57 protein-coding genes, 1 tRNA gene and 3 pseudogenes (1 of these 61 running past the window's edge) are annotated in these 57671 nt (G+C 41.2%); 39 read left to right on the plus strand and 22 right to left on the minus strand.

Translation table 11 applies throughout. From position 1 onward, the window contains the following. Positions 1 to 101 precede the first annotated feature (101 nt). Together EAE90_RS23990 and EAE90_RS18330 are read left to right on the plus strand one after the other, a co-directional pair. Positions 102 to 869 (plus strand): phage tail protein, encoded by a 768-nt coding sequence (locus EAE90_RS23990; protein ID WP_425516861.1) that lies wholly within the window; start codon positions 102 to 104, stop codon positions 867 to 869. Next, a pseudogene (locus EAE90_RS18330) lies at positions 869 to 1039 on the plus strand (tail fiber assembly protein); the annotation flags it as partial. The gene EAE90_RS23990 and the pseudogene EAE90_RS18330, both read left to right, overlap by 1 nt. A gap of 195 nt (positions 1040 to 1234) precedes the next feature. Here the strand turns inward: EAE90_RS18330 and EAE90_RS18335 are convergent. Continuing rightward, entirely contained in the window at positions 1235 to 1702 is a 468-nt protein-coding gene (locus EAE90_RS18335) for a hypothetical protein (protein WP_214054693.1), read from the minus strand. A 112-nt stretch (positions 1703 to 1814) separates the two neighbouring features. Here EAE90_RS18335 and EAE90_RS18340 point away from each other — a divergent pair, with 112 nt between their 5' ends. Together EAE90_RS18340 and EAE90_RS18345 are read left to right on the plus strand one after the other, a co-directional pair. Then, a complete protein-coding gene (locus EAE90_RS18340; protein WP_214054694.1) occupies positions 1815 to 2150 on the plus strand; it encodes a hypothetical protein in 336 nt (111 codons plus the stop codon). Positions 2151 to 2257: 107 nt separating this feature from the next. After that, entirely contained in the window at positions 2258 to 2431 is a 174-nt protein-coding gene (locus tag EAE90_RS18345) for a hypothetical protein (protein ID WP_214054695.1), read from the plus strand. A 19-nt stretch (positions 2432 to 2450) separates the two neighbouring features. Here the strand turns inward: EAE90_RS18345 and EAE90_RS18350 are convergent, their stop codons facing one another. Next, positions 2451 to 2810, minus strand: a complete 360-nt coding sequence (locus EAE90_RS18350; protein WP_214054696.1) for a hypothetical protein — start codon at positions 2808 to 2810, stop codon at positions 2451 to 2453. A 189-nt stretch (positions 2811 to 2999) separates the two neighbouring features. Here EAE90_RS18350 and EAE90_RS18355 point away from each other — a divergent pair. Both EAE90_RS18355 and EAE90_RS18360 read left to right on the plus strand, forming a co-directional pair. Continuing rightward, positions 3000 to 3273, plus strand: a pseudogene (locus EAE90_RS18355) (type II toxin-antitoxin system RelE/ParE family toxin). Between the two features lie 2 nt (positions 3274 to 3275). Beyond that, positions 3276 to 3566: a helix-turn-helix domain-containing protein gene (locus tag EAE90_RS18360; RefSeq protein WP_214054697.1), complete on the plus strand. Its 291-nt coding sequence runs from the start codon at positions 3276 to 3278 to the stop codon at positions 3564 to 3566. 95 nt (positions 3567 to 3661) lie between these two features. Here EAE90_RS18360 and EAE90_RS18365 read toward each other — a convergent pair. From EAE90_RS18365 to EAE90_RS18380, 4 genes and pseudogenes are all read right to left on the minus strand, one after another. Then, a pseudogene (locus EAE90_RS18365) lies at positions 3662 to 3805 on the minus strand (transposase); the annotation flags it as partial. Positions 3806 to 3990: 185 nt separating this feature from the next. Continuing rightward, positions 3991 to 4067 (minus strand) — tRNA-Pro (locus EAE90_RS18370). A gap of 75 nt (positions 4068 to 4142) precedes the next feature. Then, positions 4143 to 5882, minus strand: coding sequence for an LPS biosynthesis-modulating metalloenzyme YejM (gene yejM, locus EAE90_RS18375; RefSeq protein ID WP_214054698.1), 1740 nt, complete (start codon positions 5880 to 5882; stop codon positions 4143 to 4145). A 32-nt stretch (positions 5883 to 5914) separates the two neighbouring features. Continuing rightward, entirely contained in the window at positions 5915 to 6142 is a 228-nt protein-coding gene (locus EAE90_RS18380) for a YejL family protein (protein WP_011147091.1), read from the minus strand. Positions 6143 to 6414: 272 nt separating this feature from the next. On the opposite strand from EAE90_RS18380, the gene yejK reads away from it, so the two are divergent. Continuing rightward, positions 6415 to 7419 carry a nucleoid-associated protein YejK gene (gene yejK, locus EAE90_RS18385; RefSeq protein ID WP_214054699.1) on the plus strand — a complete coding sequence of 335 codons (1005 nt, stop codon included), beginning with the start codon at positions 6415 to 6417 and terminating at the stop codon, positions 7417 to 7419. Positions 7420 to 7491: 72 nt separating this feature from the next. Here the strand turns inward: yejK and rplY are convergent, their stop codons facing one another. Further along, positions 7492 to 7776: a 50S ribosomal protein L25 gene (gene rplY, locus EAE90_RS18390; RefSeq protein ID WP_105398219.1), complete on the minus strand. Its 285-nt coding sequence runs from the start codon at positions 7774 to 7776 to the stop codon at positions 7492 to 7494. A 142-nt stretch (positions 7777 to 7918) separates the two neighbouring features. Beyond that, positions 7919 to 9676 carry a DNA repair helicase RadD gene (gene radD / locus EAE90_RS18395; RefSeq protein ID WP_214054700.1) on the minus strand — a complete coding sequence of 586 codons (1758 nt, stop codon included), beginning with the start codon at positions 9674 to 9676 and terminating at the stop codon, positions 7919 to 7921. Between the two features lie 300 nt (positions 9677 to 9976). Between radD and rsuA the strand changes: the two genes are divergently transcribed. The 3 genes from rsuA (at position 9977) to EAE90_RS18410 (ending at position 13247) form a co-directional block, all read left to right on the plus strand. Further along, a complete protein-coding gene (gene rsuA, locus EAE90_RS18400; protein WP_214054701.1) occupies positions 9977 to 10678 on the plus strand; it encodes a 16S rRNA pseudouridine(516) synthase RsuA in 702 nt (233 codons plus the stop codon). 43 nt (positions 10679 to 10721) lie between these two features. After that, entirely contained in the window at positions 10722 to 11906 is a 1185-nt protein-coding gene (locus EAE90_RS18405; RefSeq protein ID WP_214054702.1) for a Bcr/CflA family multidrug efflux MFS transporter, read from the plus strand. A 996-nt stretch (positions 11907 to 12902) separates the two neighbouring features. Then, on the plus strand, positions 12903 to 13247 hold the full coding sequence (locus EAE90_RS18410; protein ID WP_036777304.1) for a YejG family protein: 345 nt from the start codon (positions 12903 to 12905) through the stop codon (positions 13245 to 13247). 60 nt (positions 13248 to 13307) lie between these two features. Here the strand turns inward: EAE90_RS18410 and mepS are convergent, their stop codons facing one another. Both mepS and EAE90_RS18420 read right to left on the minus strand, forming a co-directional pair. After that, complete coding sequence (gene mepS / locus EAE90_RS18415; RefSeq protein WP_214054703.1) at positions 13308 to 13898, minus strand: bifunctional murein DD-endopeptidase/murein LD-carboxypeptidase; 591 nt, start codon at positions 13896 to 13898, stop codon at positions 13308 to 13310. Between the two features lie 359 nt (positions 13899 to 14257). Next, positions 14258 to 14962 (minus strand): phosphatase PAP2 family protein, encoded by a 705-nt coding sequence (locus EAE90_RS18420; RefSeq protein ID WP_214054704.1) that lies wholly within the window; start codon positions 14960 to 14962, stop codon positions 14258 to 14260. 400 nt (positions 14963 to 15362) lie between these two features. Here EAE90_RS18420 and EAE90_RS18425 point away from each other — a divergent pair, with 400 nt between their 5' ends. Beyond that, entirely contained in the window at positions 15363 to 15707 is a 345-nt protein-coding gene (locus EAE90_RS18425; RefSeq protein WP_246550930.1) for a hypothetical protein, read from the plus strand. 229 nt (positions 15708 to 15936) lie between these two features. On the opposite strand, the gene yeiP is transcribed toward EAE90_RS18425, so the two are convergent. The 3 genes from yeiP to EAE90_RS18440 form a co-directional block, all read right to left on the minus strand. Next, complete coding sequence (gene yeiP, locus EAE90_RS18430; RefSeq protein WP_036777297.1) at positions 15937 to 16509, minus strand: elongation factor P-like protein YeiP; 573 nt, start codon at positions 16507 to 16509, stop codon at positions 15937 to 15939. A 130-nt stretch (positions 16510 to 16639) separates the two neighbouring features. After that, positions 16640 to 17899: a tryptophan permease gene (mtr, locus tag EAE90_RS18435; RefSeq protein ID WP_214054705.1), complete on the minus strand. Its 1260-nt coding sequence runs from the start codon at positions 17897 to 17899 to the stop codon at positions 16640 to 16642. Positions 17900 to 18013: 114 nt separating this feature from the next. Beyond that, complete coding sequence (locus EAE90_RS18440) at positions 18014 to 18433, minus strand: nucleotide triphosphate diphosphatase NUDT15 (protein ID WP_214054706.1); 420 nt, start codon at positions 18431 to 18433, stop codon at positions 18014 to 18016. A gap of 202 nt (positions 18434 to 18635) precedes the next feature. Between EAE90_RS18440 and fruK the strand changes: the two genes are divergently transcribed. Then, a complete protein-coding gene (gene fruK / locus EAE90_RS18445) occupies positions 18636 to 19574 on the plus strand; it encodes a 1-phosphofructokinase (protein WP_214054707.1) in 939 nt (312 codons plus the stop codon). Positions 19575 to 19593: 19 nt separating this feature from the next. Here the strand turns inward: fruK and nfo are convergent, their stop codons facing one another. Together nfo and EAE90_RS18455 are read right to left on the minus strand one after the other, a co-directional pair. Beyond that, positions 19594 to 20436 carry a deoxyribonuclease IV gene (gene nfo, locus EAE90_RS18450; protein ID WP_214054708.1) on the minus strand — a complete coding sequence of 281 codons (843 nt, stop codon included), beginning with the start codon at positions 20434 to 20436 and terminating at the stop codon, positions 19594 to 19596. Positions 20437 to 20543: 107 nt separating this feature from the next. Then, positions 20544 to 21626 carry a YeiH family protein gene (locus EAE90_RS18455; protein WP_214054709.1) on the minus strand — a complete coding sequence of 361 codons (1083 nt, stop codon included), beginning with the start codon at positions 21624 to 21626 and terminating at the stop codon, positions 20544 to 20546. 192 nt (positions 21627 to 21818) lie between these two features. Between EAE90_RS18455 and yieE the strand changes: the two genes are divergently transcribed. From yieE to dld, 8 genes are all read left to right on the plus strand, one after another. After that, positions 21819 to 22682, plus strand: a complete 864-nt coding sequence (yieE, locus tag EAE90_RS18460) for a DNA-binding transcriptional regulator YeiE (RefSeq protein ID WP_214054710.1) — start codon at positions 21819 to 21821, stop codon at positions 22680 to 22682. Between the two features lie 154 nt (positions 22683 to 22836). After that, entirely contained in the window at positions 22837 to 24315 is a 1479-nt protein-coding gene (locus tag EAE90_RS18465; protein WP_214054711.1) for an amino acid permease, read from the plus strand. A gap of 331 nt (positions 24316 to 24646) precedes the next feature. Next, positions 24647 to 25780, plus strand: a complete 1134-nt coding sequence (locus EAE90_RS18470; RefSeq protein WP_214054712.1) for an ABC transporter substrate-binding protein — start codon at positions 24647 to 24649, stop codon at positions 25778 to 25780. A gap of 24 nt (positions 25781 to 25804) precedes the next feature. Further along, positions 25805 to 26884: a FecCD family ABC transporter permease gene (locus EAE90_RS18475; RefSeq protein WP_214054713.1), complete on the plus strand. Its 1080-nt coding sequence runs from the start codon at positions 25805 to 25807 to the stop codon at positions 26882 to 26884. Next, the gene (locus tag EAE90_RS18480; protein ID WP_214054714.1) at positions 26881 to 27681 is read left to right on the plus strand and encodes an ABC transporter ATP-binding protein; all 801 of its coding nucleotides are present in this window, start codon (positions 26881 to 26883) and stop codon (positions 27679 to 27681) included. Before EAE90_RS18475 ends, EAE90_RS18480 begins: the two co-directional genes overlap by 4 nt. 912 nt (positions 27682 to 28593) lie before the next feature. After that, positions 28594 to 30573, plus strand: a complete 1980-nt coding sequence (locus tag EAE90_RS18485) for a ligand-gated channel protein (protein WP_214054715.1) — start codon at positions 28594 to 28596, stop codon at positions 30571 to 30573. 595 nt (positions 30574 to 31168) lie between these two features. Further along, positions 31169 to 32551, plus strand: a complete 1383-nt coding sequence (locus EAE90_RS18490; protein ID WP_214054716.1) for an APC family permease — start codon at positions 31169 to 31171, stop codon at positions 32549 to 32551. Positions 32552 to 32744: 193 nt separating this feature from the next. After that, positions 32745 to 34460, plus strand: a complete 1716-nt coding sequence (dld, locus tag EAE90_RS18495) for a D-lactate dehydrogenase (protein WP_214054717.1) — start codon at positions 32745 to 32747, stop codon at positions 34458 to 34460. Positions 34461 to 34600: 140 nt separating this feature from the next. Here the strand turns inward: dld and sbcB are convergent, their stop codons facing one another. The 3 genes from sbcB to EAE90_RS18510 all read right to left on the minus strand — a co-directional run bounded on the left by sbcB (position 34601) and on the right by EAE90_RS18510 (position 36719). Further along, entirely contained in the window at positions 34601 to 36031 is a 1431-nt protein-coding gene (gene sbcB / locus EAE90_RS18500) for an exodeoxyribonuclease I (RefSeq protein WP_214054718.1), read from the minus strand. Between the two features lie 159 nt (positions 36032 to 36190). Then, positions 36191 to 36499: a helix-turn-helix domain-containing protein gene (locus EAE90_RS18505; RefSeq protein ID WP_065388691.1), complete on the minus strand. Its 309-nt coding sequence runs from the start codon at positions 36497 to 36499 to the stop codon at positions 36191 to 36193. After that, positions 36489 to 36719, minus strand: coding sequence for a type II toxin-antitoxin system RelE/ParE family toxin (locus EAE90_RS18510; protein WP_228956933.1), 231 nt, complete (start codon positions 36717 to 36719; stop codon positions 36489 to 36491). The genes EAE90_RS18505 and EAE90_RS18510 overlap by 11 nt, the downstream gene beginning before the upstream one ends. 667 nt (positions 36720 to 37386) lie before the next feature. Here EAE90_RS18510 and EAE90_RS18515 point away from each other — a divergent pair. Continuing rightward, on the plus strand, positions 37387 to 37620 hold the full coding sequence (locus EAE90_RS18515; protein ID WP_214054720.1) for a hypothetical protein: 234 nt from the start codon (positions 37387 to 37389) through the stop codon (positions 37618 to 37620). Between the two features lie 222 nt (positions 37621 to 37842). Here EAE90_RS18515 and EAE90_RS18520 read toward each other — a convergent pair whose 3' ends face one another. Beyond that, a complete protein-coding gene (locus EAE90_RS18520; RefSeq protein ID WP_214054721.1) occupies positions 37843 to 38073 on the minus strand; it encodes a hypothetical protein in 231 nt (76 codons plus the stop codon). A gap of 899 nt (positions 38074 to 38972) precedes the next feature. Here EAE90_RS18520 and tmaR point away from each other — a divergent pair. Then, a complete protein-coding gene (gene tmaR, locus EAE90_RS18525; RefSeq protein ID WP_214054722.1) occupies positions 38973 to 39290 on the plus strand; it encodes a PTS system regulator TmaR in 318 nt (105 codons plus the stop codon). A 44-nt stretch (positions 39291 to 39334) separates the two neighbouring features. Here the strand turns inward: tmaR and EAE90_RS18530 are convergent, their stop codons facing one another. Together EAE90_RS18530 and rne are read right to left on the minus strand one after the other, a co-directional pair. Beyond that, complete coding sequence (locus EAE90_RS18530; protein WP_214054723.1) at positions 39335 to 39967, minus strand: SDR family oxidoreductase; 633 nt, start codon at positions 39965 to 39967, stop codon at positions 39335 to 39337. 184 nt (positions 39968 to 40151) lie between these two features. After that, positions 40152 to 43208 carry a ribonuclease E gene (rne, locus tag EAE90_RS18535; RefSeq protein ID WP_214054724.1) on the minus strand — a complete coding sequence of 1019 codons (3057 nt, stop codon included), beginning with the start codon at positions 43206 to 43208 and terminating at the stop codon, positions 40152 to 40154. A 559-nt stretch (positions 43209 to 43767) separates the two neighbouring features. On the opposite strand from rne, the gene rluC reads away from it, so the two are divergent. Then, positions 43768 to 44727, plus strand: coding sequence for a 23S rRNA pseudouridine(955/2504/2580) synthase RluC (gene rluC, locus EAE90_RS18540; RefSeq protein WP_214054725.1), 960 nt, complete (start codon positions 43768 to 43770; stop codon positions 44725 to 44727). Between the two features lies 1 nt (position 44728). On the opposite strand, the gene EAE90_RS18545 is transcribed toward rluC, so the two are convergent. Next, positions 44729 to 45316: a Maf family protein gene (locus EAE90_RS18545; protein ID WP_214054726.1), complete on the minus strand. Its 588-nt coding sequence runs from the start codon at positions 45314 to 45316 to the stop codon at positions 44729 to 44731. A 142-nt stretch (positions 45317 to 45458) separates the two neighbouring features. Between EAE90_RS18545 and yceD the strand changes: the two genes are divergently transcribed. The 16 genes from yceD to thiK form a co-directional block, all read left to right on the plus strand. Further along, on the plus strand, positions 45459 to 45983 hold the full coding sequence (gene yceD, locus EAE90_RS18550) for a 23S rRNA accumulation protein YceD (RefSeq protein WP_214054727.1): 525 nt from the start codon (positions 45459 to 45461) through the stop codon (positions 45981 to 45983). Between the two features lie 12 nt (positions 45984 to 45995). Next, entirely contained in the window at positions 45996 to 46166 is a 171-nt protein-coding gene (rpmF, locus tag EAE90_RS18555) for a 50S ribosomal protein L32 (protein WP_011147057.1), read from the plus strand. 29 nt (positions 46167 to 46195) lie between these two features. Continuing rightward, positions 46196 to 47233, plus strand: a complete 1038-nt coding sequence (gene plsX, locus EAE90_RS18560; protein WP_214054728.1) for a phosphate acyltransferase PlsX — start codon at positions 46196 to 46198, stop codon at positions 47231 to 47233. A 6-nt stretch (positions 47234 to 47239) separates the two neighbouring features. Continuing rightward, a complete protein-coding gene (locus tag EAE90_RS18565; RefSeq protein ID WP_214054729.1) occupies positions 47240 to 48193 on the plus strand; it encodes a beta-ketoacyl-ACP synthase III in 954 nt (317 codons plus the stop codon). A 24-nt stretch (positions 48194 to 48217) separates the two neighbouring features. After that, positions 48218 to 49150, plus strand: coding sequence for an ACP S-malonyltransferase (gene fabD, locus EAE90_RS18570; RefSeq protein WP_214054745.1), 933 nt, complete (start codon positions 48218 to 48220; stop codon positions 49148 to 49150). 8 nt (positions 49151 to 49158) lie between these two features. Next, on the plus strand, positions 49159 to 49893 hold the full coding sequence (fabG, locus tag EAE90_RS18575) for a 3-oxoacyl-ACP reductase FabG (RefSeq protein WP_214054730.1): 735 nt from the start codon (positions 49159 to 49161) through the stop codon (positions 49891 to 49893). Positions 49894 to 50047: 154 nt separating this feature from the next. Next, complete coding sequence (gene acpP / locus EAE90_RS18580) at positions 50048 to 50284, plus strand: acyl carrier protein (protein ID WP_011147052.1); 237 nt, start codon at positions 50048 to 50050, stop codon at positions 50282 to 50284. A gap of 73 nt (positions 50285 to 50357) precedes the next feature. Beyond that, positions 50358 to 51599, plus strand: coding sequence for a beta-ketoacyl-ACP synthase II (gene fabF / locus EAE90_RS18585; RefSeq protein WP_214054731.1), 1242 nt, complete (start codon positions 50358 to 50360; stop codon positions 51597 to 51599). A 238-nt stretch (positions 51600 to 51837) separates the two neighbouring features. Further along, positions 51838 to 52662, plus strand: a complete 825-nt coding sequence (gene pabC, locus EAE90_RS18590) for an aminodeoxychorismate lyase (protein WP_214054732.1) — start codon at positions 51838 to 51840, stop codon at positions 52660 to 52662. Between the two features lie 66 nt (positions 52663 to 52728). Then, the gene (gene mltG, locus EAE90_RS18595; protein WP_214054733.1) at positions 52729 to 53754 is read left to right on the plus strand and encodes an endolytic transglycosylase MltG; all 1026 of its coding nucleotides are present in this window, start codon (positions 52729 to 52731) and stop codon (positions 53752 to 53754) included. Then, positions 53751 to 54389 carry a dTMP kinase gene (gene tmk / locus EAE90_RS18600; RefSeq protein WP_214054734.1) on the plus strand — a complete coding sequence of 213 codons (639 nt, stop codon included), beginning with the start codon at positions 53751 to 53753 and terminating at the stop codon, positions 54387 to 54389. The genes mltG and tmk overlap by 4 nt, the downstream gene beginning before the upstream one ends. Continuing rightward, positions 54389 to 55372, plus strand: coding sequence for a DNA polymerase III subunit delta' (gene holB / locus EAE90_RS18605; protein WP_214054746.1), 984 nt, complete (start codon positions 54389 to 54391; stop codon positions 55370 to 55372). Before tmk ends, holB begins: the two co-directional genes overlap by 1 nt. A gap of 31 nt (positions 55373 to 55403) precedes the next feature. Next, entirely contained in the window at positions 55404 to 56189 is a 786-nt protein-coding gene (locus tag EAE90_RS18610) for a metal-dependent hydrolase (RefSeq protein WP_214054735.1), read from the plus strand. Positions 56190 to 56260: 71 nt separating this feature from the next. Next, on the plus strand, positions 56261 to 56617 hold the full coding sequence (hinT, locus tag EAE90_RS18615) for a purine nucleoside phosphoramidase (RefSeq protein WP_214054736.1): 357 nt from the start codon (positions 56261 to 56263) through the stop codon (positions 56615 to 56617). 180 nt (positions 56618 to 56797) lie between these two features. Then, on the plus strand, positions 56798 to 57367 hold the full coding sequence (gene lpoB / locus EAE90_RS18620; RefSeq protein WP_214054737.1) for a penicillin-binding protein activator LpoB: 570 nt from the start codon (positions 56798 to 56800) through the stop codon (positions 57365 to 57367). Between the two features lie 61 nt (positions 57368 to 57428). Then, positions 57429 to 57671: the 5' end (the start) of a thiamine kinase gene (gene thiK / locus EAE90_RS18625; protein WP_246550932.1), read on the plus strand. Its footprint extends 546 nt past the window's final position; only the first 243 of its 789 coding nucleotides appear in the window; it begins with the start codon at positions 57429 to 57431; its stop codon lies beyond the right edge, outside the window.

The following is a 57671-nucleotide window of genomic DNA, read 5'->3' on the forward strand; positions in this document are numbered from 1 at the left end:
TTTCAGCAACTCAGAAGCTTGTTTCCGATGTAAATAATAATGCTAACAATAGGTTGTCTAAAAGCCAAAATGGTGCAGATATTCCTGATAAAAATGAGTTTGTGAAAAATTTGGGTTTATCGGAAACAGTGGAATTGGCGAGAAATGCAGTATCGGTCAATGGGGGGATAATCAAAGCGGGACTCAATGTGCAAAATGTGCTGAGTGTGGGAATGAATCCAGAGAAAAATTTGCGTATTTCATCTAGTGAAAATGCTGAGAGTCAGATCAATCTATTTGTATGGGGCGATTCAAATAACAGAAAAACTATTTTCGAGTGTGGAGATAAAAATGGCTGTTTATTTTATTCACATCGATTGTCATCTAATAATGTTGAGCTTTTCTCGGCTGGAAAAATTATTCCCGCAGATTACCAAAATTTTGATGCACGTTATGACAATATCCCTATTGGTGTTCCAATGCCGTATCCCCACAAATACGCCCCAGTTGGCTACTTAACATGTAACGGTCAGACATTTGATAAATCTTTATATCCGAAGTTAGCGGAAGCTTATCCCAACGGCAGATTGCCCGATCTAAGGGGAGAGTTTATCCGGGGATGGGATGATAGCCGTGGTGTAGACATGGAGCGTGCATGCGGGTCGTGGCAGCCAGCAAGCATTCAAGATCACACACACTACAAAGTGATTTCAAGACAAGTCGTTGAAGACCTTGTGCTTACGGGGAATGAAGCGTGGAGTACGGAGAGAAATAGTGCATACACACGTTCACTTGATCAAAACGCGTCGACGGGAGGGATTGTTGGAACAACAGCAAACGAAACCCGCCCCCGCAACGTCGCATTTAACTACATAGTGAGAGCAGCATAATGACAGAACAAAAATACGCTTTAGAACGTGAAACAGCTGTATTGGGTAAGGACGGATTAGCAATTCAGGCGGGTTGGATAAAAGTTTATCACACGAATCAAATTACACGAGAATTCACACACTCTGATATTGAATATGTCATGTTGGGTGTCAGTTTATCAGCGGGTGCTAGGTTGGTCAGATTGTGGAATTGATCTTAATGCAAAATGAAGGCGCTTTTTAGTAAAACCCCGCCATTGTAGCGGGGTTATTCTATCTGTTATGTTTGGGACTCTATCAGCTTCTCTAAACGATCTAGTCGGTTGATTATTTCAAGAGTTAGGTTTATTGGTTGCTGAAGATAAATAAAATCCATGCCAGTTTGATTAAATTGCTTTTTTCGCAACCCTGCACTGGTAGCTTTCTCCACCATGATCATTGACAAAGTAGCTCACGGCGTCACCAGTAAGTCGGTTAATGGCTACATTCTGCATAGTGCGCCATTTGTCCCCACGAGACCACTCTATGCGATATTGTATTTGTTCATCTGTGACTACGGGATTAACTACACGGAAATTGGTTGAATCCCGACCTTGTGGCTCCCCATCTTCCCAAACAATGACAAGGCCAGTCCATTTCGCGTTTTTACCGTTTTTAACGCAATTTGTACCGGAAAATTCTGGCCATCCTGTGACATCGAAGCAAAGAGTATTCGGATCTGATAAATAAATTGAAGGCCAGATAGATGTATTGGTGTCACCTGGGGATTCCTTTTCACAAATAATAGGAGATGCAGAAAACGCCATCATAGGTATTGATAATACTAATGCTGCAAAACTTTTTAAATATTTCATCGGCTTTACTCCGTTAATAAATTATTCATTACTTTGAATGAAATACAATGAATGAACAATAGTTAACATTATTACGCCGCTAAATTGCGGTTTTTTTGTATCTGAGGTCAGCATGTTTGATATAGCAATGATTTCTCTAAAACTTGACTCCGCTGATTTAGAACGCGGAAATCAGGAACTAAACAAATTTCAATCTGTTGCTGAAAAAGCAAGCAAAGCATATTTTAGACTCAACGAACCGTTTAAGAGTGGCATTGATATTCAAAAAAGAGTAGTAGAGACGCTAAAGGAACAAAGGAATGAGTTAGGGAAGGTATTAGATCGCTTAAATCCGACAAATAAGGCTTTTGCTGAGTTAGATAAAATGACCGAAAAATTAAACAAGGTCAGAGACTTAAGAATCATCAATGAAACGGTTTTTAATAAGTACAACGCTATTATCGAATAAACGGCTGTACGATATTTGGCAGGGAGCGTACAGACGGTGATGAACTTAATAGTATTAATAAGCGTATTAGTGAGCTAAAAGATAAATCATGACCTGGTATTTTTGGAATGGGGAATATCGGTGATGGAGGAGCAACCGGAAGAGAGTTAGCAGCACTTGAGGAGCGAAAAAAGACACTTAAATTTGTCATCAGTTCTCAAGATGGATACACTGAATCGCAAAAATATAGACAGAGAATGGATATTGCCAGGACAAAAGATCCTGTGCAAATGTGGCAGTAAGATGATACTGCCGTTTTGATTATGGTTGTCTACATAATACAGGTTTCCCTAATGGCTTTCCGGGATTTTCTGGTGATCCGCTGGGAGAAAATAAAAAGTTTTGTTTTATTGTTTGCTTTGTCTTACCAGAATTAAATAAGCGCGTTACTTCTTGATTTCCTTTGTATCCATATATAAAGAAAGAGTCGACATCACCTGAATCAGTCACCTTGTGGCTCATAGTAAATATATCCGTAGGTTTATCATTGACTCTAACTTCTTCAATTAGCCCGTTGTTGTCAACAATTTGTATAAAGTCACTACCGCAAACAAAAACTTTAGTTGCCGCTGTTGATGATAATGAAAGTGAAAATAATGCTAACAAGAGAGTCTTTCTCACGACAAATACCTCTGAATTAAAAAACTATTAGCATATATCTACATCGTTGCAATGCAAAGTAAATTGTGCTTATTGAGATAATCGCTCTGACTTTTTCTAAGCTGCCTGTGCGGTAGTGCACCCAGATCTGCGAGAGAATTAGCTACTGTTCATGGTGTTTTTCTTCATCATTATGAAAATTGTAAGGAGTTGTTAAGTGATGATGAATATCGTGAATTGCAGCAATATCTTGCAGACAATCCTATTGCTGGTGATGTTTATCCAACACACTGGTGGCTTACACAAAGTCAGATGGTTATCTAGGGGTAAAGGTAAGCGGGGCGGTGTGCGCATTATTTATTACTATAAAGTAGATATCTCACACATCAGACTGTTGCTGATTTACAAAAAAGGTATCGAGGATGACCTTAGTGAATCAGAAAAGAAAGTCTTGAGAGCACTAAATGAGGGGGGGGGGGGGTAACAATGGATAGTAAATTATTTTCCAGGCTAACTGAAAGCATGATACAGATGAACGAAATTATTAATGGCGAACGTGCCGCTTCTCGTGAAACTCACGTTGAAGCAGTAAAAGTAAAGAATATTCGCCAGGCAACCGGTTTAACTCAGACTGGTTTTGCTAAGTTAATTTCAGTTAATGTTGGGACTCTGCGGAACTGGGAGCAGGGAAGGAGTAAACCAACAGGGCCTGCAAAAGCCCTGTTGAAGGCAATAGAGAAAGATCCGGTTCATGTTTTAAAGGCGTTATCTATGTAAATAGAGCGCATAGGAATTCCTCAGTCTCGTTTCAGCGAGGCTTTTTTTACTTAAAATCCACCACGCTGCCGCTTATGCGGTTTTTTGTATTTAACCTTGTCGCCGTAAAGAGTTCCTGTTAATCCCATTGCTAATTTACGCACGGACTCCCGATCACCGACATTGCCCGGGGTGAGTTTGGCTGACACAATTTCTTTTTGATGATTGACTATCAGATGCAACTTAAAACCGAAAAACCACTTGCAATACCGTCAAACACTTTTTCAGGTTAATTAGATAATTTTATATTTTGGGGTGAGAAAAGCTGATTGGTAAGTGGTTATGAATGCCAGGTTTGAAGTCGGGGTTTTACACCCATTTTACACCAAGTAAATTTCAGCCATAAAAAAACCAACCATAACTGGTTGGTTTTTCTAGGGAAATTTGGTCGGCATGAGAGGATTTGAACCTCCGACCCCCGACACCCCATGACGGTGCGCTACCAAGCTGCGCTACATGCCGATAATTCGTATTATAGTACTGATTTTTTATCTAAAAGCAAGTACTGAATTTTGTGACCGATTGATTTTTAAGCATTTAATTAGCTATAAAATGTTTAACCTCGGTTAATATCTGTAACAGTTGCGCCAAATTGGGTTTAGCATCTTTGATTTCGTTGCCTTCCAAGTCATATAGGTGATAGTTACCATTTTTATCCAGGAACAGGGTATTTTCGCTGGTTGTAATGATTAAGGAGCCATCATCACCGGTAATCACCCACGGATTATCTCGCTGTGCTGCGAATAGATCTTGGCCTTGAGAATAATCAGCAGGAGTATTGCTGACATGCAACAAACGTTGCATTAATGTTGTCATGACGTCCTGATGGCTTGTTAGTTTATTAATTGTCTGTGATGGTGTTCCAGGCCAATGAATCAGCAGTGGGACATGCATCTGCTCACGATTAAATCTGCCATTGTTTATCCATCTGGGGGGATGTGTAGCGGCGATTTCACTATGTTCAGCGGTAATAACAATGACAGTATTGTTCAGTGCGTTTTTGTTTTTTAGTGTCTCTAGTACGGTGTTAATTTGAGCGTCCAGTGCCGCCCTATTACCTTGGTTGTCAGCTTTATCCAGCCCGTTCATCCTTAAGAAGGAGAACCAAGGCGCGTTAGTATTGGGTAAATTTAGCCATTGCTGCCATTGCTCTACCGTGAATTGGTTGCTCTGGTTGATCTCAGTGGGCAATGAATAGTCGGAAAGTAATGCATGACGATAAAACGGAGTATCAAACCCTATAGAAGAGAATAGGCCGAATTGGTATCCCTGATGTGTCAGGGCATCAATTAGGGCTGATGATTTACGCCCTGCCAGTATTCCATCCAGATAACCAGAAGAAATGCCATAAAACAACCCGAATAGAGCGGTATCGTTTTGAAGCCCGGTGCTGAAATGTTGATTAAACTGAATGTTGGTATCTCTGAAATGAGAAAGTGCAGGCATATTCTCTGCAATATCTTTATTATCCAGCTTATCAACGACCAATATTAACAGGTTATATCCACTTCCTTTATCCTGGTAAATCAGATCATTAAGTGGGTATTCCACGGTCAACGCAGCAGGATCACCCTGTTGCATAAGGCGGCGCTGATATTCTTGTTGATCGAGCAGGCCATGTTTTTCAAGAAATTTACGCGCTGTCATTGGATAGGAGAGCGGTAGGTTAGAACGTTGCATGGTAATCGGGCGGTAAAAATTAGCGTCAGCCCAGATATACATCAAATGGGAAGCTAAAAAAGCCGAAATAAAGACAGCAGCTAATGGTTTACTAAACCGTTGCCGATTCAGGCTGCGTAGTTTCTGCCAACTCCAGGTGCCAAACAACATCTGTATCAGAAAAATGACTGGAATACAGATGAACATTAGCTGCCATTCTCGTGCGAGTTCCCCTTGATCAGGATTGATCACTAAATCCCACACTAAAGGTGTGAGGTGAAGATGGAAACGGTTGTATATGGCAATGTCGAATATTAACAGTGTCAGCCCGGCTGTGGCGAGAATGGCTGAAAGAAACCTTAGCAGGCGCTGTGACATGACAATAAATGTCAGTGGAAACAGGAGCAGCAAATAAACGGCAAAAACAATAAAACTAAAGTGCCCAAGCCAGCTAGCCAGAGCATAGACTCGGCCGAACAGTGAGCTCGGCCAGTCAGAAACAAACAGGTAACGACTGCCTAATCCAAGACTGAACAGAATATTAAATAGGGCAAACCAATGCCCCCAGCTAATCATTTGGGAAACTTTTTCACGATAACGCTGACGGCTAGTCACCATATTTTGTTTACGTTGTAGTCTTAGTTAAAAAATTAATGGGCTTTATCTTCATTTACTGAAGACTTAAGCGCGTGTGCAAACGAGTCAGCAATATGTCTGCGCTGTGCAGGAGATATACTCGTATTGATTAAATTTGTTACCATATTGCCCAGTACCATAAGAGAAAGGTCTGTCGGCGTACGGTTTCTTTCCAGAACACTGACTAGTTCTGTTAATAAGCGTTCAACGTGTTCGTCACTGTAACGAGATGACTGTGGCATAGATTTAAACTTCCTGAACTAACAAAGCATATTATCTTACCGTATAGATGCGTGATTTTCCGCTCTTTTGTGGCAAATTAATTCATGGTTAAGATTATGTTGCAGTAATAACCTATTTTTAGCAATTTTTTGATATCTGCCAGCAAATTATAGTTGATGGCAGATGACGAAACGTTATTTTCTTTCGGGGTTTTTTATTGCAGTCGTTTGTTATCGGTGTTTGAATGCGTGTTTCAAAACGCATGAAGTCAGCCGCGAAAGGAGTAGAAAGAATGAGTCTGCAAATAGATCAGATTGCCTTGCATCAATTAATCAAGCGTGATGAACAGACATTAGATGTCGTGTTGCGTGATTCTTTACTCGCCACCGATCAAGTGGTGGAAGATATGATGGCTGAATTACACCGGGTATACAGCGCAAAAAGTAAAGCTTACGGCTTATTTAATGAAGAGAGTGAATTGGCAGAAGCGCTAAGACATCAGCGTAAAGGTGATGAAGATTTTCTTGGGTTCAGTCGTGCGGCAACAGTACGTCTGAGGGATGAACTGGCGAAATATCCGTTTGCCGAAGGAGGAACGGTTCTGTTTTGTCAGTATCGCTATCTGGCGGTAGAGTATTTATTGATTGCTGTGCTTAATAGCTGTAACAGTATGTCGGTTAACGATAATCTGGATTTAAATACTACGCATTATCTGGATATTCCTCATGCAGATATTGTTGCTCGTATAGATTTGACGGAGTGGGAAGCGAATCCTGAATCAAGCCGTTATTTAACATTCCTGAAAGGCCGGGTGGGGCGTAAAGTTTCAGATTTTTTTATGGATTTTCTTGCTGCCAGTGAAGGTATGAATGCGAAAGTTCAGAATAAGGGCCTGTTACAAGCAGTTGATGATTATTGCGAATCTGGTCAACTTGATAAGAATGAGCGTCAAGCCTATCGCCAGCAAGTATACAGCTATTGTAATGAGCAATTACAGGCAGGAGAGGAAATTGAAGTTAAGGAGTTGTCTCAGGCATTACCCACGTTTGGAGAGCAGAATTTTCAGCAGTTTTCTCAGGAGCAGGGATATGAACTGGAAGAGAGTTTTCCGGCAGATCGCAGTACATTGCGTCAACTAACTAAATTTGCCGGCAGTGGTGGCGGATTAACAATCAATTTTGATGCGATGTTATTTGGTGAGAGAATTTTCTGGGACCCGGCAACGGATACTTTAACCATTAAAGGCACGCCGCCAAATTTACGTGACCAGTTACAGCGCCGTGGCAGTGGTCATTGAGGCCAAAAAATAAATAACGCCGCATTTGCGGCGTTATTTACTCGGCGTCCCGAAAAGCTCGGCTGTGGCTAATTAAGCACGCAGGAAGTCAATGTGCGCCAGTTTTGGTTTAAACGGGTGGCGCTGTACTGCCTGCACTTTAACTTTAGTCTCTTTACCGTCGATAACCAGGGTCAGAACTTCGCTATAAAATTCAGCTTTGTGTTCCATATTGATAACCTGATCGTGATCCAGTTCAATAGAAATTGGCTCTTGGTTGCCACCGTATACGATAGCTGGAAACTTGTTGGCTCTACGCAGGCGGCGGCTCGCACCCTTACCCTGCTCTTTACGTACTTCTGCGTTAATAGTAAACATTGTTTTTTCTCTTTAAGAAGAAAATAAATCCTGCTACAGGCGACCCAGCAGCAGGTTCGAGATTTGGCTTAACATAGTTAAGCGGGCGGCATTCTAGCGAAAAATGGTGGTTACAGCAAATGGAATAGGCCAATGTGAACCATTAGTACAATTCGTCTGCTCGTCGGAAACGTCCTTGGTAATCAAAGATTTTTTCACGAATCTGCCAGAATCGGCCTTTTTTACGGGCGACAACAAAATCTGGATGACGTAATAAAGGTTGCTGGTGAACGATATCTGAGGCTGTTTTCCAGTTAAAAGGTATCGCCGGAGCACGCTGATGTTGACGAAGAAATTGGTATTCAAAGAGTCGTCGTTGGGCTGGGGTTGTAAGCCGAAAACGTTCGGAAACATCAGCCCCATCTTCATCGTAATAGATGATTTTCAGCCATTCTCCTTTACTGTCAATTTCAGGGATGAGCTGCATACCACCACAACGCAGCACCAGTGCGTCTTTGAGCTTCAATGCGGCTTTCAGCATATCATCAGGATCAACCAGCACCTCCTGGCAACTATGGCAATGCCGTGCTGCGATATCATTTTCGGCACCGCAATGAGGGCAAAGTTTAAAACGAAAACGGAACTCACATTGACGGCGTTTGCCGTATTGATCCTTTTCCCAACCCTGACAGCGGCGGCCGAAGTGTTCAATAATTTCACCGTCAGAGGTGCATTTCCCCCAAAATATATTGGCAAAGTTACAGATAGGGCAGAAAACTTGAACCGGTTGGCTCTGTTTATCCGGTTTATTGCTGCCAACTTCTGGTGTGTAGAGATCGTGAGGATTTCCTGCATAATCGAGAATCAGGCAATCTTTTTTGCCAGGAAATAATCGTAAACCACGACCGATAATTTGCTGATATAAACTGACGGATTCAGTAGGACGTAGAATAGCTATTAGATCAACATGGGGAGCATCAAATCCCGTTGTCAATACGGCGACGTTAACCATATAGCGCAATTGCTGAGTTTTAAAGGCTTCGATGAATAGATCACGATCAGCGGTTGATGTATCGGCGCTGACTAATGCGGCTTGGCCGGAAGGGAGTAATTGAAAAATCTCTTTGGCATGTTCGACAGTTGCCGCAAAGAGCATAACGCCTTTGCGATCAGCCGAATATTCAATGACTTGTTTTATAATATGAGGTGTGATGCGTTTTTGTCGTTTGATTTCGTGATTTAAATCAGTTTCATTGAAAATACCTTGCTGACTGGAGCGAACTTGGCTGAAATCATATTGCATAACCGGCATATCTAGCCGCTTTGGGGGGACCAGGAAACCGTGTTTAATCATATAGCGCAGGGGCAATTCATATATGCAATCACGGAAAAAACAGTTTCCATCACCACGGATCATTCCGTGATAGTGATATTGATATATCCAGCCGATAGCCAGTCTGTAAGGTGTTGCTGTTAAGCCAAGAATACGTAGTTGCGGGTTATTTTGCCGAAGGTGAAGAATAATTTGCTGATATTGGCTGTTTTCATCATCGCTAATACGGTGACATTCATCAATTATTAGCAAAGAGAATTGATTATCAAAATGTTCAAGATTACGGGCGACAGATTGAACACTACCAAACACCACTTTTCCTGTGCTTTGCTTTTTCTGCAATCCGGCGGAAAAAATATCTGCGGGTAAACCGTATGCGCAATATTTGCTGTAGTTCTGTGCAACTAATTCTTTTACATGAGCTAATACTAATACTCTCCTACGAGCTAATTTTGCCAGTTCAGCAATAACCAGGCTTTTACCAGCTCCGGTTGGTAACACAATGACTGCGGGTTCATGATGGTGCCGGAAATGATTAATGGTGGCATCCACGGCTTCTTGCTGATAGGGACGTAAAGTAAAAGTCATAATCGTTCCGCAACAGAAAAATATTCGTAAAAGAGTAACATTTTTCTTATTAATTTGCTGTGGGGGGAAGTCAAGGTAAAATAATTATCTGATTGGATGGAACTATAACTGGTTATAATAAATAGATAATTGTCGTTTATAGTAAACATAGTTATGATTAGCTTTCGAATCTTTTAAGTTCATTTCACATCTTCCTTTTTGGTGGCACTGTTTGGTGGCTCTGTGTTGTAGTGCCGAGATAAGTGTCAGGATAGTGGATCACGTTCATTTTTAAAGTAATTAATATAGGTGTCTTCATCCATGCGATTGGATAAATTTTTGTCACAACAGCTTGGTATCAGTCGGAATGACGTAGGACGCGAGTTGCGTGCGGGGCGTATCACTGTTGATGATGAGGTTGTAAAAACCGGAGCTTATAAATTAACTCCAGAGCAACAGGTCATGTTTGATGGTTCGTTATTAGAACAGCAGCAAGGGCCTCGTTATTTTATGCTAAATAAACCACCAGGGTATGTCTGTTCCACCGATGATCCGACAAATCCGACGGTTCTCTATTTTATTGATGAGCCGGCTGCGCATAAATTACATACGGCTGGTAGGTTGGATATGGATACCACCGGTCTGGTTTTGCTAACCGATGATGGTCAGTGGTCTCATCGCATTACTTCCCCAAAACATCATTGTAAAAAAACATATTTAGTCACACTTGAATACCCGGTTGCAGCAGAGACGGCAGATAAATTTCTTGCAGGTGTTCAACTTAATGGTGAAAAGACACTGACAAAACCCGCCCAACTGGAAATTCTGGAGCCTCAAGTAGTCCGCCTGACGATTAGTGAAGGACGTTATCATCAGGTAAAACGTATGTTTGCCGCGGTAGGTAATCGGGTAACAGCGCTTCATCGTGAGCGAATCGGTGAAATCATTTTAGATCCTGAATTGGAGCCAGGAGAGTATCGGCCATTGACTAAGCAGGAAATTGCCAGTGTCAATGTTCCTTAATTCTAGTTTTAGTTAATTATTTTAAATTATTGGAGCAATATACGTGCAACAACAACGATCATCCTATTTAGGACTGATTTTAATCCTTGGGCTGCTTTCTATGTTAATGCCTATTGCCATTGATATGTATTTACCGAGTTTGCCAACTGTTGCCGAAGATTTCGGTGTAGATAGCGGACGGGTTCAGATGACGCTGAGCAGTTATATTCTTGGTTTTGCTATCGGTCAGATGATATATGGTCCAATGGCTGACAGTTTGGGGCGTAAGCCGGTTATTCTGGGTGGGGTTACTGTATTTGCTCTGGCTTCGGCTGCGTGCGCAATAGTTCAGAATATCGATGATTTTATTTATATGCGATTTTTACATGGATTCTCCGCAGCAGCAGCGGGGGTTGTCATTAATGCGCTAATGCGAGATCTGTTCACTAAAGATGAATTCTCGCGCAGTATGTCTTTTGTGATATTAGTAATGACTATTGCTCCATTAATTGCACCAATTCTTGGTGGCATGATAATGATTTGGTTCACATGGCATGCTATTTTCTGGAGTATTGCAGTAACTGCTGTTATTGCTGTATTCCTCGTTGCTTTCTTTATAAGAGAGACTTTGCCGAAAGAGAGAAGACAAAAGTTTCATCTTCGTACAACTGTAAGTCAGTTTATTATGTTATTTCGCCAGCGTCGTGTATTTTGCTACATGCTTGCCAGTGGTTTTTCATTTGCAGGAATGTTTTCTTTTCTTAGTGCGGGGCCATTTGTTTATATTGAGTTAAATGGTGTTTCTCCTCAGCACTTTGGTTATTATTTTGCGCTTAACATCGTATTTCTGTTTGTGATGACGATAATAAATAGTCGCTATGTCCGGCGGTTTGGTGCGTTGAAGATGATGTATTTTGGTTTGAGTGTGCAGTTTGTGATGGGGAGCTGGTTGTTACTGTCTACCGCACTCGATTTTGGCTTCATTGCTCTGGTAATCGGTGTTGCAGCTTATATATGTGGTATTTCTATGATTACATCTAATGTCATGGCGGTGGTTTTAGATGATTACCCACATATGGCCGGAACGGTGTCTTCATTGGCGGGTACAATTCGTTTTGGTATTAGTGCCTTGGTTGGTGCATTACTTGCCATGTTACCAGCACGTAATGCCTGGCCAATGGTTGGTTCTATGGTTTTATCTGTTATTTTGGCTGTGTTACTTATTATATATGCAAAAAAGAGTCGGTAAATAAAAACAGAAGGCTGTTTTCGTGTGCAGCCTTTTCCTTAAAAAGAAAATTATTGTAAGCAAAAAATATTTTTGATGATATTTTTCGGTTATAATTTTATGCGAGATTATTGAGGGGCTATTTTATTCTAAAATATACATCTGCATTCATTAATATATTCTTGATTGATAGGGGTAAAATTTAATATAACTTATTGAAAATAATAAATTAAATCATAAAATTACGATGTTTTTTTATTATTCTAAGATTTGCCATTGAGTAATGAAGCTGTAATAAATTCGTGGTATTAGTAGCATTTTCTTATCACTGAAATTATCATTGAAAACGATAATTTTATTAAGGAGAGTCTTTTGTCCGAGTATTCCGGGGAATTGAAAGTTGGCTATGCTTAGTAACTATAAATAGTGGTACTGATCTATTTATAGAGAGGTGAAACTATTGTTGCTTCATTGTTTTTTATTATTGTTGTTGCATTTTGCCGTTGGGCTAAGGGGCTGGTTTTTTATGATAAGGAAATTCCGAAATGTTTTGCTGTGCGAATAAGTTGTTATTGATGCATTGATAGTAATTATAAGTCTTTGTTGTATTTTTGTTAAATTAAAAAATATTAAATGGCGTTATCATTAGGTTGTTGTTAATTATACCTTATAAAACACATTGTTATCTATTTGTTTTTACAGTTCTTATTTGATTTTTATGTTAAAGTGTTGAGTTGAAAAAATAAAATATGTAAACAATCATTAAACATAAAGTTGGGTTTTTGCATAAAAATTAGTTGAGTTTTCTTTAAAAAAAGTATAAATATATGAGAAATGAGAGATTGATCTCACTTTTTCTAAGGTGAAATTTGGAATTAATGTAATACTATAAACACAAATTTAACTTTTCGTTTACCTTTTTTGGGGGTTAGTTATTCGGTTTTGGCGAGTAGAACACCTGAAGATAGCCGCTAACTTTAACTTTTGTATCTATGTTCTTTCAGGTAGGAATGATTTGTGAATAATATTCAGCTTTCGGTGGTACATCGGCTGCCGCAAAGTTACAGGTGGTCCCCCGGTTTTGTGGGTATCAAAGTTGAGCCACTTCCGGTTGATGAAGTGAATGCAGAAAGCAGCCTGATGGGGTTGAAGTTACTCAGCCACGAGGACGGGGCTGCGTGGAACGTTATGCAAAAATTGCAGCAATCACTTGCTGATATGCAAATCGGAAGCACTGTGATTGAGTTGGAAGGTCAACCGTGCTTATTTATTAATAGTGAAGATGAAAGTGCGGTTATGTGTCGTTTGAAGACACTTGGCGCTGCCATTGCTGAAAAGATAACTGCGCTTTATCCATTCTGATATAAATGCAAAAAGCGCTTCCTTTGATGGAAGCGCTTTTTTGTGGGCAAGGGAAAATTTTTAGCCGTTAGGCACCGTGCTATTGCTAATGACTCGGCGGCCGCCGTAATAACGTTTGCTCCAGTATGTGCTGCTTAACCTGGAAACGATTACACCATTGCTGGTAGAGGCATGGACGAATTGGTCATTGCCAACATAGATGCCAATATGCCTGGTTCGTGCGCCTGTCTTAAATAAGACTAAATCGCCAGGACGCAATTTTGAGCGGTCGATTTTTTTGCCAATATTTTGTTGTTCAAATGTTGAACGTGGCAGTTCCATACCAAACTGATCACGGAAAGTACGTTGAACAAAGCCAGAACAATCTATACCGCGTTTAGTATCGCCACCAAGTCGATAGGCAACGCCCTTCCAGCCATTGTATTGGCTAAGAATTTTAGATTTTATGTCCAGATTACGAACGAGCGCTTCGAATTCATCCTGAGACGCTTGAAGTAAGAAGCCGTTCTTACCGTTTACTGCATGCGTATCAGTTTGTGTATTACGAAACCTTGATGAATCTGGCGAGCTGCACGCGGATAAGGTGATCGCTACGAACAGCGCGGGTATCAGCCGCGTAATGTATCTCAGAGCCGGTTGAGACTTGACCATTATTTTTGTTTTCCCTTGCTATCCTTACCTTAGTTGGTCGCTATTATTGAAAAATATCAAACGCTTCGAAGCCTGGTGTTAGAAAAAACAATGAGTAAACAACGCGTTTGGTAAAAAAACGCGTCTGATGCCACGTTTTATAACGATATTTACAATAAATGTCATTTAGACCGAGAGTACAGAAACAATCAGGAAAAGGCGAGTATTTAATGACATAATTTACAAAAAATTAGATTTCTAAGTCGGAGAGATCAGGAATGTTGCTAATTTATGTTATTTATGTGGGTTTTATGAGCTATTGGGAAGGTTAAATACCTTCCCAGTATTATTCGGTAAAAATAGCGTTTATGGGAAAGATCTTAAATTGGACGACCAATTTGTGGCAGATTCTTATCCAGCCAGTTAATCATGATGTCACTTAATGGTGTTAGTAGTAACCAGCTTGTTCCGATTAGCACCAGTGATAAAGAGCCGACGGCAATATCAGTAAACCAGTGCGCTCCCGCCATGATACGAGGTAATGCAAAGATTACCATGATCAATAATGCGGTACAGAATGCTCTACCCGAGATATAGCGAAGGATAAAGCAGCTAAAAATCAGGAGCATTAATCCGTGATCGCCTGGAAAGCTATCGCCTGATGCATCTTTTGTTACCAGACTGGTCATTTCGCTAATACGATTGATATGATCAAAGGTTAATGTTGGACTTGGACGGATAACAGGGAGTAGATGACCGATTTGGTTAAGTATAACTGCGCTTATTATCATGACCAAACCAATCATGAATAATCTGCGTTTGCCATCGTAATTCTGTTTACGAAAAGCGTTGTAATATAGTAATCCCATACATAAAAGCGAAATGGCATCGAAAGCTCTGATATTCACAAATGCTACAAATTCTGTGAATATTGAACCTGGTATTAATTTCTCATTAAAGAAGTAGAAGATTGCAGAGTCAATTTTGAACCAAAAACCGTGCTGTTCTGGTAAATACCAGGAGAGAAACAGAGTAATCCCTAACAGGTTCAGGATAAATATGGCAAATGGATGATTGCGTGTCATGGGAGACCTATTTGTTAAAAATAAGTGGTAACTAAACTTACAATTATGCGGATTAATATAACAAATATTGAGTAATAATGTCACAGTTCTTAATCATAAGTTAATTTGTTGTTTTTTTACCTACTTGGTTTGTGCTTTTTCCTTCATTTTTTATTTACTTGGGTAACTATTCTGTTCAATTCTGCGGATTTTATTGAGTGATGTTATGGTATTTAAAGTTGTTAATTCTTAATTTATTGATAATTACTTCTGATAATTCTAATATTATAAGATGTAAATACCTTAATCAGTTTTAATCGCTAAAAATCATAAATAAACAACGAAAATAGCCGTTACCAATACATAGACTCATAAATTTTTTCGATTTCTAGATTGATTTCATTTTTGGAAATCGCAGCTAATGATGCTGTTTTATGGTGGGGGCTTTATGTCTATGTTCCGGGTTATGGTGGGTTGTTTTTTTCTAATGATTCCTGGTCTTGTCAATAGTGGGTCAGAAACAACATCAAGTACAGGGATTATTCGTTTTTCAGGTGCGATCGTTGAATCACCGTGTCGTTTTGATTGGCGTGATAATTGGGCTGACACCACTTGTTGGCGGAAGGGGCATAAGATTACCCAACGACGAAAGCTCGATGTGCAAAATGATATTTATTTTTATTTACCACACCAAATGGGGGTGACAGAGATTAAATGGATAAAAGGAAAAGAAAAAATTGGTGTTGTTACAATTTTCTATAATTGATGTTAAGAAAAAATTTACATATTATTTCTTTAATGTTTAATTTAAGGAGAGTAGGGATTTTATTTGTCATTGCTAAAGTGAATGAGTGGAAAATTTATATTGTATTTTATTTGGGAATTTAAATTATATCCAAATGCTAAAGAGAAATCAGATGGTTGATTTAATTAATGGAGTAGATAAAGTGAGTTACCCTGTTTTATACCGGGCAACTCAGAATTAGATAATATTGTTAATCGCAACGTCCCATATAGCGACGTTCTGCAATATGAATACGGATTTTTTCCCCGCTACTAATATATTCAGGTACTTGCACGGTGAGTCCGGTGCTCATTTTGGCAGGTTTTGTCCGTGCACTGGCTGAAGCGCCTTTAATTCCAGGAGCCGTTTCTTCGATAACCATATCAACTGTCTGTGGTAGTTCGAGGGCAATGACTTGTCCTTCTATTGTCAGAACTTGCATGCCCGGCAGGCCACCTTCGGGAATGAATAACAACTCTTCTTCGATTTGTTCCTTTTTAAAGTGATAAGGTGTGAAATCCTCATCATCCATGAAAACATATTCATCACCATCAATATAGGAAAAGTTAACGCTACGACGAGTCAGGCTGATCGTATCAAGGATATCATCGCCTTTGAAACGTTCTTCCACTTTCTGACCGGTGCGGATATCAGTAAAGCGCATTTTATATAATGTGCTAGCTCCCCGGGCGCTTGGTGCTTGAATATCAATGTCTTTGACCAGCAGTAATTTACCATTATAACTGACGGCACTACCGCGTTTAATTTCGTTGGCTTTAGCCATATGTAACCTTCCATAAAACTGCAAGAGAATAATCGGCGACAAAATTACTCGCAGTCAAGGCATTAGGCAAGTAGGGATTAAAAAACCCCACTGTTTTTTTACATTGGGGTTGTAGTAAGAATGTTTTATATCAACGATACACAGGTAATAAATCAAGGGAAGACAAAATATGAGCTATAGCATTTATCAGACCAAACAGGATGACAAACCCAATAAGGAATTTTCCTCCTGGTGCTCGGTAACTAGCTTCTGGGAAGCGTTGGCGACTTGCCCGAGCCATAAGTGCTGGAATGATGACAGCCCAGATAGTTGCAGCGAATCCAGCGAAACCAATGGCATATATAAAACCATTGGGGAACAGTAAAGCTAGCGCTGTTGGTGGAATAAATGTCACTAATGCAGATTTTAACCGACCAGTGCTGTTATCTTTAAAACCAAAGAAGTCAGCTATGTAATCAAATAGCCCTAAAGAGACACCAAGAAATGAACTTGCTAAGGCCATATAAGAAAAGGCATTTAGAAGCTGGTGAACGGTTTCGCTGTTTGTTGTATTATCCATGTGCTTTAATAAAGCATCGATATTCCCGCCATCAGCAATAATTTGTTTGAATACTTCTCGGGGAATATTTCCCTGAATGACATATTGCCACAAGATGTAAATAACTAATGCGATTAATGTACCTAATAACAGGCTGCGAATAACGGCTTTGCTATCTTTATGATAATATTTTACTAAACTTGGAATATTACCGTGATATCCGAATGAGACGAGTAAATAGGGCAGAGCGGCTAAAGCGTAAGGCATGTAACTTGTTGCTGTGTCGTTTGATATAGCATCCGTCTGATTAAACAGGATGGCATATTTAACTTCGGTAAACATGCCGCCAGCGGACATAAAAAAAGTAATAACCATACCTCCGATTAAAATTGTGCTCAGCCGATCCACCGCTTGAGTCGATAACCAGACAATAAGTGCAACGATAAAGGCGAAAATAAGGCCAGCATTTGCCTGTGATATCGAAATAATATTTTTAAAATTGTGGACAATAATTGAGCCACCCGCTGAAATATAGGCGTAGGTCAATATATAAAGCACGAATGCAATAGAGATACCATTGATTGCATTCCATCCTTTACCGAGTAAATCTTTAGTCATGGTATGGAAGCTGGCGCCTGATGGATAGTTCAGGTTGGTTTCTAGTATCATCAAGCCGGAAAAATACATACAGGCCCATGTGTAAACCAGCAAAATAATTGAGCCAGTAAACCAGACTCCAGAAGTTACCACAGGAGTAGAGAACATTCCTGCACCGACAGCAGTTCCGGCAATTATCATTGCACCTCCCAATATGGGAGGGCGCTTTAAACTCTGGGTTGTCTCAATGGACATATTAACTCCGCTGGTATATTGTTTCTTTGTACTAGCTTAAAGATACATTTTTGTCTATAGAGTGTAAATAGATGCCATAAAGGATTATTTGAAATTGAACTAACATAAGTTAGTTCATTCGGTAAGATAAAATTTATTTTCTTGCCACATTTTTATTGCATTCCGGCTGGCTTCAAAATGGGGTTCAGGAAGATTATCTGGCTCGCACCACATAAACTGTTCACATTTTTCTGGTTCCATCAATTTTGGTTCATCGCCTAGATGTTTTGCCAGTAGACACACCGAAATAGTGTGTTTTCCTTCCTGTTGATAAGTTTGAAGGTTATTACAAATACCGTAGACTTTTGGTGACTGAATCTTCAAGCCTGTTTCTTCTGCAATTTCACGGATTGCACATTGCTCAAAAGTTTCTCCGGCATCAACATGACCGCCAAAGATTGACCAGTATGGTGCATGTTTACTACTACGTTTTCCAAGTAATACTTGACCATGTTCATTTACAATAACCACGCCAACACCCACAATGACAGACATTTGGTTTATTCCTTCATCTAAGTTCCAGTAAATTTGCTTCTCATTTTGAGAAAAATTCAACGCTATTCTTATCCGTAAATCAGTTTAAGGCAATAATCAATAAAGTACGGAATTTAACTGAAACGATTCAATTTTAGTGATATAAATAGAACTGAGAATTCATAGTAATGATGATTATCTACATTAGGAGACATCAGGCAAAATGAGCCGTAGAGTTGCCACTATCACCCTAAACCCTGCTTATGATTTAGTGGGATTGTGCCCGGAAATCGTTAAGGGGGCAATCAATCGAGTGCAAACCGCCGGGCTACATGCTGCGGGAAAAGGCAATAATGTTGCTAAAGTTTTGCGTGATTTAGGTATTGATGTCACGGTGAGTGGTTTTTTGGGTAAAGAAAATCAGGAAGGATTTCAGCAATTCTTCAGTGAAAATAGTATGGTAAATCGTTTTCATTTAGTTCCGGGCCGAACACGGATTAATGTCAAATTGACAGAAGAAAGCGGCGAAGTGACAGATTTTAACTTCTCTGGTTTTTATGTCGGTGAAGCTGAATGGTCGGGATTTGTTAATGATTCGCTTTCATGGCTTGGACAGTTTGATATGGTCGTTGTTAGTGGTAGCTTACCTGCTGGTGTCTCTGCTGAATCGTTTACCGATTGGATGACCTGTCTACGTCAGCTTTGCCCTTGTATTATTTTCGATAGCAGCCGTGAAGCGTTGGTTGCAGGGTTAAAAGCATCTCCTTGGTTAGTTAAGCCAAATCGTCATGAGCTGGAAGTATGGGCGGGGCGTCTGTTACCTGAGTTATCCGATATCATCATGGCTGCACATCAACTTAGAGATCAGGGAATTGCTCATGTTGTCATATCTTTGGGTGAGCAAGGGGCATTATGGGTTAATTCCTCTGGAGCATGGCTGGCAAAACCACCACATTGTAAAGTTGTCAGCACGGTTGGCGCCGGTGATTCAATGGTTGGTGGCTTGGTTTATGGCTTGCTGATGCGGGAATCCAGTGAACACACGTTGCGATTGGCGACGGCTGTATCTGCACTTGCGGTTAGTCAACCTAATGTGGGTATCAGTAATCGTCCTCAATTAGCTGCCATGATGGCTGATGTTGAACTGATACCCGTTAAATAATGTTTTAATTAAAGAATAATTAATTTTGTTGTAATTTCAGCCAGGCAATTTCTTGCGGCCAAATATCTGGGTTTATCGTTTCAAGGATGAGCGGAATACCATCAAAACGAGCATCTTTCATAATATAACTGAAAGGTGTTTTGCCAATATTTCCTTCTCCAAGGCTATGATGTCGGTCAACACGACTGGCAAATTCACTTTTGGCATCATTTAAATGCATTCCGCGTAGATATTGAAAGCCGACAACTTTTTCAAACTGTTGAAAAGTTTGTTTACAAACATCGTCCGTACGTAAATCGTAGCCAGCCGCAAAGGCGTGACAGGTATCAATACAGACACCCACTCGACTTTTATCTTCAACTTCATCAATAATTGCTGCCAGATGTTCAAATTTGAAACCCAGATTAGTGCCTTGACCTGCCGTATTTTCGATAACAGCAGTGACTCCCTGGGTTTTATTGAGAGCAATGTTGATAGATTCTGCAATACGTGCCAGGCATTTATCCACATCTATTTTATTGAGATGGCTGCCAGGATGGAAATTTAATAAATCGATCCCTAATTGTTCGCAACGTTGCATCTCATCAATGAAAGCCAGCCGGGATTTTTCCAGAGCTTCACTTTCTGGATGGCCGAGATTAATCAGATAACTGTCGTGAGGGAGAATTTGTCGGCTGCCATATCCATAACGTTCACAATTTTCTTTAAATTTATCGATAACATCAGCGGCTAAAGGTGGAGCATTCCACTGGCGCTGATTTTTTGTAAATAGGGCAAAGGCGGTAGCTTTTAATTCGTGTGCCCGGATAACCGCTTGATCAACTCCACCAGCAGCGCTGACATGTGCTCCAACAAATTTCATATTTTTCTCCTTCCTACTTTACGTCATTATGGCATTGTTCAATCACTCAATGAACCTTAAGAGTGGAAAGGTTATATGTTGCTGAAATTTCTCCGTGTGGACTCTGGTTAACCAAACAAATGTTGGATGCCCAGATTTATCAAAAAACCACCTACTATCAGCCATATAAACAAAATTAAAGCTAATAAAATGGGTTTAAATCCGGCCTGACGGATAGCACTCACATGAGTGGTTAAACCCAATGCTCCCATTGCCATAGTAAGCATAATAGTATCGATATTAATCAGAGAATGGACTATTGCGGCAGGCAATAAATTGAAAGAATTAAAACCCGCTATTGCAATAAAAATCACCGCAAACCAGGGGATAGTCATTGGTGTTTTCTCCTGATGGTTTCTTCCATTTTTAGTGCGGGCACGGCTAATGTAACGGGATAATAACAACAAGAATGGCGCCAACATCATAACCCTGATCATTTTACTGATAACGGCTGCATTTTCCGTTTGATCACTAATCGCATGTCCAACAGCAACAACTTGAGCAACTTCGTGAATGGTAGAACCAGTAAAAATACCGAAAGTTTCCTGAGTAAGTGATAACCACTGATAATACTCATTGAGTTGATAAAACCACGGATAAATGAAAATAGCGATAGTGCCAAAGATGACAACCGTTGATACCGCAACGGCAACTTTACTGGCAGGGGCATTGACTACCGGCTCTGTTGCCATAATAGCGGCTGCGCCGCAGATACTGCTACCGGCACCAATCAGTATTACTGTTTGCTGGTCTAATCTAAAGAGTGATTTGCCTAGCCAGATTGCAATAAAGAAAGTGGAAGACAATATCACCGCATCAATTAGCAGGCCGGTAACGCCAACATCGGCAATTTGCTGAAATGTCAAACGGAAACCGTAAAGAATAATACCTGCCCGCAAGAGATAATGTTTTGAGAAGTGGATACCCTTATCACAATAAGGTTTGAGTAAAGGGTAGACAGTATTACCGGCAATGATCCCCGCAAGGATCGCCAGTGTTAATGTGCCCAGTCCCATATTAATAAACCATGGAATATTTCCGGCATATATTGAAATTGCAGTAAGTATTGCCGCCAATATTAACCCTGGTATTAATTTGATACCGGGAATGGATGGTTGTTTGCCGAACCTTTCAGCACGAATGTCAGACATAGATGTTTTCTCACTTTGCTTATATGTTTTAAACATAAGCATATAGAAGATTGAATTATCATTAAAATTGATAATTTTTTTATATGTAATCTAAAAAAGTGGTAAAAAAGAGGATTTTTGTTAAGTTGTTTATTGCTGTATAAAATTAAAACAAGCTAACTTTGACTGACACCATATTTTTTGCGGGGCAATATGCATATCACATTGAGGCAGTTGGAAGTTTTTACTGAGGTATTGAAAAGCGGTTCAACGACGCAAGCTTCTCAGCAATTGGCGCTATCTCAGTCCGCAGTGAGCGCCTCATTAACGGATCTGGAAAACCAGCTTGGCGTACAGCTTTTTGATCGGGTAGGAAAGCGGTTGGTGACTAATGAACATGGCCGTCTACTTTATCCCAAGGCTTTGGCATTGCTAGAGCAGGCAGGGGAGATTCAGCAGTTATTCAAACAGGAGTTGGGTGCGTTACGTATCGCTGCCAGTAGTACTATTGGTAATTATATGTTGCCGGAAATGCTGGCAAATTATCGTCAGGATTTTCCTGATACGCCATTAGAGTTAAATATCAGTAACACTCAGGATGTCATCAATTCAGTGCTGGAATTCCGTGTTGATCTTGGTTTGATAGAAGGTTCTTGTCATAGCCCTGAGTTAATAACTCAGTTATGGATGGAGGATGAGTTGGTTGTTTTTTCTTCTCCTGAAAATCCGCTAGCTAAACAGGATTTAAAATTGGATGATTTAGTTAAAGCATCATGGATATTAAGGGAGAGCGGATCGGGTACAAGAGAAGTGTTGGATCATCTGTTGTTTGCGCGTTTACCTGGGTTCAAGATTTTGATGGAATTGGGAAACTCTGAAGCGATAAAACATGCGGTCAAATTTGGTATGGGCATCAGTTGCTTATCCAGACGAGTCGTTGCAGAACAATTGCAAAATCGCACTTTGCTGGAGTTAAAAGTGCCAGGATTAAGGCTTTTCAGAACATTGTACTTAATTCATCACCGGCAAAAGCACATGTCTAACGCACTGCAAAAATTGCTTAGTTATTGCCGGTAACGTTTACGTTCTGTCTAAAATCCAAAATTAGCTGTATTACTTATAATTTTCTCTGAATTATGAAGGTATCTTATAACAGCGCTTCCTCGCTATTTTGATAGTGAGGATTTGTTACAATCCGCCATCAGATTTATTCGCAGCTAACAGGAACAGAATGTCTCAACAACAAACAAGTGTTTCCCGGAAACCAGTAGCGCAACATTTGCGACGTGAATTGAAAGCTCGGCATCTGGCGATGATAGCCGTTGGCGGATCAATAGGCACCGGGTTATTCGTGGCTTCAGGTGCGACAGTTTCACAGGCAGGTCCTGGTGGAGCATTACTTTCCTATGCATTAATTGGCTTGATGGTTTATTTCCTGATGACCAGTTTGGGTGAACTGGCCGCTTATATGCCGGTTTCCGGTTCTTTCTCAACGTACGGTTCCAAATATGTTGAAGAAGGGTTTGGTTTTGCCTTGGGTTGGAACTATTGGTACAACTGGGCGGTAACTATCGCGGTGGATTTGGTCGCTGCTCAATTGGTTATGGGGTATTGGTTGCCGGATATGCCGGGTTGGATCTGGAGTGCGCTATTCCTTGGGCTGATTTTCCTATTGAATTTTATTTCAGTGAAAGGATTTGGTGAAGCTGAGTACTGGTTCTCTTTAATTAAAGTCAGCACGGTTATTGTCTTTATCGTGGTCGGATTACTGATGATAGCCGGTATCATGAAGGGGGCAGAAGGTGCTGGATGGCATAATTGGACTATTGGTGATGCGCCTTTTGCTGGTGGCTTCTCTGCCATGATTGGCGTGGCAATGATAGTTGGGTTCTCTTTCCAGGGAACCGAGCTGATTGGCATTGCTGCGGGTGAGTCAAAAGATCCGGCGAAAAATGTTCCTAGTGCTGTACGTAAGGTATTCTGGCGTATTCTGCTGTTCTATATTTTTGCAATCCTGATCATCAGTCTGATTATTCCTTACACTGATCCAAGCCTACTGCGTAATGAGGTCGGTGATATCAGTGTTAGTCCGTTTACCTTGGTATTTGAAAACGCCGGTTTGTTATCCGCCGCAGCTATGATGAATGCGGTTATTTTGACGGCTGTGTTGTCTGCGGGTAATTCAGGTATGTATGCATCGACTCGTATGCTGTTCACATTGGCAAAAGAGGGTAAAGCACCGAAGATTTTTGGCAAATTATCCAAAGGCGGTGTTCCGCGTAATGCTTTGTATGCAACAACAGTGGTTGCTGCGTTGTGTTTCCTCAGTTCAATGTACGGCAACCAGACCGTCTATTTGTGGTTGTTGAATACCTCTGGGATGACCGGTTTTATTGCATGGTTGGGGATTGCTATCAGCCATTATCGTTTCCGCCGTGGCTATATAGCTCAGGGATTGGATTTAAGTAACTTACCTTATCGTTCAGGATTTTTCCCGGTTGGCCCAATCTTTGCGTTTATTTTGTGTCTAATCATCACATTAGGACAGAATTATCAAGCATTTCTACAAGATAAAATTGACTGGTATGGTGTAACTGCAACTTATATTGGTATTCCACTATTCCTGTTGATTTGGTTTGGTTACAAGTTAGTGAGGAAAACTCGTTTTATCAAATATAGCGATATGAAATTTCCTGATATCACAAACTAGTAAATGTGAATATGCTAAATCATGATTGACAGGCGGGCAGGGATCTTTGAAAAAATTCCTGCCCGCTTGGTTTTCATGGTTTTTTTAATTCGATTCACGATTAATTTATTATTATCTTAATGTTTTATTTATTTGAGTAGGTAAGCCGTTCTTGATAAGAAATTAAAAGAAAACTCCCGTTTTGTGATCAAATGGGTGTTTTTTATTTTTCATAGCGTTAATCATACAATTAATTACGTAATTTACCAAAATTTGTGTAGATCATATTGATAAGTATTCTCATTTGTCCTATTGTTAACGCCATAATTATTAATATCAAAAGGCTAACAAAATGAAATTTATATCTCGATCCATAGCAAAGAGTATCAGTGTCGGCCTGTTAGCGGGTTCGGCAGTCATGGCAAGCTTCGCGTCATGGGCTGAAACAGTCACCGACATAGTTGGTCGCACTGTTGAAGTTCCTGAGAATGTAAATCGTGTTTTGTTGGGCGAAGGCCGTTTGTTCCATGCTATCGCTTTACTTGAAGGCGATAAACCATTGGCCCGTATCGCGGGTTGGCAAGGTGACTTCCGCAAATTGGACCCACAGTCTTATGCCGTCTATAAAGCTAAATTCCCTGAGATTGACAAGGTTCCTTTGATTGGTAATACCAGTGCTGATAGTGTCAGCTCTGAAAAAGTCTTAACTCTCAACCCGGATATCGCCATTTTTGGCTTGGCTGGTCATGGTCCTGGTAAAGACAGCGAATTGGTCGCTCAACTTGAAAAGGCGGGTGTTCCAGTTGTATTTGTCGATTTTCGTACTGAGCCGTTAAAGAACACGCTGCCGAGCATTCGTATGTTAGGTAAGGTACTAAATCGTGAAAAACAAGCGGCAGAATATGCCGATTTTTACGAGAAAAATGTGAAACTGGTGACTGATATCACCGATAAAATCCCGGAAGAGAAAAAACCGACAGTATTTATCGATTTGAGAGCGGGTGCTTTTGAAGACTGCTGTGCAACTGCCGGTAACGGTAATATGGGGAACTTTATCGATTTGGCCGGTGGTAAAAACATTGCTAAAGATGTTCTGCCGGGTGTACTTGGTACCATGAACCTCGAAAAAATTATTGCAGTTGATCCTTATATTTACATTGCTAGTGGTGCAAAAGCGCCAGACAGTAATGAGCCTGGCGTAAAACTGGGAGCGCAATCTACGCCTGAACTAGCAAAAGCCAGTCTGAAACAAATGACTGAACGTAAAGGTATTAGCTCGTTGACTGCGGTTAAAGAGGGCAGAGATTACGCGATTTGGCATAACTACTACAACTCTCCATATAATGTGGTAGCAACTCAAGTATTTGCTAAGTGGTTCTATCCTAAGCAATTTGCAGATTTAGATCCGCAAAAGACACTGAATGAATTACACAGTAAATTCCTGGCAGTTGATCCTTCAGGGGTTTACTGGGTCAGTGAGAAGTAATCAGTAAGTCAGGTAACGGGAATAATGAGTGCCACTACCGAGCCAATGGTGAAACAACAATTAGATGACAGCAGTGTAAAAGTTCATTACCGATATATTTTACGCCGCCGTATTGTGATGATGGTATTCATCGTGCTGATTATTGGTGTTTCACTGGTATTAGATTTTACGATAGGGCCATCAGGTTTATCTTTGTCATCTCTCTGGCAGACTTTAATGTCGCCAGAGAGTGTGGATGCGGGTACACGGGTAATTGTTTGGGATATCCGTTTACCATATGCCTTGATGGCGGTAGTGATTGGCTTGTCTCTTGGGCTGGCTGGCGCGGAAATGCAGACGATCTTAAATAACCCATTAGCCAGTCCCTCTACTTTAGGAGTTGCTCAAGCGGCTGCATTTGGTGCTGCGTTGGCGATTGTATCTGGTATTGGTATTCCAGGCGTGCCCGATCAATGGTTCATTTCTGCAAATGCTTTCATTTTCGCTTTGTTGGCCGCATTGGTACTGGATACGATCACTCGTTGGACACGGGTTGCTACGTCTGGGGTAGTATTATTTGGTATTGCATTGGTCTTTACCTTTGAAGCATTGGTTTCCATGATGCAGTTTATCGCAACGGAAGATACTCTTCAGGGGTTAGTACTCTGGACAATGGGGAGTCTTGCCAGAGCAACCTGGATAAAACTGGGTGTTATGTTGTTGGTGTTTGCAGCCGTTTTCCCTATTTCAATGATGAATTCCTGGAGACTGACAGCGCTACGCTTGGGTGAAGATCGTGCAATCAGTTTTGGTATCGATGTTCGTCGTCTGCGCTTGGGGACATTATTGCGTATCAGTATTCTTGCCGCTTTAGCCGTTGCATTCGTTGGGCCAATTGCCTTTGTCGGTTTAATTGCACCACATATTGCCCGTATGATGTTTGGTGAAGATCATCGTTTCTATTTACCCGCGAGTGCTTTAATTGGCGCATTGGTGCTGTCTATGGCGTCCATCGCCTCGAAGAACCTGATCCCAGGTGTTGTTATTCCTGTTGGGATTGTTACTGCGTTAGTTGGGGTTCCATTCTTCCTTAGTATAATTTTACGTCATAGGGGGGACATATGAGCCCGGGATTAACCATTAGCAATTTTTTTGCGGGTTATCCGAAACATTCGGTTATTGAAAATTTGAATGTTGCTCCGTTGCCGCGTGGCAAAATTACGGTACTGTTGGGGCCAAATGGTAGCGGTAAATCAACACTTCTGCGTTCTTTGGCCGGTTTAAATCGTGCAAGAGGTCAACTTTGGCTTGATGGTCAAGATTTGATGAAGATGAGTTTTATCCAGCGATCGGAAAATGTGGTTTATTTACCACAAAGCTTACCTGCTGGTGTTCATTTGCATGTACTAGAATCGATTATTGTTGCTCAACGAGCATCCAGAGGACGTCATTCTGAAACTAGTGAAGAAGAGGTGATGTCGTTATTACGTCAGTTGGGGATTGAACATCTGGCGTTATGTTATTTAGATCAGTTATCTGGCGGTCAAAAACAGTTGGTTGGATTGGCACAATCGTTAATTCGTAAACCAACATTATTGTTATTAGATGAACCACTTAGTGCGTTGGATTTAAATTATCAATATCACGTAATGGCATTGGTAGCTCAAGAAACGTATCGTCGTAATATTATTACGGTCGTCGTTGTCCATGATATTAATATCGCGTTACGTCATGGTGACTATGTATTAATGTTACAAAAAGGCCATTTAATCGCTGAAGGAATTCCAGAGCTGGTTATTACGCCAGAGAGTCTGGCACAGGTTTATGGTGTCAAAGGCAGAATTGAGCGTTGTTCTCAGGGAATTCCTCAAGTATTAGTTGATGGATTGGTTTCAAAGCTAACGAGTGAGAGTTCATTTTAACTTGTTATTTAAATTATATTTTTTACAAAGTAAGGCATAAATTGCATACAAAACTGGAATGTACATAGCTGTACATGAGGGAATGATCTATTTTCCTTATACTACGGTGTGTTAAAAGCTATATTTTTTGTCTGACTAATGTCGAGATCTACTCTTTACTGCCAAGGGTAGTAAATAGAATGACTTAATAAGATAGATTATTATAGCCAATAAAAATATAGTTTTATACTTTATGGTAATAAGATGTTAATAAACTAATAGAACTACACAGGGATAAATATTTTATTTTCGTTACCTTAGCATACGTTGATTATTCATTTTTATTAAATGAACTACTTAATGAGTTGAATTTAAATGATTAATACTACGTAGTAGTATTGGTATCACGATAAACATATTGTTGTAATATTATTACCTTGGGTAGTTATATATGATATTAATACTGATTTGTGACATGGTAAGGAGTTAAACACAGTTATCATAGGGATATTTTACAGGTATTGCTTTCAAAGCTAGAAATTGGAGAGTTCATTTTAACTTATTGTTTAAATTATATTTATGATAAAGCATAGGCGCGGAATGCGCATAAAAATCAGAACGTGCATCGCCGTACATGAGGAATAATTTATTTACCTTTTAATACTGTGTGTTTAAAAGCTACAGTTTTGTCTGGTTAATGCTGAGATTTACTCTTTAACTGCAAAGGATAGTAAATGGAATAAGTTAATAAGATGGATTATTGGAATTAATAGAGAATATTGTCTTATGTCTTATGGTAATAAGATATAAGCAAACTAATAAAATAATAAAACTACACAGAGGTAAATATTTTATCCTCGTTATTTGAGCACATGTTGATTATCCATTTTTATAGATGAATAAAGTGAAATTATATCTTTTGGAGAATCGGGAATGGGTGTTTTTAATAAAAGAAAAATCGCGTTAGGTATTATTGCTGCAATCTCATCTAGCTCAGTCTTGGCGGTTGGCGGCAATAATGACACTATTATTGTGACTACAGCAGCAGGCTTTCAACAGAAAATTGAAGATGCTCCAGCGTCTATTTCTGTGGTGAGCCGTGAACAATTGGAAACTAAGGCTTATCGTGATGTGACTGATGCATTAAAAGATGTGCCGGGGGTCGTTGTTACAGGTGGTGGTAGTTACAGTGATATCAGTATTCGCGGTATGGCATCTCAATATACGATGATTCTGGTTGATGGTAAGCGTGTTGATACTCGTGGTACTCGTCCAAACAGTGATAGTTCTGGTATTGAGCAGGGTTGGTTGCCGCCGTTGGCTGCGATAGAACGCATCGAAGTGGTGCGTGGTCCCATGTCTTCTCTTTATGGTTCTGATGCGATGGGGGGGGTGATTAACGTCATTACCCGTAAGGCACAGAAAGAGTGGAAAACTAGCTTCCGCGCTGATGGTACTTTGCAGGAACGTTCTAAATCAGGTAATAGTCATCAGAGTAGTGTTTATACCTCAGGCCCAATTATTGATGGATTATTAGGGCTGAAAGTGAGTGGCCTGTATTCTCACCGAAATGAAGATAAATTTATCGGTGGTTTTAACAAACAGGAAATGCGTAATGGCTCAGCTACTTTTTCTTTGACGCCCGATGAACAGAATACTTTTGATTTTGAAGCCGGACGTTATGAGCAAGATCGTGATTCTACCGTAGGGAAAACAAAAACGAGTAGTCGGCGATCTCCCGGTAATAGCCAAAGTCGATATAAAAGAAATAATTACTCTATAACCCATAACGGTGTTTACGATTTTGGAACATCGACAACATACTTCCAGCGTGACGAATCACGTAACCCCGGTCGTGATATGAAATATTACGATAATCTGTTCAATACTCATACCGTATTTATGTTGGGGGACCATTCGTTGAGCGTAGGTGGTCAGTATCGTTATGAAGATTTACGCGATGATGGGAATCAATTAGCTTCTGCTAAAAATGTCAATAAGCTGACCCGTTGGAGTTGGGCGTTATTTGCTGAAGATGAGTGGCAAATGACCAATGACTTTGCGCTGACCGGTGGTATCCGTATGGACAAAGACGAAAACTTCGGTGAGCACTGGACTCCACGTTTGTACGGTGTATGGCATGTTGATGAGCAATGGACGATTAAAGGTGGTGTTTCGACAGGATATCGTTCACCAGAATTACGTCAGGCGGCATCTAATTGGGGGCAGATTACGGGTGGTGGTGGTGATCCTGCGATTATCGTCGGTAATCCAGATTTGAAGCCAGAGAAGAGCTTCAACCAAGAAATTGGTGTTATTTGGAACAATCAGGATAATTTTAATGCAGGTTTAACGATATTCAATACTGAATTTAAAGACAAAATTACTGAATTACGTCGTTGTACCGATCCAAGTGGCAAATCTCAGGGCAAGTGCGTTATTGATGGTACTGCTTATAAATTTATTAGTGACCGTGTGAACATTGATAAAGCCAATATGCGTGGTGTAGAAGCGACGATGAATTGGGATATTATTGATAACTGGTTGTTAACTGCAAACTATACGTATACTGATTCTGAACAAAAGAGTGGTAACTTCAAAGGGAAGCCTTTGAATAAGATGCCTAAACATATGGCGAATGCAACTTTAAACTGGCAGGCTTTACCAGAAATGCAAGCCTGGGCGCGTGTTAACTACCGTGGCAAAACCTCGAATTACTTATCACGTACCTCTATGGGTAAAGGAACACCGTCTTATACCTTCGTGGATATCGGTGTTAGTTATTATTTGGCTGATGGTTTACGTTTGGTAGGTGGGGTATACAACGTATTTGAGAAGCAAGTAACTGAAGATACCCATGATATAGTATTGGATGGTCGTCGCTATAACATTGGTATCAATTACGACTTTTAATAACGCGTTCTAACTAACAGTGTCATAATCCTCTCTGTTTGTTGCTGACAGAGGGGATTTTGGTTTTTTACTTATACTTGTAAAAACTGAATAGCAATCCGTTTTGTGTTGTGTTAAAACTTAGCTCACGTCAAAGAAATGTATATGACACCGTTAAATTCCATAGCGTCATTGATGAGTGTGGTAAAAAATAATGAACTTTTAGTGCGGCAAGTATTGCTATTTCAGGTCTTCGAGTGCAGAATTCGCCCACTAGAGAATAACTGATGCGTTTATATGTGTCGGTTATTTTTTTTGCTTTGACTTATTTTTTACTATACCAGAGGCCGGACTCTGAGCCGGATAGATAATTGGCCCACGAGCAACCGCAACGAGAATCGGTTGCCGTAATGAGGAACGCTAGATATGGAGCAATTATTCTCTTTCGCAGTTGTACCAATTGGTACATGCTGCTGCATCGATGACTACGGAGCGTTGCGCTCTGCGTATAATCCAGCCTCTAACTCTCCTGCCTATAGGCAGAAGCGAAGTCTTCCCAGTAACTGTCGATTAAGTAGCGTCATAACGCGAATCGAAGTTATGGGAGGTTTCGCTCATGTCGCGTAATACTGTAATCTCACTCGGCACCAACCAGACTGGTGCGAACAATCGTGTTCAACTCAGAAAAACACTGACTTTAGTTCAGGTGGTGATGATGGGTCTTGCTTATCTGCAACCTATGACCATCTTTGATACTTTCGGCATTGTTTCTGGCTTGACTGACGGTCACGTACCGACATCCTACGCTATTGCTTTGATCGCAATTCTGTTTACCGCCTTGAGCTACGGGAAATTGGTAAAACGTTTCCCATCTGCCGGATCTGCATACACTTATGCACAAAAATCCATTAGTCCGCATGTTGGCTTCATGGTGGGTTGGTCATCGCTATTGGACTATATGTTCATGCCGATGATTAATGTCTTGTTAGCGAAAATTTATCTTCAGGCCATTTTTCCTAGCGTGGATCCGTGGATCTTCGTTGTGGGCTTTGCATTACTGATGACAGCTTTTAACCTGCGTGGCATTAACGTTGTTGCTAATCTCAACACGGGGATTGTTATTGTTCAGGTTGCCATTATGGTTGTATTTGTGGGTTTACTGATCCACGGTGTATACAACGGGGAAGGAGTTGGAACTTTATGGAGTGCGAAACCATTCGTTTCTGAGGATGCCAATTTAATCCCAATGATTACTGGGGCCACGATTTTGTGCTTTTCATTTCTAGGGTTTGATGGCATTAGCTCGTTGTCCGAAGAGACACCGAATGCTGGTAAGGTGATCCCGAAAGCGATTTTCCTGACAGTATTGATCGGTGGTGTTATCTTCATTGCGGTTTCTTATTTCTTGCAGCTCTATTTTCCTGATATCTCTCGGTTCAAGAACCCGGATGAATCTCAGCCAGAAATTATGCTGTATGTAGCGGGTACTCTGTTCCAAGCCATTATCTTGGTGTTCTCTTGTGTCACCGTTTTGGCTTCTGGTATGGCGGCTCACGCAGGGGTTTCCCGTCTGCTCTATGTTATGGGGCGCGATGGTGTGTTTCCTGAGAAAGTATTTGGCTATGTTCATCCAAAATGGCGGACTCCGGTAATCAACGTATCTCTAGTGGGTATTATAGGGTTATCTGCGATTACCTTTGATCTGGTTACTGCAACAGCTCTGATTAACTTTGGTGCGTTGATAGCGTTCACCTTTGTAAACTTGTCAGTGATTTCTCAATTCTATATCCGTGAACGTCGTAACCGTACATTAAAAGATACCATTAATTTCTTGGTATTACCTGTGATAGGTGCTTGTACTGTTAGTGTGCTGTGGATGAATCTGGAACAAAGTTCTATGGAGTTGGGGCTAACTTGGGGAGCAATTGGTCTGATTTATATGGTATTCCTGACCCGTCGCTTCCGTCAGCCGATGCCTCAATGCTCTGAAATGGTTTAATATCGAGTAAAAGAATAATGGCGCCGAATTTGGCGCCATTATTTTTACTATGTTGCCAATTTACCGTAATAGTGAAGGAAATGGAGCTTAAGAAAAAAAACAGCGAGGTAGCTTACAGATAAGAAAAATTTCAACGGTAAATGGAGAAAAACAATCTATGCTCTGAGAGGTGATTATTACTAAGGAAGAGACTATGAATGGTACAAAAACCTCTCAAAATCAACAATTCATTACGACCCTGACCAATATTGTCGGTAAATCTCATATCCTGACCGCCCCCCATAAAACTGAACGTTATCGTAAAGGCTTTCGCTCCGGCCAGGGTGATGCTTTAGCTGTCGTATTTCCCGGCTCACTGGTAGAGCAGTGGCGTGTATTTAAGGCATGTATTGAAGCAGATAAAATCATCTTGATGCAAGCAGCCAACACAGGGGTAACTGAAGGTTCTACCCCGAATGGCAAGGATTACGATCGTGACATAGTGATCATTAGTACGCTGCGCATGAATAAAATTCAGATTTTAAAATCGTGTAATCAGGTAGTTGCGTTACCAGGCAGTACATTATGGCAACTTGAACGTGCGCTCAAGCCACTGGGGCGTGAACCTCATTCAGTTATCGGTTCTTCCTGCATCGGTGCTTCCGTGGTTGGGGGCATCTGTAATAATTCAGGAGGTTCTTTAGTTCATCGTGGGCCGGCTTATACCGAAATGGCATTGTATGGACGGGTTAATGAGCGCGGTAAGCCAGAGTTGATTAATCATTTGGGTATCTATTTGGGAGAAACGCCAGAAGAGATCCTTTCTTGTCTGGAAGAACAGCGTTATGGTGATCAGGATGTAGAGCAGGGGCAGCGTAAAGCATCTGATCATGAATATGCCCAACGAGTGCGTGATGTAGATGCTGATACTCCATCACGTTTCAATTCTGACGAGCGCCGTTTGTTCGAAGCTTCAGGTTGTGCGGGTAAGCTGGTTGTGTTTGCGGTTCGGCTCGATACTTTTCCGGCAGAACCTTTGTCTCAAGTGTTTTATATCGGTACCAACCAAACTAGCGTATTGACGGAATTACGTCGCCATATATTAGCAAATTTTCATAATTTACCGGTGGCAGGCGAATATATGCACCGGGATATTTTCGATATTGCGGAAACTTATGGTAAAGATACTTTCATCATGATTGATAAGCTTGGTACTGATAAAATGCCAGCTTATTTTACTTTAAAAGGGAGAATGGACGCTATCTTCAATCGGCTCCCATTTTTGCCTACCAATCTTATCGATCGCATTATGCAGGGGTTAAGTCGTTTACTTCCTTCTCACTTGCCTAAGCGTTTGAAAGAATATCGTAATCGTTTTGAACACCATTTGATATTAAAGATGTCCGGTGATGGGGTTGAAGAAGCCAGAAGCTGGTTGGAAGAATATTTTAGCAAGGTAGAAGGGGATTTCTTTGCTTGTACACCGAAGGAAGGTGCTAAAGCATTCCTGCATCGTTTTTCTGCTGGTGGATCAGCGATCCGTTATCAAGCGGTACATAGCAACACAGTAGAGAATATCCTTTCACTTGATATCGCTCTGCGCCGTAATGATCGTGAATGGTTTGAACAATTACCCCCAGAGTTTGATGATGTATTGGTACATAAGCTTTATTGTGGACATTTTATGTGCTACGTGTTCCATCAGGATTACATTGTGAAAAAGGGGGTAGATGTACAGGCATTGAAGGAAAGAATGATAGAATTGCTTGATAAACGAGGTGCGGAATACCCGGCAGAGCATAATGTGGGGCATGTATATCAAGCTAAACCCCAACTTAAAGCCTTTTATCGGATGACTGATCCTACTAACACTCTCAACCCTGGAATTGGAAAAACATCCAAGCTGAAAAATTGGGGCGAAAAATCTTAATGCCAATATTCTCAGCAGTTACAACGTTATGCTGGTACTAAGAAAGTTCAAATCTGTAAAAGCTGATGATAATCATCCTGTTAGAAAGAAAGGCGAGTATATGTGACTCGCCATTTTATATTTGTCCACCACCCGTTTAATTATCCAGCCAGTTGCATTGCATATTCCATGAGTGCTTTGAGTTGACGGCACTTTTCTTCATTGCCTTGGTGTTCAATGAAGAGTTGTTCAATTATAAAGAAATATTCACTGAGCTTATCCTGAGTTAATACATCTTGACGGTGACGTAACCAGCGCTGTTGTTCATCGTAAGTTAAGGTAGTTGGATAGTTTCTGGCACGGTAGCGGAATAACAGCGTCTTAATACGTGGGTCCTGAAAAGTCAGATCAAGTGCAGGTAAATTCTGAGGCAACGTCTCACGGATAATAGTCATTGCTGCTTTATCGGCATCACTAAAAAAGCCATCATACAACTTAGCGTCAACATTATCGGATTCAGGGAAAGGTTCGGCCTCGGCAAACAGTTCTACAACTTTTTCTCTGATTTGTGGATTATTCCGTAGAATAGCCAGATTTCTTTCGCAATGATCGCGATCCAATCCAATACGTTCAGCATCTTCTGTTCGCAAAGTGTTATCGGGGGCGATTATCGGGCACTTATTAATATGAACCAGTTTTATAGGGACTGGTGGTTGATCTGGCTGCAATTCATCATGGCGGGTATATAGACGTTCACGCAATGTATCTGCATCCAATTCCAGTAATGGTGAAATATCCCCAGCTAAATCGCACATAATAACGGCATTCCGGTTTACTGGATGCCAGGCAAGAGGCGCAACCAAACTGAGGTTGCTGCGAGCCGTGCCAAACATCCCGGAAACATGAACCAGCGGTTTCATTTGGGGGATATCGATGAGGGCGCTAATTTTCTGCTTATTTCTTAACTGAAAGAAATAATTGAACATCCTTGGCTGTACTTCTTTGAGTAATTTCGCCATTGCGATCGTGGCGTAGACATCGGACATAGCATCGTGAGCATGTGAATGTTCAACGCCATTTGCCTTGGTGAGATGTTCTAGTTTAAAGCTAGGTAGACCATCTTCATTCTCTGGCCAAACAATACCTTCGGGGCGCAAGGCGTGACAGGCACGTAATACATCAAGCAAATCCCAACGGGAATTACCTTTTTGCCAACTATAAGCGTATGGATCATAAAAATTGCGGTAAAATATATTCCGACTGACTTCATCATCAAACCGAATATTGTTATAACCAAGGATACAACTGTTCGGCACACTGAAAGCATTATGAATCTGGCGAGCAAACTCCGCTTCATTAACCCCTTTTTCTAATGCAATTTGAGGCGTAATGCCTGTAATCATGACAGCTTCTGGTTGTGGCAGATAATCATCAGCAGGTGAACAGTAAATAACTAATGGCTCTTCAATAATATTGAAATCCATATCAGTACGAACACCAGCAAATTGAGCCGGTCTGTCTAAGGCCGGATGTTGACCAAAAGTTTCGTAGTCGTGGATGTAGAAAGTGGGTTGTTCGCTGCTATTTTTCACTGTTGTTCACTGTCCAGGGTTGTTAATTAATTGTTTTTTATCGCTTTAGTTTGGTTTTGATCAGCTTTAATGCCCAAAAAAGTGGTAGCTTATTATTTAGTGCTAATTCAGGTCTGATGGTGGCTGGTTATTTACACAGGCGTCTATCAGATTACAAAGTCATACTAGGCGTATCTGTAATTTTTTACCGACAGCTGCTGCATATTTCTTCAATGTATTATACGAAGGTCCCTGTGTGCCAGAAGCTAGCCCACTTTCAAGCCGTGTGATGGCTGTTGCTTTGGTTCCCATGCGTTCAGCTACTTGCGCTTGTGTTAGCCCGGCCTTTTTGCGTGCTGCTAGCAGTTCATCAAGCAATGCAAATTCTTGTTCCAGTTTCTCGTATTCAGCTTTTACAGCCGGATTTGACAACATTTTTGCAACCATTTCATCGTGTGTCATGGTTGGAGGGGTATATTTACCAGTCATTTTTTACCTCTTTCATTCTGACCTCGGCTTTCCTGCGTTCTTTAAGTGGGGTCTTTTGCGTTTTCTTCACGAAGCTGTGCAGCATCACTATACGGTGCCCAATCATTGTGCAATAGAACACGCGAGCAATTCCTTCAGCCCCTTTGAGCCTGAGTTCAAACAACCCATTACCAAACGCTTCTGTGTGTGGTTCTCCGAGGTTGGCGCCATGTTCTCGCATTCTTTCGGAATACCTGATGTAACGGGCTTGAAGTGTGTCAGGGAGAGCAAGGATCTCGTTCTCCACCTCGGTGCTATAGTAAACGATAGTATATTTCATGACCTAAAGATAACAAAATTGTTATATTTTTGCAATGCTTTGCTAATGTGAAACAGGTATAGTGACTATTCCTTGTTCTATTGAATTGCCTCCAAAAGTTGGATGCCCGATTACTGACTTTCTATGAAGAAAAATATCCTGCTGCCTCTAGGATTCAGGTTGCTGAGTATTTCCTATCAGGTACTCTTGGCGCTAAATTGACTGCAAAACATTTTGGCATTGATCATAGTACTATTGTGTACATATTTTCTTACTCTCTGCTCCATGAGCGGAAGTTAGTTATTAGTTAGCATTTTTGATGCTTGGAATAAAAGATTGTATGTTTTAAGGCCGTTTGTTCTTGACTACGTTGACATGTTTACTTCAATATGCAGGATAAATATTAATATAATGAATATATAAAATTTAATTTATTTAAAGGTTAACGGTCAAAACCAAGGGTTAATTTCTGCTGGGTGTGGTGGAAGGGATTCAATTGGTATCAAGTCGTAAAATGGGCACGAAGATCATGTTTTCATCTATAGTATGCAACATTGAGGTTTATTTGATGAATTCTCAGCAGGATTAGATGAATGATAATGGCAATAATACGTATATTGATGAAAATTGTGATGCATATAATACAAGGATTAGCGTTAGTATTGGTACACTTTCAGTTGGTGGATTAATCTATTTTACACTGATGTCAACACTGGAAAATCGATATCAGTATGCAATAGTTGCAGGTATATGTTTGGTACTTTCTGCGTTTTTTTACTATATAAAAGAAAAAATAAAAGAAAAATGCATATTATTCCAATAGGTTATGGTTAGTAAGCGTAGGGATTATTATTTATCTAGATTTATCCAGGAGGATTAGGCTAATAAGTATATTTTCAAGGGGGCTTTTCTGTTATCAAAGGTATTATCATAGGTAATCTATAAATACCTTTTACTAGTTTGCTGATAAATTGTTTAGGCAATTTTACCAGCAAACAGGGGATGTAATAATTAGAATATATTTTTCTGTATATACTTATCCTGATTAAGGATAATTAACCTCTTGAAAATGCGCATTAATAGATTCAATATACTGATCACTTAAACCAGTTTCATATTGAATTCTTTCTAGTAAATTTTTTCTATTGACGCTATAAAATGGTTTAATAGAAATCCCATTTTTTGGGTGGGTTATTTTTATAATTGGAATTCTTGTCCTACGTGCATGGCCAAAAGAGATTTCGTAACCATTCAAATCAAAAGGAATTTTTTTCATCACCTAACCTAATTATCGTTATATTTTTCGTCAATTTTAATTATGTTTCAGCAATAAGGAAATTTTTATGTTATTATTAAGATGGGTATCACAAATATAGTTAGTTTGAACATATATTTAAATAATAAACTAATAAACTAATAAACTAATAAACTAATAAACTAATAAACTAATAAACTAATAAACTAATAAACTAATAAACTAATAAACTAATAAACTAATAAACTAATAAACTAATAAACTAATAAACTAATAAACTAAATATTTTTCCATTGGATATAAATTTTATTAAAAATAATTACCTGAAAATCTTATCTTACAAAGAGTTGTAAAATAAAAGAATGAATACAGTTTAAGATGTATATAATATTAGATAATGTTAACGTTTTATTCAATATTTTATCGTGCTCTATATAATTAATTGTCTTTATTTGGTTTGTTTATTAATATCTTGTTTAATTTATGAATGGAATTAAATTTATAGTTTTTTATTCATTTTTCATGAGAAAATAATTGAATTTTTATCATATGAAAATATATAAATTTTGTCTCTGACAAATATGTAATTACGTTTGTTAGATAATCATGGAGATAATAGTGATTAATGATCATACACTTGGAATCTGAAAAAATTGTAGAGTAAGAAATGGAAGATGAGCGATAGGGAAGGGAAAAACTGTGCTTCTGCCAGTATAAGGTTGGTGATTTATTATTCATTTGCATTGGCCGATCGTTTTCGATTGGGTCAACATGCTGAACTTTTAGCAAGAAGTTAGCAGGTTTATGTAATTAATGAGAATCAATAAATAACGGAAACTGACTTGTCTATTAATGGTTTTAGTCTTATTGTGTAGTCAGATTGGATAATTTGTACGTTAGATTGAAGATAAGGTATGAAAATGGACAACGCAAATAAGCCGTCATTCCACAATGTGCTGGAGTTTGTACGTATGTTTCGTCGTAAAAATAAGTTACAGCGCGAAATCGCAGATAATGAGAAGAAAATACGTGATAACCAGAAACGAGTGTTATTGCTTGATAACTTGAGTGAATACATCAAGCCCGGTATGTCAATTGAGGATATTCAGAGCATCATTATGAATATGAGAAGTGATTATGAAGATCGCATAGATGATCACATAATTAAAAATGCGGATCTTTCTAAAGAGCGTCGCGAATTGTCTAAAAAGCTTAAAACAATGGGTGAACTCAAATAGCATCATTAGATAACCACGCATGGATGCGTGGTTATTTTTACCGACTACGAAGTAACCCAATCAGGCTTAAGCTCTGGATCAACTAAGGTATAAATCTGCTGATATGAAGATTCTTCTTCTGCCATAGTTGCCAGTTGATGTGCAACATCTTGGCGGCTCACTGCGCCATGAATTTCATGCTGATATCTTTGGCAATAACCTGTTCCCGGTTTATCTGTTAATCCACCTGGGCGAATAATTGTGTAATTCAAAGAACTTGTCTGAAGGTAGCTTTCTGCCATTGATTTACGCCTGACAGATTGGCCAAACAGCGACTTAGCTCTGGGTGACAAGGTTTTCCAGCTTTCTCCGCAACCTATTGAGGTAACGAGTAACATACGTGTTATTCCAGTTTTCTCGATAGTATCAATGATAGTCATATTGCCAAAGAGATCTGAATCAATTCCGCCAATAGTAGAAAAGACGATTGCCTCTGAACTTACATGTTGTACTGCTTTTTCAACATCTTCCGCGTTACAGGCATCACCTTGTATCACTTTGACACCTAAAGCACTTAGCTCAGTAGCTTGCTCAGAATTTCGGATAAGTGCAATTATGGGACGTTTTTGTTGCAGTGCGACAGTCACAAGATGACGTCCAACGCCACTACCTGCACCAAAAATAAGCCACGGTTTCATAGACTATTCTCCTGATTAAATAAGAAATCGAATGATAATTAATTGAACAGAGTAACAGCGATAGCCGTTTAAACTAACCCTTATGTGGATACAATAAAATTAATGGTAAGCATTTTTGTGGGGTTAGTGGTAAAAAAAATGGCTCCCCAAAAAGAGCCATTCTGCTAATATTAAATAATGTTATTTATTCGAAAGACTGCGGTTTAGCCATTGGTGAAGTGGCCGCATTAGTGGCTGAATGACCTCCAGCGCCCCCTTTCCCTTCAAAATGAGAAAAAGGCCGTTGCCATTCGTTAATAACAATGGATTTTTCAATCATCTCAGGGGCTGGAGCTTTGGTCATCGGCGCATAAGCATGATGAACTTTGGCCATAATGGCAACAGGTTGTTTAACCATTTCATCCTCACTCTCTTCGACAGTTATCACTGCTGCAATTTCTTCAGAAACAGCAATGCTTTCTTCTGTTTCAGGGTAGTGCTGCTCAAATTCAAAGGTAATCGGCGTTATTGCAGCAGGTTCAATAACTGACGGCACTTCCTGCACTGATTCAGTTTGCTGTAGAACAATGTCATTTTGTTCTGTAATGTCTGTTTCAGGTTTGCTCCCATCCTGGCGAGTTTCCAGCGTCTCCGCTACATTAGGCGATTCAGTGATGGTTTGTTCAGATTCTGCAACAACGGTGATTGCAGATACTGTTTCTGCTGCTATTGCCGACAATACCTCATTTTGCTGTTCGATCATGGCAATTTCCTCAGGAGTTTCTATGGAAATCGGAACCACCGGATAGCGAACCCAAACTTTACCGGAAGCCATTTCTGGTGATGCAACAGCCATAGATAATGGTACCGGTGATTGAAGTAGATTTCTTTCATCGCGGTAACGGCGGCGGCGCTGACCACTAACGCGCAAATGGCGAGGTGAGCGACGAGAGCGGCGTGGCATAACATTATCTTGTTGCTCTTTATTTTCAGCCAGTTGTTGTGGCTGAACTGTTTCTACAGGTATTTCAACAGGTACTGGTAATTGCTCTTCTGTAACAACAGGGACCGGCAATGAAGCGACAGCCGTAACTTCTTTCACTTCATCTATGATGCGAACTTTTTGTTCAAGCTGACGACGTTGGCGACGCGGTGCAACTGGCAGACGTTCTTCAACCTCATTTTCAACGACTTCTGGCTTCTGGATTTCAAGTTGCTGCTGGCGTTTTTCTTCCTGACGACGGCGTTGACGTTCAGCACGTTGTTCGCGACGTTGCTGCTGTTGAGCTTCACGAGCAGCCGTATCTATCGTCACGTTGTTATCTTGGGTGCCATTTTTCTGTTGAGTGCTACGATTTTTCCGTTGTTCGTCACGATCACGGTTATTACGTTGCTCATCACGCAGATTATTATCATCACGATCTTTACGTGAATTTTGACGACGTTGGTTGCGTCGTTCAGAGGAGCGACGGCTATCATGACCGGATAATTTATTCTCTTTTTTCTGGGCCGGTTTTTCTTCTTCTATGCTGAACATCTTTTTCAAAGCAGTTAAGAAGCGGCTTAAGAGACCAGGTTGTTCCGTTATAGTTTGAGCAGGGCGGTTAGGCTTTTTCTCTTTTGCTTTATGTGATGGTTGCTGTGCTGGCGTATCGGTTGGCAAAGCAAAAGCAGAAATAGCGGGCTGTTCAGGACGCTTGCGTTCAGGTTGGACATCTTCTTGAGGATTTGTCGTTCCAGTTTCATGAAATTGAGGAAGCAGATAACTCAGTGTAGAAATTTCCTCACCCTTACGCACGCGTAGGACAGAGAAATGAGGAGTCTGCATTTGATCGTTAGGCACGATCACCACGCCAACGTCTCCTTGACGGCGCTCAATTGCACTGACTGCCTGGCGTTTTTCGTTTAGTAGATATGAAGCGATTTGTACTGGAACAATAGCATGTACTTGATGCGTGTTCTCTTTCAGTGCCTCTTCTTCAATCAGACGTAAAATGGATAGCGACAGGGATTCATTATCACGAATAGTCCCTGTGCCGCTACAGCGTGGGCAAACGTGATGGCTGGATTCACCTAGCGATGGACTCAGGCGCTGACGGGACATTTCCAGTAGGCCAAAGCGGGAAATACGGCCAATTTGAATACGAGCGCGATCCTGACGAACAGCATCACGTAGGCGGTTTTCCACTTCACGCTGATGGCGTACGGGGGTCATATCGATAAAATCGATAACAATCAAACCACCAAGGTCTCGCAGACGTAACTGACGGGCAATTTCATCCGCTGCTTCAAGGTTGGTATTAAAAGCTGTCTCTTCGATATCCCCTCCGCGTGTCGCACGGGAAGAGTTAATATCGATCGCAGTTAATGCTTCTGTGGTATCGATAACCACAGCACCGCCTGATGGCAGGCGAACTTCACGCTGAAATGCAGATTCAATCTGTGATTCAATCTGATAATGGCTGAACAGGGGAACTTCGCCACTATACAGCTTGATTTTACTGGTGAAATCCGGGCGGCCAAGTGCAGTGATATGCTGCCGCGCCAGATCGAGAACTTTAGGATTGTCGATTAAAATCTCACCGATGTCTGGACGCAAATAGTCGCGGAAAGCACGGACGATAACATTGCTTTCTTGATGGATTAAGAATGGCGCAGAGCGGTTTTCGGCGGCTTTTTTGATCGCTTCCCAGTGTTTAAGGCGGAATGATAAATCCCATTGCAGTGCTTCTGCGGATTTACCGACGCCCGCCGTGCGGACGATCAGTCCCATTCCTTCCGGCACTTCTAGCGATGCCAACGCTTCTTTCAGTTCTGTGCGGTCATCTCCTTCGATACGGCGGGAAATACCGCCGGCGCGAGGATTATTAGGCATTAATACCAGATAACTGCCCGCCAGGCTGATAAAAGTGGTTAAGGCAGCCCCTTTATTACCACGTTCTTCTTTATCGACTTGAACGATAACTTCCTGGCCTTCCCTGAGAACATCTTTGATATTAGGGCGGCCATGAGGATGGTAGTTATTGGGGAAGTATTCGCGGGCTATTTCTTTAATAGGAAGGAAACCATGCCGTTCAGCACCATAGTCAACAAAAGCGGCTTCCAAACTAGGTTCAATTCGGGTGATTTTACCTTTGTAGATATTTGCTTTTTTTTGCTCGTGTCCTGGGCTTTCGATATCCAAATCATAAAGACGTTGCCCGTCGACCAGAGCAACACGCAACTCTTCTTGCTGAGTTGCGTTGATTAGCATTCTTTTCATTGTAACTTACTCATTATTTTTTACATTAGTTATAGAGCTACGGGCAAATATAGATGAGCGACTGGTAACCGATGGTCTCGTGTCTTTTACAAATCCGTCAACCTCCCGGTTGTCGTTTGTATAGAGACGCATATTTTCGGCAGGTCTGAATTTTCACTTAGAAAACAGTACCCTTTTCTAGGAATAATCTGCAAATATAAATGAAGCGGATTTGATCCAATTCCAGTAATCTGCTACCCGTAGCCCGCTAATTATTTGATTTCCCAGTACGTCTTACGCCATTGCTGCGTTTTTGTGCAATCAAATAAAGAACAAACGTTTAACTTCGCCATTCAGGATTAAAAAACTGATGGTGGCTACGTATTATTCCATTGCTGTTGGGGTGATAGCAAGGTGACTTTATGTCTTTAAGCGGTTTTTCTGATGAAATAGGAAGAAATAGTTAATATTTAATCTTTATCTTAAAGTAGGAAAGGTAACAGCCAGAAAGTATGCGTGATTTTTACGCATATTTAAAAATGAGTAGCACTCTGCTTGAGTGGTAATTAAAATTGCTATCATGAAAACGAATAATCAAATTGTACAATTTGTCACTATTGATGACGATGAGGCCGGACAGCGTGTTGATAATTTTTTATTAGCGCGTTTGAAAGGGGTTCCTAAGAGCATGATTTACCGGATTGTGCGTAAAGGCGAGGTTCGGGTAAACAAAGGCAGGGTAAAACCTGAGTATAAATTGTTTGCGGGGGATATCGTCAGAATTCCGCCGGTTCGGGTTGCAGAACGACAAGAAGCGCCGGTTTCAGCTAAATTGGATAAAGTTGCTGTATTAGGCGATTGTATCTTATACGAAGATGACCACATCCTGGTGCTTAATAAACCTTCCGGTACGGCGGTTCATGGCGGCAGTGGCTTAAGTTTTGGCGTTATTGAAGGGCTACGGGTTTTGCGTCCGGAAGCAAAATTCCTTGAATTGGTGCATCGTTTGGATCGTGATACTTCAGGAATTCTACTAATTGCTAAAAAACGCTCAACTTTACGCGCATTGCACGAGCAATTACGACTCAAACAGATGCAGAAAGACTATCTGGCTTTAGTACGAGGACAATGGCAATCACATTGTAAAGTCGTTCAGGCTCCATTGCTGAAAAATATCCTGCAAAGTGGTGAGCGGATTGTTAAGGTGAGCAGTGAAGGTAAACCTTCTGAAACGCGTTTTAAAGTAGAAGAGCGTTTTACCAATGCAACGTTAGTGAAAGCCAGCCCTGTAACAGGTCGGACTCATCAAATCCGCGTTCATACCCAATATGCTGGGCATCCGATCGCTTTTGATGATCGTTATGGCGATAAGGTTTTTGATTCGCAATTGTCAGATACGGGTCTAAATCGCCTATTTTTGCATGCCTGTGCGCTAAAATTTACTCATCCTTCGACAGGGGAGACATTACGTCTTGAAGCGCCGATGGATGAGCAGTTGCGCTATTGTATAAAAACGCTACGTCAAAATCACAATAATTAACCTATCTCTCCGTCAGAGGGTTTACCCCCTGGCGGATTAATAATTCAGTCAATGTAATTAATGGTAAACCGATTAGCGTATTCGGATCTTTCCCTTCAAGTCGTTCAAATAAAGTAATTCCTAATCCTTCGCTTTTAAAGCTTCCGGCACAATTAAGGGGGTTTTCCGCGGTTAAATAAGCCCAGATTTCATCATCAGTTAGTTCTCTAAAATAGACATTGAATAATTCACAACGGGTATCGACTATTCCTGTTTTACTGTTGAAGAGAGAAATACCGGTATAAAAGGTGACGCAATGACCACTGGCTTGCCGTAATTGTTTAAATGCATTTTCAAAACTGTGGGGTTTGCCGGTAATTTCGCCATTAATAACGCAAACCTGATCAGAACCAATAATCAAATGCTGAGAATATTTTGCTTGTAACGCCTGTGCCTTAGCTTGTGCCAAACGCATGACGAGCTGTTCTGCATTTTCATTCATTCGAGGTGTTTCATCAGTATCAGGAGCCGCGCATATAAAGGGTAAACGAAGTTTTTCCAGTAACATGCGGCGGTAAGCTGAGGTGGAAGCTAAAATGATTTGTGTCATAATTTTTCCAAAAGACATGGCGAAATAATTGCAGGCATTTTAAACTAGGCACAGCTTAATAAGCGAATATTTGGCGGAAAGGTGCAGATGTGTGGCCTTTTTCTTTGACTATATCTCATTACAAAGATAATATGCGCGCCTTATGCAAAAGGTAAAATTACCCCTAACCATTGATGCGCTTCGCGCAGCTCAGAAACGATTAGACTACGCAGGTAGTTATTCACCTGAGCAAGTTTTGCGTATCGCGGAATCTGTGGTTAGCGTGGACAATGATGTAGACAGCGTTTTATCGTTTCAGATAGATAACCAACGTCTGGCGGTTGTGCGTGGGCATTCCGATGTGGATGTTACGCTTGAATGCCAGCGTTGTGGCGGTAATTTCAGCCATCACGTTCACATAACATATTGTTTTAGCCCGGTCGTCAATGATGAACAGGCTGAAGCATTACCGGAAGAGTATGAGCCAATTGACGTTAACGAATTTGGCGAAATAGATTTGCTGGCAATGATTGAAGATGAAATAATTCTTTCTCTGCCGGTGGTTCCGGTACATGATTCTGAACACTGTGAAGTGTCCGAGGCGGAAATGGTGTTTGGTGAATTACCTCTAGAGGCTGAAAAACCAAACCCATTTGCCGTATTAGCCAGCTTAAAGAAAAGTACTTAAGGAGTAAGGTCAATGGCCGTACAACAGAATAAACCAACTCGTTCTAAACGTGGTATGCGTCGTTCTCATGATGCACTGACTGCACCATTACTGTCTGTAGATAAAACTTCTGGTGAAACTCACCTGCGTCACCATGTGACTGCTGATGGCTACTACCGTGGCCGCAAAGTCATCAACAAATAATCTCCGCCAGTCATTAGCAAGTTAATACCTTGACTAATCTGACTTTAGCGTTAGATGCCATGAGCGGGGACTTTGGTCCTCGCGTTACGGTGCCTGCTGCATTGCAGGCACTGGCGTCTAACCCTAGACTTAAATTATTGCTGGTCGGGATCCCCGATATCATTTCTCCGATGCTTGTAAATAGTGATGCTGAGTTGCTCAGTCGTTTACAAGTGATTCCTGCTGAACGGGTTGTGGCTAATGATGCGAAACCATCGCAAGCGATTCGCAACAGCCGAGGAACGTCAATGCGTATTGCCCTGGATTTAGTAAAATCAGGTGAAGCGCAGGCGTGTATCAGTGCAGGAAATACTGGAGTATTGATGGGGTTATCTAAATTGATGCTAAAATCTATAGAAGGCATTGAAAGACCTGCTTTAATGACCGTGTTGCCAAACTTGAAGCAGCGGGAAACGGTTGTATTGGATTTAGGCGCCAATGTTAATTGCGATAGCCGCATGTTGGTACAATTCGCCATTATGGGTTCAGTAATGGCCGAGGAAGTCGTGGGAGTAGTTAATCCCGCGGTAGCATTGCTTAACATTGGTACAGAAGAGAGTAAAGGGCTGGATAATATCCGCGAAGCCGCCACCATTTTAAAGAGCATTCCGACAATAAATTACATTGGTTATCTGGAAGGTGATGAATTACTGACAGGTAAGAGTGATGTACTGGTATGTGACGGCTTCGCAGGTAACGTGACGTTAAAAACGATGGAAGGGGCGATCAGAGTTATCTTATCCCTGCTTAAATCATCGGATGGACAAAAGAAAAAATTTTCCTGGTTGTCGAAAATAGTCAAGAAGTGGTTGCAAAAACGGATGACAAAACGCTTCGGTCACCTGAACCCTGACCAGTATAATGGCGCATGTCTGTTAGGATTATATGGAATTGTAATCAAAAGCCATGGGGCGGCTAATGAGCATGCGTTTAAAGCCGCAATCGAACAGGCTGTTCAGGCCGTTGAAAGGCAGGTTCCTGATAGAATTGCTGCACGCCTGGAAACAGCATTACCCAAGAGTGACTGAACATACATGTATACAAAAATTTTAGGTACAGGTAGTTATCTGCCTGCGCAAGTGCGTACTAATGCTGATTTAGAAAAAATGGTAGATACTTCTGATGAGTGGATTGTTACCCGTACAGGTGTCCGCGAACGTCGTATTGCTACTGATGATGAAACCGTTGCGGTTATGGGGTTTCGGGCCGCCAAGAAAGCAATTGAAATGTCGGGCATTGATAAAGATCAGATTGATTTAATCATTGTTGCAACAGCTTCATCCACCCATGCTTTCCCCAGTTCTGCGTGCCAAATTCAGCACATGTTGGGTACCCAAAATTCAGCGGCTTTTGATATTTCTGCCGCTTGTTCTGGTTTTGTTTATGCACTGAGTATTGCTGATAAGTTTATTAGAACCGGTGTGGCAAAACATGCATTGGTTATTGGTTCTGATTCTATTACCAGAACACTTGATCCAGAAGATCGCGGAACACTTGTCCTGTTTGGCGATGGTGCAGGCGCTATGGTGGTAGGGGCTTCTGATGAGCCAGGAATTCTTTCAACTCACCTTCATGCAAACGGTAGCTATGGTGAATTGTTGGTATTGCCTTATCAGGAGCGTCAGAATCTAAAAGAACCAGCGTATGCTAGTATGATCGGTAATGAAGTATTTAAGATTGCAGTTCGTGAATTGGCTAACATAGTTGATGAGACTTTAGAAGCAAATAACTTGCCGTATAGTGAGTTGGATTGGCTGGTGCCTCATCAGGCTAATTTGCGTATTATCGCAGCGACAGCTAAAAAATTAAACATGACAATGGATAAAGTAGTGGTAACGCTAGATCGTTACGGTAATACTTCTGCGGCATCGGTACCCACAGCATTTGATGAAGCAGTGCGTGATGGCCGGATTAAGCGTGGTCAGTTAATCTTAATTGAGGCTTTTGGTGGTGGCCTTACTTGGGGTTCAGCACTGATACGTTTTTAATTTGACAGGAAGATGAACATGTCTATGTCTGAATTTGCAATGGTATTTCCTGGTCAGGGTTCTCAAGACCTTGGTATGTTGGCCGATTTGGCTACGGCGTTCCCGGTTGTCGAGCAAACTTTTGCTGAAGCATCTGATGTACTGGGATATGATCTTTGGGCACTGGTTCAACAAGGGCCTGAAGAAGAACTGAACAAAACATGGCAAACTCAACCCGCATTGTTGGCAGCGTCAGTTGCTATTTGGCGGGTTTGGCAGGAAAAAGGTGGAAATGCGCCATCACTAATGGCTGGACATAGCCTTGGTGAATATTCTGCACTGGTTTGTGCAGGTGTCATTGATTTCAAACAAGCAATCAGACTTGTTGAACTGCGTGGCAAATTGATGCAAGAAGCTGTACCTGAAGGTGTTGGTGCAATGTATGTTATTATCGGTTTAGATAATGAATCCATTGATCGTGCCTGTAAAGAAGCAGCTCAGGGGCAAGTTGTTTCCCCTGTTAACTTTAACTCACCTGGTCAGGTTGTTATTGCCGGTGAGAAAGAGGCGGTAGAGCGTGCTGGCGATGCATGTAAAGCCGCAGGTGCGAAACGTGCGCTGCCTTTGGCAGTCAGTGTACCGTCGCATTGTGCACTGATGAAACCCGCCGCAGATAAGCTGGCAGTTGTTTTAGAAGGGATTGAATTTAGCCATCCTCAGTTCCCGGTGGTAAATAATGTTGATGTGGAAATAGAACAATCTGCTGAAGCTATCCGTGATGCACTGGTACGACAACTCTATAACCCTGTCCGTTGGACAGAAACAGTTGAATTTATTGCTGGACAGGGTGTCGGGCGGCTATTAGAAGTAGGGCCAGGTAGAGTTTTGACAGGTTTAACTAAACGAATTGTCAATACCTTAAGTGCAGCAGCAGTTAATGACACAGCTTCACTAGTAACTGCATTGGAAAATAATTGAGGAACAATATGAGATTAGACGGAAAGATTGCATTAGTAACAGGAGCTAGCCGTGGGATCGGCCGTGCAACTGCTGAACTATTAGCAGAGCGTGGAGCCTATATCATTGGTACAGCAACAAGCGAAAAGGGTGCTGAAGTCATCAGTGCTTACCTTGGTGAAAAAGGTAAAGGTTTTGTACTGGATGTCACTGATCCCGAATCGATTGAACAACTTATGTCTACCATCCGAACAGAGTGGGGTGGGCTTGACATTTTAGTGAATAATGCGGGTATCACAGGTGATAACCTAGTGATGCGCATAAAGGATGATGAGTGGCAGCATGTTATTGACACTAATCTTTCATCCGTTTTCCGTATGACAAAAGCGGCAATGCGCTTCATGATAAAAAAACGTTATGGCCGCATCATCTCTATTGGCTCTGTTGTGGGATCGATGGGGAACACTGGGCAGGCAAGCTATGCAGCGGCGAAAGCAGGTCTTGTTGGTTTCAGTAAAACATTGGCTCGCGAAGTGATTTCCCGCGGTATTACTGTTAACGTTGTTGCGCCAGGGCTTATTGAAACTGATATGCTAAAAGCGTTGCCAGAGGAACAGTTGGCGAACTTTTCGAAAGATATCCCCGCTAAGCGGCTTGGGGATGTAAAAGAAATTGCTAGTGCTGTGGCTTTCTTTGCTTCTGATGAAGCGGCTTACATCACAGGCGAAACATTACATGTCAATGGCGGCATGTACATGAACTAAAAAATGAGCGAACCAGTTGCATTTTTTGTGTCAAATAACGCAAAATAGTGCAAGTTTGTGGTTCGACCAGCCGGGATTGGGTTGCATCTTTTCCTGTATTTTATAAACTACGAAAACCATCGCGAAAGCGAATTTTGATAGGAAATTTAATAGCATGAGCACTATTGAAGAACGCGTTAAAAAAATCATCGTTGAACAACTTGGTGTTAAAGAGGAAGAGGTTGTTAATTCAGCTTCTTTTGTAGATGACTTGGGCGCTGATTCTCTTGACACAGTTGAACTGGTAATGGCTCTGGAAGAAGAGTTCGATATCGAAATTCCAGATGAAGAAGCAGAAAAGATCACTACAGTTCAGGCAGCTATTGATTACGTCCAGAACCAAAGCGAATAAGTGAACACACCTAGGCGGTCATTCGACCGCCTATGTTTCTGCCCTAAATAATTTCCCTCCCTGGAGGATAAGCGTGTCTAAGCGTCGAGTAGTTGTGACCGGACTAGGCATGTTATCTCCTGTCGGTAATACAGCAGAATCTTCTTGGAAAGCTGTTTGTGCCGGACAGAGTGGTATCAGCCTTATTGACCATTTTGACACCAGTCACCATGCAACTAAGTTTGCTGGTCTGGTTAAAGATTTTAATCATGAAGATTTCAATATTTCGCGCAAGGATGCACGAAAAATGGATGACTTCATTCAATATGGTATTGCAGCAGGTGTGCAAGCCATTGAAGATTCCGGAATTGAAGTAACAGAAGCCAATGCTAGTCGTTTTGGTGCTGCTATTGGTTCTGGTATTGGTGGTTTGGGTCTGATTGAAGAAAATCACGGAGCATTGGTGGCGAGTGGTCCTCGTAAGATCAGCCCATTCTTCGTACCTTCTACGATCGTAAACATGGTAGCAGGTCATCTGAGTATTATTTACGGCTTGCGTGGTCCAAGCATTTCTATCGCTACAGCATGTACATCAGGTGTACATAATATTGGTCATGCTGCCCGTATTATTGCTTATAATGATGCTGACATTATGCTGGCAGGTGGTGCGGAAAAAGCCAGTACTCCTCTAGGGGTTGGTGGTTTTGGCGCTGCCCGTGCTTTATCTACCCGTAATGATAATCCACAAAGTGCAAGTCGTCCGTGGGATAAAGACCGCGATGGCTTTGTTCTGGGGGATGGCGCAGGTATCTTGGTACTGGAAGAGTATGAGCATGCGAAAAGACGTGGTGCGAAAATTTACGCAGAAATCGTTGGCTTTGGCATGAGCAGTGATGCTTATCATATGACGTCTCCGCCAGAAAATGGTGCAGGTGCTGCGTTGGCAATGGAAAATGCGCTGAAAGATGCCGGTATCACTACCAAGCAAGTGGGATATATTAATGCTCACGGTACTTCAACACCGGCTGGTGATTTAGCGGAAGCCCATGCGGTTGAGTTGGTGTTTGGTGAAGGCACTGATGTTTTAGTGAGTTCCACCAAATCAATGACGGGTCATTTATTGGGTGCTGCGGGGGCGGTTGAATCTATTTTCACTATCCTGGCATTGCGTGATCAGCTTGTTCCGCCAACTATCAACCTGGAAAACCAGGATGAGAACTGCCGTCTGGATTTCGTGCCAAATGAGTCCCGTAAGGTAGAGGGGATGGAATATGCATTGTGTAACTCTTTCGGTTTCGGTGGTACTAACGGCTCACTGATTTTTCGTAAGATGTAAACCTAATTGACAGACAAAGCCTGATATTACAGAAAATTGCTGTTGAAAGCCTCTCGGTATGAATGTGTAAATATTGAGAGGCGACGAAATAGAGAGCTCCAATAGTTAATAATTATTGGAGCTTTTTTTGTGACAAGAATCATGGGCATTTTTGCACTCGTGTCAGCGATATACTATGATACCGTCTGTTGATAAATTGATTGAAATGCCTTTTTTGAGTAATTAAGAATAAAGTTATATGTATTGGATTAATGAGGAGCGGAGCGACTATTTACCAGTGAATGATCGTTCAGTTCAATTTGGTGATGGTTGTTTCACAACAATAAAAATAGAACAGGGGCAGGCTGCTTTATTGCCACTGCATATCCAAAGATTACAAAAAGGCGTTGAAAGGTTATATCTTCCACAACCCGATTGGCAACAGCTTGAAAGCCATATAAAACAGATTGCTTCCACAACTGAACAAGGTGTACTTAAAGTTATTATCTCCCGCGGAACCGGAGGGCGTGGTTATAGTGCTGAGGGTTTTACGCAATCCAATCGGATTTTGTCTCTTAATCCTTATCCTGATAAATATTTGAAACAGCGTCAGAAAGGTTTATCTCTGGTGCTCAGTCCGATACCGATGGGAATAAATCCTTATCTTGCTGGAATTAAACACCTTAACCGATTAGAACAGGTATTGATTAAATCATTTATCGAAAAATCAAATGCTGATGAAGCCTTGGTACTTGATACTGATGGTTTTTTGGTTGAATGCTGTACTGCAAACATTTTCTGGCGTAAAGGAAAAGATGTGTATACTCCTGATTTACAAGGCTGTGGTATCGAAGGGGTGATGCGGAGAAGAATAATCACGTTATTATCGGAAAGTGATTATTACTTTTCCTGTGTAAACTGCTATCCCGAGACATTGGCGGATGCAGATGAGGTGATAGTCTGTAATTCTTTAATGCCGGTGATACCTGTCAGAGAAATTCAAGTTCATGAAAATCAGCCCACATGGAAATATCAGTCAAGGGAGCTGTATGATTATTTGCTTCCTGAATGTCTGAAGTTGTAATTCACAACGTGTCTAAATGAATAGTGTGTCTAAGTGAACAATGTGTTTAAGTGATTAGATTAATTGATGAAACGAAAAAAAAGTCTTTTTACTCTATTGGTTTTGATTGTCATTACGGCAGCAATATTACTCTATGCTGGCTACAAAAAAGTTGAAAAATTTGCGGATCAAACACTAACAATTAAACAGGATCGAATATTTACCTTACCAGCCGGTATTGGTCGTCATGGTTTGGAGGTGTTACTAGTTCGGGATAACTTGATTAAAGATAGTCATCTTTTCCTTTGGTTATTAAGACTGGAGCCAAAACTTGCCGAGTTTAAAGCGGGAACTTACCAATTGACACGAGAAATGACGTTGCGGGAAATGTTGCAATTATTCTCTAGTGGTAAAGAAGCGCAATTTACGGTCCGTTTTGTTGAAGGTAGCCGTTTATCTGATTGGTGGAAAATACTACAGCAATCTGAATATCTTAAGCATGAATTGGATAATAAAAATGCTCAGGAGTTGGCTGAGATACTCGATATAAAAGATACAGATACTTTGGAAGGATGGCTTTATCCTGATACCTATCACTATACGGCAGGTACGAGCGATGTGGCATTGCTGAAACGAGCATATCGACAGATGAAAATGACGCTTGAAGAGGAGTGGGAAGGGCGCGACAAAAATCTGCCTTATAAGAATGCTTATGAAATGTTGATTATGGCGTCGATTATTGAAAAAGAGACGGGTGTTGAGGCTGAGCGGACAAAAGTTGCTTCTGTATTTATTAATCGTTTACGGTTGAACATGAAGCTTCAAACTGACCCGACCGTAATTTATGGTTTAGGCGAAAAATACACAGGCACTATTTTTCGTAAAGATTTAACGACATTAACGCCCTACAATACTTATATGATTAATGGCCTGCCGCCTACACCGATTGCGATGCCTGGTCTCGCTTCCATAAAAGCGGCTGCCCACCCGGCAAAAACTGAATTTCTCTATTTTGTGGCGAATGGTAAAGGCGGCCATACTTTTACGACCAATCTAGCTGCGCATAATAAGGCGGTAAATATTTACCGTCAGAGGTTAAAACAAGACAAATGAACGGCAAATTTATTGTTATTGAAGGGCTGGAAGGTGCAGGAAAAACGTCAGCGATGAAAACAGTCGTTGACATATTGCAGCAGCACGGTATTCAGGATCTAATTTTTACCCGTGAACCGGGTGGAACACCACTGGCAGAAAAGTTACGTGGGTTAATTAAACAAGGTGTTGAAGGTGAATCTCTGACGGATAAAGCAGAGGTGTTAATGTTATACGCAGCCAGAGTTCAATTAGTCGAAAATGTGATTAAACCTGCTTTGGCTCGCGGTACATGGGTTGTGGGTGATCGTCATGACCTCTCTTCCCAGGCATATCAAGGGGGAGGGCGTGGTATTGATAAAAACTTGATGACTTCGCTACGTGATACTGTGCTTGGTGATTTTCGTCCTGACTTGACAATTTATCTCGATCTTCCTCCTCAAATTGGTCTATTGCGTGCCCGTGAACGTGGAGAGTTAGACCGAATTGAAAAAGAGTCGATGGATTTTTTTAATCGTGTGCGTAGCCGTTACCTGGAGTTTGCAGCACAAGATAAGAGTATTGTTACCGTTGATGCGGTTCAACCGATAGAGCAAGTACAAGCAGATGTTTATCAGGTACTTGAGCAATGGCTAAAGCAGCAGGAAAATGGCTGATGAATTGGTATCCGTGGCTTAATCAGGCATATCGTCAGTTGGTGGAATCTCACCAGCAAGGACGAGGCCATCACGCTTTATTGGTTCATGCTAATGCAGGTACTGGGGCTGATGTGTTGATCTATGGATTAAGTCGGTGGTTGATGTGTCAGAATAGGCAGGGGATGAAAAGCTGCGGCAAGTGTCATAGTTGTCACCTGATGATGGCAGAAACCCATCCTGATTGGCACATTATGACTCCGGAGAAGGGTAAAACCAGTGTTGGTGTGGAAGCGGTACGGCAGATTACGGAAAAGCTTTATAGCCGTTCTCAGCAAGGCGGGGTAAAAATTGTCTGGTTGCCTTTGACCGAGTGTTTGACAGATGCTGCGGCTAATGCATTATTGAAAACGTTGGAGGAGCCGCCAGAACATACCTATTTTCTTCTGGAGTGTCGGCAGCCCGCCAGCCTTTTGGCAACTTTACGCAGCCGCTGTTTTTACTATTTTCTGCCGGTACCCGAGACGGAAAGCAGCCTTTATTGGTTGCAAAAACAGTTGCCTTTAATTTCTTCGGTTGATGCAATGACAGCGTTGAAACTGTCTCAGGGGGCCCCTGTGGCAGCAGAGCAATTATTGCAACCGGAGCAATGGCAGATACGGGAACAGTTTTGCCAGGCTGTTAAACAGGCTTTGGATAAACGTGATGCTTTGTCACTTTTACCCCAACTTAATCATGAAAATGCGCCACAACGTCTTCATTGGCTTATCAGTTTGTTACTTGATGCGGTGAAGTGGCAACAGCGGGTACAGCGTTATTGCATCAATCAGGATCAACAAACGCTGATTTATCAATTGAGTTCCATGCATACTATGACTGTTTTGCTGCAAAGCGTTGGTGATTGGATGTCTTGTCGTCATCAATTGCTTTCAGTAGTGGGCGTAAATTGGGAATTGTTATTGGCAGAACAGTTGCTCAATTGGGAAAAACAGTTTACTTCATAACCCTGAAATCTTTTTGTATACGAGTTTAAATATGTTGTTAGTTGATTCGCATTGTCATCTCGATTGTCTCGATTATGAAAATCTACATAAAAATGTAGATGATGTTGTTGCAAAAGCGGCAGATCGGGAGGTTAAATTTATGCTGGCAGTAGCGACAACGCTACCCGGTTTCCAGCAAATGAAAACGCTAATTGGTAAACGGGAAAATATCGTATTTTCCTGCGGTATTCATCCACTTAATCTGGATGAAGGTTATGACTTTGATGAGTTGGCGCGTTTAGCGGCCGGGAATGAAGTTGTTGCACTAGGTGAAACTGGATTAGATTACTATTATCAACAGGATAATGCTGAATTACAGCGAACCTCATTTCGTGAACATATCCGTATCGGACGCAAACTTAACAAGCCGGTTATCGTTCATACCCGTAGTGCCCGTGATGATACTTTAAAGGTATTGCGTGAAGAACAGGCGCGAGAATGTGGTGGTGTTTTGCACTGTTTTACGGAAGATAAAGATACGGCTAGGGAATTACTGGATTTAGGCTTCTATATCTCATTCTCTGGTATTGTTACTTTCCGTAATGCAGAGCAGATTCGTGAAGCGGCGAGATATGTACCGTTGGATCGTATTCTGATTGAAACCGATTCGCCTTACCTTGCACCTGTGCCTCATCGTGGCAAACAGAACCAGCCAGCCTATGTACGTGATGTTGCGGAATATATGGCTGTACTCAAAGGTGTGAGTGTTGAGGCGCTGGCAGAAGTGACTACACAGAATTTTTGCGATTTATTTCATGTTGATGTAGACAAAATTTGATTTATCAACTTGAATCTTTGGCTTGTAGGCGCTCATATATCTGTTATTTTTTGAATATAAAGGAAAATGTAATGGCAGAAGAAACTATTTTCAGTAAAATTATTCGCCGTGAAATACCTTCTGATATTGTTTATCAGGACGATCTGGTCACTGCATTCCGCGATATTTCTCCACAAGCACCGACCCATATTCTGATTATTCCAAATGTTCTGATCCCAACAGTGAACGATGTTAAACCGGAGCATGAAGCAGCATTAGGGCGAATGATGACGGTTGCAGCAAAAATTGCTGAACAAGAAGGCATTGCTAAAGATGGATATCGTTTGATTATGAACTGTAACCATCATGCGGGGCAGGAAGTTTATCATATTCATATGCATTTGGTTGGTGGTCGCCATTTAGGGCCATTGTTGATGAAGTCAATGTGAAGTACTGACATTCATGGATATGGGCAGATATTCGGGGATGTTTATTCCAAGATGGCCCCGAATATCTCGATTTTTAATAAATGCTGCAAATTTATCATTAGAGTTGAACTGATAATATATTGCTGCTGTCACAGCGAAAGCTTATCTGTTTTTTTAAAACTCTGTAATTGGAATAGGTTAATGAGAAGAATTCTTTTTGTAGCACTATCGGTTATGTTTTTGGCTGGATGTCCATCCTTGCCACCGGAGCAGCCTGAACCTCCGACGCCGGTTGTACCAGTGACCCCACCGGAAAAACCGACGCCGCCATCTGAAAAGGTGCCAGAACCTCCGAAAATGCGCACGATTGACTGGGAAGGTACTGTGCAGCCATTAGTAGAGCAATTAGTTAAGGCTCATGGGTTGGAAAGTGGGAAGCTACTGTTAGTTGATACAGTAAAAAATAATACCAATGGTGCATTACAAACCATGCAAGCAACCAATGCTTTGTGTCAGGCTCTCAGTAGCGAACATGTTTTTGAATTAGTACCGCAAAATCAGGTGCAAAGTGCCCGTCAATCTCTAGGCTTATCTGAGGAAGATAGTTTGGGATTGCGTAGCAAAGCGATTGGTCTGGCGCGTTATTTGAATGCCGATTATGTTCTCTATTCTATAGTTTCAGGTAACAGTGATAAGCGTGATATCGTCATGCAACTGATGCTGGTACAGACGGGTGAGATTCTCTGGTCAGGGCACGGTGACGTTAAATAATCATGATTGTTTATTGCGGGCATTGTGCAGGCAATGGCCGCATACCGAGGTAAGCGATTGGATGATAAGACCGTTAAACGGTCTGACGAATGAGAGCTATTATGCCACCAATGGTAAATATCATGTTGTCGGTCGTAGACAGTGGCAGCAGGGGAAACGGCTTGGCGTTAATCGCCAGCGTGAAAGCGCCATTTTGCGCCATCTCAGCCAAATAGAAATTGCTCCGCAAGTTATAGCAATGGTTTCTCACTGGTTGTTGTTGGAGTGGCTGCCCGGTCATGTTATTGGGCAAAATGAGTTTTCT

This window comes from Photorhabdus caribbeanensis (genome assembly GCF_018448885.1).
Taxonomy (GTDB): domain Bacteria; phylum Pseudomonadota; class Gammaproteobacteria; order Enterobacterales; family Enterobacteriaceae; genus Photorhabdus; species Photorhabdus caribbeanensis.

Coding starts and splice junctions, on each gene's coding strand:
- EAE90_RS18470 (WP_214054712.1), top strand. CDS start 24,647: ATGAAATTTATATCTCGATCCATAGCAAAGAGTATCAGTGTCGGCCTG.
- yejK (WP_214054699.1), top strand. CDS start 6,415: ATGAGTCTGCAAATAGATCAGATTGCCTTGCATCAATTAATCAAGCGT.
- EAE90_RS18510 (WP_228956933.1), bottom strand. CDS start 36,719: ATGCGAGAACATGGCGCCAACCTCGGAGAACCACACACAGAAGCGTTT.
- EAE90_RS18475 (WP_214054713.1), top strand. CDS start 25,805: ATGAGTGCCACTACCGAGCCAATGGTGAAACAACAATTAGATGACAGC.
- tmaR (WP_214054722.1), top strand. CDS start 38,973: ATGGACAACGCAAATAAGCCGTCATTCCACAATGTGCTGGAGTTTGTA.
- yeiP (WP_036777297.1), bottom strand. CDS start 16,509: ATGGCTAAAGCCAACGAAATTAAACGCGGTAGTGCCGTCAGTTATAAT.
- nfo (WP_214054708.1), bottom strand. CDS start 20,436: ATGAAATTTGTTGGAGCACATGTCAGCGCTGCTGGTGGAGTTGATCAA.
- hinT (WP_214054736.1), top strand. CDS start 56,261: ATGGCAGAAGAAACTATTTTCAGTAAAATTATTCGCCGTGAAATACCT.
- EAE90_RS18380 (WP_011147091.1), bottom strand. CDS start 6,142: ATGCCACAGTCATCTCGTTACAGTGACGAACACGTTGAACGCTTATTA.
- dld (WP_214054717.1), top strand. CDS start 32,745: ATGAATGGTACAAAAACCTCTCAAAATCAACAATTCATTACGACCCTG.
- EAE90_RS18565 (WP_214054729.1), top strand. CDS start 47,240: ATGTATACAAAAATTTTAGGTACAGGTAGTTATCTGCCTGCGCAAGTG.
- EAE90_RS18345 (WP_214054695.1), top strand. CDS start 2,258: ATGGGGAATATCGGTGATGGAGGAGCAACCGGAAGAGAGTTAGCAGCA.
- rne (WP_214054724.1), bottom strand. CDS start 43,208: ATGAAAAGAATGCTAATCAACGCAACTCAGCAAGAAGAGTTGCGTGTT.
- EAE90_RS18335 (WP_214054693.1), bottom strand. CDS start 1,702: ATGAAATATTTAAAAAGTTTTGCAGCATTAGTATTATCAATACCTATG.
- pabC (WP_214054732.1), top strand. CDS start 51,838: ATGTATTGGATTAATGAGGAGCGGAGCGACTATTTACCAGTGAATGAT.
- EAE90_RS18480 (WP_214054714.1), top strand. CDS start 26,881: ATGAGCCCGGGATTAACCATTAGCAATTTTTTTGCGGGTTATCCGAAA.
- rpmF (WP_011147057.1), top strand. CDS start 45,996: ATGGCCGTACAACAGAATAAACCAACTCGTTCTAAACGTGGTATGCGT.
- EAE90_RS18360 (WP_214054697.1), top strand. CDS start 3,276: ATGGATAGTAAATTATTTTCCAGGCTAACTGAAAGCATGATACAGATG.
- EAE90_RS18515 (WP_214054720.1), top strand. CDS start 37,387: ATGAATGATAATGGCAATAATACGTATATTGATGAAAATTGTGATGCA.
- EAE90_RS18485 (WP_214054715.1), top strand. CDS start 28,594: ATGGGTGTTTTTAATAAAAGAAAAATCGCGTTAGGTATTATTGCTGCA.
- fruK (WP_214054707.1), top strand. CDS start 18,636: ATGAGCCGTAGAGTTGCCACTATCACCCTAAACCCTGCTTATGATTTA.
- rluC (WP_214054725.1), top strand. CDS start 43,768: ATGAAAACGAATAATCAAATTGTACAATTTGTCACTATTGATGACGAT.
- fabG (WP_214054730.1), top strand. CDS start 49,159: ATGAGATTAGACGGAAAGATTGCATTAGTAACAGGAGCTAGCCGTGGG.
- yieE (WP_214054710.1), top strand. CDS start 21,819: ATGCATATCACATTGAGGCAGTTGGAAGTTTTTACTGAGGTATTGAAA.
- acpP (WP_011147052.1), top strand. CDS start 50,048: ATGAGCACTATTGAAGAACGCGTTAAAAAAATCATCGTTGAACAACTT.
- rsuA (WP_214054701.1), top strand. CDS start 9,977: ATGCGATTGGATAAATTTTTGTCACAACAGCTTGGTATCAGTCGGAAT.
- tmk (WP_214054734.1), top strand. CDS start 53,751: ATGAACGGCAAATTTATTGTTATTGAAGGGCTGGAAGGTGCAGGAAAA.
- mtr (WP_214054705.1), bottom strand. CDS start 17,899: ATGTCCATTGAGACAACCCAGAGTTTAAAGCGCCCTCCCATATTGGGA.
- EAE90_RS18440 (WP_214054706.1), bottom strand. CDS start 18,433: ATGTCTGTCATTGTGGGTGTTGGCGTGGTTATTGTAAATGAACATGGT.
- EAE90_RS18465 (WP_214054711.1), top strand. CDS start 22,837: ATGTCTCAACAACAAACAAGTGTTTCCCGGAAACCAGTAGCGCAACAT.
- EAE90_RS18455 (WP_214054709.1), bottom strand. CDS start 21,626: ATGTCTGACATTCGTGCTGAAAGGTTCGGCAAACAACCATCCATTCCC.
- EAE90_RS18490 (WP_214054716.1), top strand. CDS start 31,169: ATGTCGCGTAATACTGTAATCTCACTCGGCACCAACCAGACTGGTGCG.
- holB (WP_214054746.1), top strand. CDS start 54,389: ATGAATTGGTATCCGTGGCTTAATCAGGCATATCGTCAGTTGGTGGAA.
- radD (WP_214054700.1), bottom strand. CDS start 9,676: ATGACTTTTACTTTACGTCCCTATCAGCAAGAAGCCGTGGATGCCACC.
- mltG (WP_214054733.1), top strand. CDS start 52,729: ATGAAACGAAAAAAAAGTCTTTTTACTCTATTGGTTTTGATTGTCATT.
- mepS (WP_214054703.1), bottom strand. CDS start 13,898: ATGGTCAAGTCTCAACCGGCTCTGAGATACATTACGCGGCTGATACCC.
- EAE90_RS18545 (WP_214054726.1), bottom strand. CDS start 45,316: ATGACACAAATCATTTTAGCTTCCACCTCAGCTTACCGCCGCATGTTA.
- rplY (WP_105398219.1), bottom strand. CDS start 7,776: ATGTTTACTATTAACGCAGAAGTACGTAAAGAGCAGGGTAAGGGTGCG.
- EAE90_RS18610 (WP_214054735.1), top strand. CDS start 55,404: ATGTTGTTAGTTGATTCGCATTGTCATCTCGATTGTCTCGATTATGAA.
- EAE90_RS18420 (WP_214054704.1), bottom strand. CDS start 14,962: ATGACACGCAATCATCCATTTGCCATATTTATCCTGAACCTGTTAGGG.
- fabD (WP_214054745.1), top strand. CDS start 48,218: ATGTCTGAATTTGCAATGGTATTTCCTGGTCAGGGTTCTCAAGACCTT.
- EAE90_RS18340 (WP_214054694.1), top strand. CDS start 1,815: ATGTTTGATATAGCAATGATTTCTCTAAAACTTGACTCCGCTGATTTA.
- yceD (WP_214054727.1), top strand. CDS start 45,459: ATGCAAAAGGTAAAATTACCCCTAACCATTGATGCGCTTCGCGCAGCT.
- EAE90_RS18425 (WP_246550930.1), top strand. CDS start 15,363: ATGATGCTGTTTTATGGTGGGGGCTTTATGTCTATGTTCCGGGTTATG.
- EAE90_RS18530 (WP_214054723.1), bottom strand. CDS start 39,967: ATGAAACCGTGGCTTATTTTTGGTGCAGGTAGTGGCGTTGGACGTCAT.
- yejM (WP_214054698.1), bottom strand. CDS start 5,882: ATGGTGACTAGCCGTCAGCGTTATCGTGAAAAAGTTTCCCAAATGATT.
- EAE90_RS18505 (WP_065388691.1), bottom strand. CDS start 36,499: ATGACTGGTAAATATACCCCTCCAACCATGACACACGATGAAATGGTT.
- EAE90_RS18520 (WP_214054721.1), bottom strand. CDS start 38,073: ATGAAAAAAATTCCTTTTGATTTGAATGGTTACGAAATCTCTTTTGGC.
- lpoB (WP_214054737.1), top strand. CDS start 56,798: ATGAGAAGAATTCTTTTTGTAGCACTATCGGTTATGTTTTTGGCTGGA.